This is a genomic window from Streptomyces sp. NPDC028419 (genome assembly GCF_055565515.1).
In genome coordinates, this window is the sequence record NZ_JBVHUE010000010.1 from 126,874 (window position 1) to 184,544 (window position 57,671).

The following is a 57,671-nucleotide window of genomic DNA, read 5'->3' on the forward strand; positions in this document are numbered from 1 at the left end:
CACGTCCGGCGCCCCCGGAGGGCACGTCCGGCGCCCCCGGAGGGCACGTCCGGCGCCCCCGGAGGGCACGTCCGGCGCCCCCGGAGGGCACGTCCGGCGCCCCCGGAGGGCACGTCCGGTGCCCCCCGGGAGGGGCTGGTCTAGCCGCGGGTCTTCTTGCGCTTCAGGAGCAGCTTCGGGAGGGCCGCCGGGGCGGGCAGCCGGGTGATGGCCGGGGACGGCAGCGGGGCCGCGGCCAGCGACGCGGCGGGCAGCTCGGTCGTCGCCGCCACCGGCTCCAACCGCAGCAGCCGGCACTCGCGCGCCCAACGCTCGGTCATCCGCTCCGAGTCGGGCGCGTTCAGCCGCTTGCCCTTCAGCTCGGCCACCGCCGCCAGCCAGGGCTCGCCGTGCGGGGCCAACTCGGTGACCGCGGCGGTCCAGGCGACCAGGCGGCCGCCCTTGTCCTTGCTGCGCACGGTCACCTCGGCCGTCGCGCCGTCGGCGAGACCGGGGAAGGGCTGTTCGCCGGGCCCGTCGCCCAGGACGTGGGCCGCCCCGTCCACCCACGCGTGCCACAGGGCCCGGTCGGGCCCGCTGCCCCGGACCCAGATGAGGCCGGACTTCTTGGTGGCCTCCTCGACGAGGGCCAGGTCGAGCGTGCTGAGAGTCATGCGCACAGGGTAGCCAGCCCCGCGGACACCCCCTACAGCCAGCCGTGGCGGCGCAGGGACCGGTGGATGGCGAAGCAGCTGGCGGCGATGGCGGCCATCACCATCGGGTAGCCGTAGCGCCAGTGCAGCTCCGGCATGTGCTCGAAGTTCATGCCGTAGACCCCGCAGATCATCGTCGGCACCGCGATGATCGCCGCCCACGAGGTGATCTTGCGCATGTCTTCGTTCTGCGCGACCGTGGCCTGCGCCAGATTGGCCTGGAGGATCGAGTTCAGCAGTTCGTCGAAGCCGATGACCTGCTCGTGCACCCGGGCCAAGTGGTCGGCGACGTCGCGGAAGTACTTCTGGATGTCCGGGTCCACCAGCCGCATCGGCCGCTCGCTGAGCAGCTCCATCGGCCGCAGCAGCGGGGACACCGCCCGCTTGAACTCCAGCACCTCGCGCTTGAGCTGGTAGATCCGGCCCGCGTCCGCACCGCGCGGACTGCCCTTGGCGGGGGCCGCGAAGACCGCGCTCTCCACCTCGTCGATGTCGTCCTGGACCGCCGAGGCCACCGCGATGTACCCGTCGACCACGTGGTCCGCGATCGAGTGCAGGACGGCCGAGGGGCCCTTGGCCAACAGCTCGGGGTCGTCCTGGAGCCGGTGGCGCAGGCCCTTGAGGGAGCCCTGGCCGCCGTGCCGCACGGTGATGACGAAGTCCGGGCCGGTGAAGCACATCACCTCGCCGGTCTCCACGACCTCGCTGGTGGCGGTGAGTTGGGCGTGCTCGACGTAGTGGATGGTCTTGAAGACGGTGAAGAGGGTGTCGTCGTAGCGCTCCAGCTTCGGCCGCTGGTGGGCGTGCACCGCGTCCTCCACGGCCAGCGGGTGCAGTCCGAAGGCGGCCGCGATCCCGGCGAACTCGGCCTCGGTCGGCTCGTGCAGGCCGATCCAGGCGAAGCCGCCGTCCTCGCGCACCCGGCGCATCGCCTCGCGCGGCGTCAGACAGGCGGCGCCCCGGTCGCGGCGGCCCGCGCGGTAGACGGCGCAGTCGACGACCGCGCTGCTCGCGGAGTGGTCGCGGGTGGTGTCGTAGCCGGACTGGGCCGGGGTGGACCTGCGCAGCGCGGGACGTACGGCCGCGCGGAGGTAGGGCAGCATCGACATGGCAGGCTCCTTCGCGCGGCTGCGGGCCACGCGGGTGGGAGACCTTCCGCCGCTGCGGGCAGGCGGAAGGAAGCAGGACGGGAGGAAAGTTTCTGCCGTCGCTCTTCAGCTCAAAGGGAGCGTGAGGCGCCCGTGGAAGAGCGGTTGGTACTGCACGATCGACTTCGATCCATTGCAGCCCCACCTCCTCCGGCCGGTCCCCCGTAGGGGAAGTCCTGTCACCGGAGCATGCATCCACGCTTCTGCGTGTGGCCCCGGCCAGCGGTCCACAGTAACAGCCGACGGATGGTCAAGAGCCTGCCTTTACCCCAGCGATAGGAGTTCTATGCTCGCCCCATGGCAGAACTTCTGGCACTTGTCGAAGCCCGGCTGCGCACCGCGCTGGGTGAGCCCGACGCCCGCGCCGCCGTCACCTTCCTCGGCACCGACCGCATCGAGGTCCTCCGCTTCCTCGACGGTGACGTGGTGCGCTACGCGACCCTCGGGATGTCGGCGCAGCCGATGGGCGACCCCACGGTGGTGGTGTCCGATCCGGTCCGCGGGCCGCGCGCCGAGCTGGTCCTGACGGTGCGGGCGGGCGTGGTCCCGACCGACCAGGTGCTCCGGCCGCTCGCGGTCCTCGGGGCCTCCCCACAGGTCGAGGGGCTCGTGGTGTCGCCCGGGGCCTCGCTGGACGTGGGCGAACCGCTGTGGCCCGGGGCGCCGTTCAGCTCCGTCCTGGTCGCCGAGCCCGGCGGGCTGGTGGAGGACCTGGAGCTGGACGCGCCGATGGACCCGGTGCGGTTCCTGCCGCTGCTGCCGATGACCGGGAACGAGGCCGCCTGGAAGCGGGTGCACGGCGCCGCGGCCCTGCAGGAACGCTGGCTCGCGCGCGGCACCGACCTGCGCGACCCCCGGCGCACCTCCGTGTCCCTGGACTGACGGCGGGGCGCCGACGGCGGGGCGCCGTCGACCGGGACCGATCGCCCGGGGCGGCGTCCCGGACGGGCGGCTCCGGGTGACTGACTGGCGCCACCGGGGGTAGGTATCGACTCCGGACGGGTGATCGTCCCTTGACGCGGCGGCGGACGGGGAGGAGCGTGGCTCTGTATGAGGGGCGAACCGAGTTGCCCGAAGTGTGGTGGCCGGGTCAGGGCGCCCGGTCTTTTCGCTGACTCCTGGCAGTGCTCCGTGCACGGCACCGTCCACCCCCTGCAGCCCGTCATCCCGCCCAGCGTCGAGGGGCTCGGCGTCGTGGTGCACCGCACGCGGGTGCCGGTTTGGATGCCGTGGCCGCTGCCGGTCGGCTGGCTGTTCACCGGGGTCGCCTCCGCCGGCGACGACCGCAGCGGCGGGCGGGCCACCGCGGTGGCGTGCTCCGGGCCCGGACCGCTGGGCGGCATCGGCGAGCTGCTGCTGGTCGCCGAGGAGCTGGGCGTGGGCCTGGGCGCGCGGTACGCGGGCATCGACGGCCCCGACCCGGGCCCCTTCATGAACGTATCGGCCCCGCCGCACGCCAAGGTGGTGGCCGCCGGGCGGCCGACCCCGATGTGGCACGTCACGGGGACCCCGGAGGACCGCGCCGTCTTCGCGGGCGAGGCGCGCGGGCTGTGGCTGTGGGCCATCGTGTGGCCCGAGCAGTCCGGGCTGCTGATGTACGACGAGCTGGTGCTGACCGACCTGCGGGACGCGGGTGCCGAGGTGGAGCTCCTGCCCTGCGGGGCGCTGAGCCCGCGGATCCTGGGCGGAGCCACCTGAGCGGGTCCCGGTCGCGGCCCCCGCCCGCCGGTCCCGTTCGCCCGTACGCGCGTCAGGCCTTGGCCAGAGCAAGACCTTCGGCCCGGTTATCCTGAGGTGTCCCCGTCCGTCCGATCCCTGGAGCCGTGCCGTGCGCATCGACCTGCACGCCCACTCCACGGCTTCCGACGGTACGGACACCCCCGCCGAGCTGGTCCGCAACGCGGCCGCCGCGGGGCTGGACGTCGTCGCCCTGACCGACCACGACACCGTCGGCGGTTACGCCGAGGCGATCGCGGCCGTGCCGCGGGGGCTCACCCTGGTCACCGGAGCCGAGCTGTCCTGCCGCCTCGACGGCATCGGGCTGCACATGCTGGCGTACCTCTTCGATCCGACCGAGCCCGAGCTGTCCCGCGAGCGCGAGCTCGTCCGCGACGACCGCGTGCCGCGCGCGCGGGCGATGGTGGGCACGCTCCAGGAGCTCGGCGTCCCCGTCACCTGGGAACAGGTGGCACGGATCGCCGGCGACGGTTCGGTCGGCCGCCCGCACATCGCCACGGCGATGGTGGAGGCGGGCGTCGTGGCCAGCGTCTCGGACGCCTTCACCCCGCAGTGGCTGGCCGACGGCGGCCGCGCCTACGCCCGCAAGCACGAGCTGGACCCCTTCGAGGCGATCCGGCTGGTCAAGGCGGCCGGCGGGGTCACCGTCTTCGCCCACCCGCTCGCCCTCAAGCGGGGGCAGTGCGTGCCGGAGTCCGCGATAGCCGCGCTCGCGGCCGCGGGTCTGGACGGCGTCGAGGTGGACCACATGGACCACGATCCCGCCACGCGCGCGCGGCTGCGCGGCCTCGCGGGCGAGCTGGGCCTGCTGACGACGGGCTCCAGCGACTACCACGGCAGCCGCAAGACCTGCCGGCTCGGGGAGTTCACGACCGACCCCGAGATCTACGGCGAGATCACCCGCCGCGCGACCGGCGCCTTCCCGGTGCCCGGCGCCGGCGGAAGCGGCCGCACCGGCGCGTAAGCGCCCCGTACGCCCGCCGCGCGCGCCGTCCCCCGAGGGCCCACGAGCCCCACGGGGTCTCCCCGGTTTCCCGGTCCCCTGCCGGAGCCGGTCCCGCACGCGCGCTCGCGTACGTCCCCACACCCTTCACCCACACCCCTCATCTCCTGCAAGGCGCAAGGCATCACTGTGTTCGATCTCGCCGTCTTCGGCTCCCTCTTCCTCACCCTCTTCGTCATCATGGATCCCCCCGGGATCACCCCGATCTTCCTCGCGCTGACCTCCGGCCGCCCGGCCAAGGTGCAGCGCCGGATGGCCTGGCAGGCCGTGTGCGTCGCCTTCGGCGTGATCGCCGTCTTCGGCATCTGCGGCCAGCAGATCCTCGACTACCTGCACGTCTCGGTGCCCGCGCTGATGATCGCGGGCGGTCTGCTGCTCCTGCTGATCGCGCTCGACCTGCTCACCGGCAAGACGGACGAGCCGAAGCAGACCAAGGACGTGAACGTCGCGCTGGTGCCGCTGGGCATGCCGCTGCTGGCCGGGCCCGGTGCGATCGTCTCGGTGATCCTCGCGGTGCAGAAGGCCGACGGCTTCTCCGGGCAGGTCTCCGTCTGGTCCGCGATCATCGCGATGCACGTGGTGCTGTGGCTCACGATGCGCTACTCGCTGGTGATCATCCGGGTCATCAAGGACGGCGGCGTGGTGCTGGTGACCCGGCTGGCGGGCATGATGCTCTCCGCGATCGCGGTCCAGCAGATCATCAACGGCGTGCTCCAGGTCGTCCACAACGCCTGAGCGCCCAGAGCGGGCCGCGGCGCCCGCCGCCGGTCATGCGAACGCCCCCGTACCGGGACCGGTGCGGGGGCGTCGTGCATGGGGTGCGGCGCGGGTTCGCCGTCAGGAGGACGCGGACTCGAACGGTCGGATGAGGATGCGCTGGCCGATGGACGCGGCCTGCTGCACGATCCGGTTGACGGAGGCCGCGTCCACGACGGTGCTGTCCACGGCGGTTCCGTCGACATCGTCCAGGCGCAGAATCTCGAAGCGCATCGGCTTCTCCCTTCGTCGGTGTTCTCCTTGCATGTGTTCCAACGAAGTGTAGGAGGCAAACATTCCCTACGCTAAGGAAATTTTTTCACTTGCTAAGGATTGACCCGTCGAAGTCTGCCCAGAAGGCCGTCAGCGCCCGGGCCGTCGCCGCCGGATCCTCCGCGTTGGGGGAGTGCTCGGTGCCCTCGATGACGGCCCGCCGGGCCCCGAGACGGGCGGCCATCGCGTCCAGCCACGGCACCGGCCACGCCTGGTCCACGGCCCCCGACACCACCAGCTTCGGCAGCTCCACCGCGGCCAGCTCGGCCACCCGGTCGGGCTCGGAGATCAGGATCCGCCCGGTCGCGATCAACTGCTCCGGTACGGTCGCCAGCCAGCGCCGCCGCAAGAACTCCGCCAGCTCCTCGCCGTCCGGCGCCGCGCCCTCGGGATCCTGGGCGCGCATGGCCGCCCATACGGCCGGCATGTCCTCCCGCAGCATCTCCAGCGCCGCCACGAGCAGCTTCGTACGGTCCTGCTGGGCGGCGTCGATGGCGGCGGGGCCGCTGCTCATCAGGGTGAGCGAGGCGAAGGGCGCCGGGTCGCGCAGGACGGCGGCGCGGGCGATCAGACCGCCCAGCGAGTGGCCGACCAGGTGCACCCGGCGGTCGCCGGCTTCCAGCGCGGCCGCTTGGGCCAGCAGGTCCCGCCCCAGCTCGGCCAGGGCGTAGGCGTCCTCGTCGCGCGGCCCGGCGCTCTCGTACTGCCCGCGCCCGTCCACCGCGACCACCCGGTACCCGGCCGTCGCCAGGGGCTCCAGCAGGCCGATGAAGTCCTCCTTGCTCCCGGTGTACCCGGGGACCAGCAAGGCGGTGCCGCGCAGCGGCTCACCGGCCTCGTGTACGGCGAACGCGCCCCGGTCGGTGCTCAGGGACCGGGCGCGGGCGTGTGACGGCAGGGTGAGGCGCGGCGGCTTGCTCATGGCCAGAGGTTACCGGCCCGTAGGCGGCGCCGCCCGGGCGCTGCGCCGGGATGCGCGAACGGCCCCGCCCTCCCTCGGAAAGGGGGAGCGGGGCCGTCCGGTGGAGCGGGTGCCTACGCCTCGGGGGCGGCGGCGACCTTGCGGGTCCGGGTGCGCTTCGGCTTGACCGGAGCGTCCTCGGTGGCGACCGCGGCGGCCTCGGCGACCGGAGCGGCCTCGGCGACCTTGCGGGTCCGGGTGCGCTTCGGCTTCACGGGAGCCTCCTCGGCGACCGCGACCGCGACAGCGCCGGCGGCGACCTCGACGACCGGGGCGGCCTCGGCGACCTTGCGGGTCCGGGTGCGCTTCGGCTTGACCGGAGCCTCCTCGACCACGGCGACCACGGGGGCCGCGGCGACGGGCGCCTCGACCACGGCGGCCTTGGCGACCGTACGGGTCACCGCGGCCGGAGCCTTGCGGGGCGCGCGGGTGGCCCTGCGGACCGGGGCGGGCTCGACCGGCGGGGCCATCTGGAAGTCCACCTCGGCCACGGCCGGGACGAACGGCGCGAGCGGTTCGAGCTTGACCGGGGTGCGGGTCGCCGGGGTGCGGGTGGCCGGAGCGCGGGTGATCGGGGTGCGCGTGGCCGGGGTGCGGGTGACCGCGGGCGCCTCGGTGGCGGCGGCGGGCGCCGTGCCACGGGTGCGGCGGCGGCGCGGCTTGCGCGGCTCGTCGGCGGCCGGGGCCTCGGGAGCCTCGACGACCGGGCTCACCGGAGCGGCCACGGCCGAGGCCGCGCTCTCCACGACCACGGCGCCCTCCACGACCACGGCGCCCTCCACGACCACGGCGCCCTCCACGACCACGGCGCCCTCGGCGGCCTCGGAACCGCCACGGGTGCGGCGGCGCTGACGCGGCGTGCGGGTGCGCTCGGGACGCTCCTCGGCGACCGGAGCCGCGGCGGCCGGGCCGCGACCGCCACGGCCACCGCGGCCGCCGGTCTCGCCCAGGTCCTCCAGGTTCTCGGCCTTCAGGCCGGCCCGCGTGCGCTCGGCGCGCGGCAGGATGCCCTTGGTGCCGGCCGGGATGTTCATTTCCTCGTACAGGTGCGGGGACGTGGAGTACGTCTCCACCGGGTCGTGGAAGTCCAGCTCCAGCGCCTTGTTGATCAGCTGCCAGCGCGGGATGTCGTCCCAGTCGACCAGGGTGACGGCGATGCCCTTGTTGCCCGCGCGGCCGGTGCGGCCCACGCGGTGCAGGAAGGTCTTCTCGTCCTCGGGGGTCTGGTAGTTGATGACGTGGGTGACGCCCTCGACATCGATGCCGCGGGCGGCGACGTCGGTGCACACCAGCACGTCGACCTTGCCGTTGCGGAAGGCGCGCAGCGCCTGCTCGCGGGCGCCCTGGCCGAGGTCGCCGTGGACCGCGCCGGAGGCGAAGCCGCGCTTCTCCAGCTGCTCGGCGATGTCGGCCGCCGTGCGCTTGGTGCGGCAGAAGATCATGGCGAGCCCGCGGCCCTCGGCCTGCAGGATGCGGGAGACGAGCTCCGGCTTGTCCATGTTGTGCGCGCGGAAGACGTGCTGCGCGATGTTCGCCACCGTCACGCCCTCGCCCTCCGGCGAGGTGGCGCGGATGTGCGTCGGCTGCGTCATGTACCGGCGGGCCAGGCCGATGACCGCGCCCGGCATGGTCGCCGAGAACAGCATGGTCTGACGCTTCGGCGGCAGGTAGTTGATGATCTTCTCGACGTCGGGCAGGAAGCCCAGGTCGAGCATCTCGTCGGCCTCGTCCAGGACGAGGGCCTTGACGTGGGACAGGTCGAGCTTCTTCTGCCCGGCCAGGTCCAGCAGGCGGCCCGGGGTGCCGACGATGACGTCGACGCCCTTCTTGAGCGCCTCGACCTGGGGCTCGTACGCGCGGCCGCCGTATATGGCGAGGACGCGGACGTTGCGGACCTTGCCCGCGGTCAACAGGTCGTTGGTCACCTGGGTGCACAGCTCGCGGGTCGGAACCACCACGAGGGCCTGCGGGGCGTCGGTCAGCTGGTCGGGGCGGGCCCGGCCGGCCTCCACGTCCGCGGGGACGACGACCCGCTCCAGCAGGGGAAGGCCGAAACCGAGCGTCTTGCCGGTACCGGTCTTGGCCTGGCCGATGACGTCCGTGCCGGTGAGGGCGACGGGGAGGGTCATCTCCTGGATCGGGAAGGGGGACACGATGCCGACGGCTTCAAGGGCTTCGGCGGTCTCGGGGAAGATCCCGAGGTCTCGGAACGTAGTCAGGGTGCTGCCTCTTCTGTGAGACGCGGCCCGAGGCGGCGAAGGGGGTCGTACCGTGCCAGGCTTTCAGTACTGCTGTGTACGGAAGCTGCGCGGGACCACGGGCCTTCGCTCAAGCGCTCATGCCGCTGAGGGGGCCCCTCGTGGGCGATGCGCATGAACGCACACACCACGCCGAGGGCGGTCGGGGTTGGAGCCGATCGGGCCACCGACCGGGCATCCTCATTGGGACGGCCCGCCGAGTATCCGGCAGGCGCATTACCACTGTACCCCGGAATCCCGCAGCTGTGTCGGGTGAATTCACCAGGTCGACACCGGCGTGCGGGTCGGACCACCGGTTTCTCGGCGGGCTCCCGTGCGGTGGCCACGTGGTTCCCGTGGGGCCCGAGCGGGCTATTGTGCGGAGCATGTCGACCGTAGAAAACGCATCGCCCGCCGCAGCCGACGACCCCGGCGCGAACGCCGGCATCGCCGCCCAGAACTGGTCCGAGGCCTCCGCCTCGCCGCAGTACCGGGCCGCCGTCGTGGACCTGCTCGGCGCCCTCGCCTACGGAGAGCTGGCCGCCTTCGAGCGACTCGCGGAGGACGCGAAGCTCGCGCCCACCCTCGACGACAAGGCCGAGCTGGCCAAGATGGCGTCCGCCGAGTTCCACCACTTCGAGCGGCTGCGGGACCGGCTCGCGGCCATCGACGCCGAGCCGACCGGAGCCATGGAGCCCTTCGCCAAGGGCGTGGACGACTTCCACCGCCAGACCGCGCCGTCGGACTGGCTGGAGGGCCTGGTCAAGGCCTACGTCGGCGACTCGATCGCCAGTGACTTCTACCGCGAGGTCGCCACCCACCTCGACACCGACACCCGCGCCCTCGTGCTCGCCGTGCTCGACGACACCGGCCACGGCGGCTTCGCCGTCGAGAAGGTGCGCGCCGCGATCGAGGCCGACCCGCGCTGCGGCGGCCGCCTCGCGCTGTGGGCCCGCCGCCTGATGGGCGAGGCGCTCTCGCAGGCGCAGCGCGTGGTCGCCGAGCGCGACGCGCTCTCCACCATGCTCGTCGGCGGCGTGGACGGGATGGCCGCGGGCTTCGACCTCGCGGCCGTCGGCGAGATGTTCACGCGCATCACCAAGGCGCACACCAAGCGGATGGCGGCCCTCGGCCTCGCGGCCTGACGACGCACCCACGCACGCACGCCGGCCGGCGTCCGGCCGGTCATGACGGTGGCCCCGCAGCGGATGTCCGCTTCGGGGCCACCGTCATGACCAGTCGGTGTTCGTCCGCTATTCATCAGCCCGTCGGGACCGAAAACGGAGTCCGGCCGGACGTCCTCCCGGACCGTCGCGCGGGCCGCAGCAGCAGGGAGAGGACCACCGCCGACACGAGCGCCCCACCGAGGATGGTCGCGCTCGGCGTGGTGTGTCCCGGACCCAGCGCGTAGTGCGTGAGGTACGACCCGAACAACGCCCCCAATGCCGCGCTGACCAGCACTGTTCTGGACGAGGGCAGGCGCGTGGGGAGCGTTCTGAGAGCGGCCGAGGCCAAGGCGAGACCGAGCAGAGCAGAGCCGAGCGCTTCCAGCAGCATGATGAGGTCCCTCCCGCGGGTCAGGGCAAATCGGATCACAGGCGTCCTACCCGAAGCGGAAGAAAGAGAAACGGCCCGGTGGGGTCAACCACCGGGCCGTCGCGTTCGGTTCTCTTCGCTCCTCAGAGCGCGCCGAAGCCCACCTTGCGGATGCTGGGCTCGCCCAGGTCGACGTACGACAGGCGGTCGGCGGGCACCAGGACCTTGCGGCCCTTGATGTCGGTGAGGCTGAGCAGCTGCGTCTTGCCGGACAGTGCGTCGGCGACGATGGTCTCGAGCTCCTCGGCGCTCAGGCCGCTCTCCAGCACGATCTCCCGGGGTGCGTGCTGCACGCCGATCTTGACCTCCACGGCTTTGTCCCTCCGACGATCCGGTTCGCGCGATCACGCGCCGTACTCGCCCCCACCCTAGCCCGCGGATGCGACGCGAATGGCGTACAGCGGGCACGCTGGCAGCGAACAGGTGCGCCGACGGGCACTCCGGCGGGTGCGCCGACCGCGGTCAGTGGCCGTCGGTGCCGTGCAGCGGGAAGCCCGCGATGCCGCGCCAGGCCAGCGAGGTCAGCAGGCCGACCGCGGTGTCCCGGGCGACCGGGCTGGAGCTGGACAGCCAGTACCGGGCCACCACCTGCGAGACCCCGCCCAGGCCCACGGCCAGCAGCATCGACTCGTCCGTCGACAGGCCGGTGTCCTCGGCGATGACCTCCGAGATCGCCTCGGCGCACTGGAGGGAGACCCGGTCGACCCGCTCGCGCACGGACGGCTCGTTGGTCAGGTCGGACTCGAAGACGAGCCGGAAGGCGCCGCCCTCGTCCTCGACGTACGCGAAGTACGCGTCCATCGTCGCGGCCACGCGCAGCTTGTTGTCGGTCGTCGACGCCAGCGCGGTGCGCACCGCCAGGAGCAGCGACTCGCAGTGCTGGTCCAGCAGCGCCAGGTACAGGTCCAGCTTGCCCGGGAAGTGCTGGTAGAGCACCGGCTTGCTGACGCCCGCGCGCTCGGCGATGTCGTCCATCGCCGCCGCGTGGTAGCCCTGGGCCACGAACACTTCCTGGGCCGCGCCCAGGAGCTGGTTGCGTCGGGCTCGGCGCGGCAGTCGGGTGCCCCGCGGGCGCGCCGCCTCGGTCTGCTCGATGGCTGTCACGCCGCCTCCCACTTTCTCTCGTAACCCCGCGGCGCACTGCGCCGCGCCCGCCATCGTACTTTTCGGTAACCGAATCCGGGGGGTCCGGGCCGAGTTTTCTCGCGGTACGGACGCCGACAAGCGCCGCTGGTCAGCCCGGGTCGGTCGCGGTCGGCCCGGTCAGCGGTAGTCGTCCTCGTCCAGGGGCACCACGCGCGCCTGCTCCGCCGCGTCCCCGTCCGCCGCCTCGTCGGGATCGGCCTCGATGACCGGATCGTCGTCCAGCGGGGCCAGCTCGGTGCGCTGCTCCGCCGCGTCCGCCTCGGGAGCCTCGGGCCCCGGGGCCTCCCGCACGAGCTCCTGGAAGGTTTCCGGTTCCGCCGGGTCGACCGTCATGTGGTTCCCCTCATTCCCCTCATCGCCTTCATTTCCCCTTCGTTGCCTCGGGATTCCCGCCTCCTCCTTCGAGCGTAGGAGCCTCCGGGGCCGGGCGCTATACGGCTCTGTGATGGCGAACACACGGTTCCGGACGTGATCCTCTCGTAACATTGCGCCCATGTCTTCGACCGAGCTGCCCGGTGTACGCTCCGCCGCCGAACCATCCGGCCTGGTGGACGCCGTCCGCGTGGCCGACGGGGAGCGGCTGCGCACCGCGTCGCTGCCCGGCCTGACGCTGACCGTCCGCTCGCGGCCGCCGGAGCGCGAAGGACTCCCGCCGGCCCTCTTCGTGCACGGACTCGGCGGCTCCTCGCAGAACTGGTCGGCGCTGATGGCGCTGCTGGAGGACACCGTCGACGGCGAGGCCGTCGACCTGCCCGGTTTCGGGACCTCCCCGCCGCCCGCCGACCGGGACTACTCGCTCACCGCCATGGCCCGCGCGGTCATCCGGCACCTCGACGCCGCGGGGCGGGGGCCCGTGCACCTCGTCGGGAACTCCCTCGGCGGGGCCGTCAGCACCCGCGTCGCCGCGGTGCGGCCCGACCTCGTCCGCACGCTGACGCTGATCTCGCCCGCCCTGCCCGAGCTGCGGGTGCAGCGGTCCGCCGTGCCCACCGGGCTGCTCGCCGTCCCGGGCGTGGCACCGCTCTTCGCGCGCCTCAGCCGGGACCTGACCGCCGAGCAACGCACCCGCGGGGTGATGGGGCTCTGTTACGGAGACCCCTCACGGGTGACGCCGGAGGGCTTCCGGCACGCCGTGGAGGAGACCGAACGGCGGATGAGGCTCCCCTATTTCTGGGAGGCGCTCGCCCGCTCCTCGCGCGGAATCGTCGACGCCTACACGCTCGGCGGGCAGCACGGGCTGTGGCGCCAGGCCGAGCGGGTCCTCGCGCCGACCCTGCTGGTCTACGGTGGCAGGGACCAACTGGTCTCGTACCGCATGGCGCACAAGGCGGCGGCCTCCTTCCGGGGCTCGCGGCTGCTGTGCCTGCCCGAGGCCGGGCACGTGGCGATGATGGAGCACCCCGAGGTCGTGGCATCGGCCTTCCGGGACCTGCTGGGCACCGCCGGGCAGAACGACGTACGAGACGAAGACGGCAGAGGCTGAGCACCGGTGGGACGACATAGTCGCAAGGACTCCGCTCCTCCCCGCCCGGTCCACGGTGACCAGGGCGGCCCCGACCCGGCTTCCGCGCACCCGGAAGCCGCGGCGGCCGCGCCCCTCTCCGGGAGCGGGCGCCGGCACCGGCCCGAGCCCACGGCCAGCCACCAGGGGTACGCGAGCCAGCCCGAGCCCGCGGTGCGCGCCGGCCACCCCGAGATCCACGAGCCCGCAGGGGCGTACGGCGACTGGCGCGCCGTGCCCCGCAGCCACCCCGCGCCGTACGGGAGCAGCGCGCCGGCCCCGGCCGCCGCGGCGTACCGGGCCGCCGTGGCCACCGCGGCCGCCGTCTTCCCCCCCGAGGTCGAAACGCCCGAGGTCGCCGTCTTCCCCGAGGCCGAGACGCCCCGCGCCGCGGTGCCCGAGGCCGTGGCGCCGGGCGCCGGCTCCGCGTACCCCGCCCGGGCCGCGGGCGGCGCCACCTCCACCGGCTCGCACCGCCGGGTGCCCCCGCCCCGCCGCGGCTCGCGCTCGACGCCGACCGAGCGGTCCGCGGCGACCCGGGGCCGGAAGGTCCGCACCTACACCGGCATGGCCGCCGCGGCCGTCACCACCGTCCTCGCCGTCGTCGTGGCGGGCCAGGTCGTGGGGGAGGACGGCGGCAGCCACCTCGGCGTGCAGAGCGCCGGCGACACCGGCACCGACCGGGCCGCCCCCGGCCAGTCCGCGGCCTCCCGCTCCGACGGCCGGGCCACGCCCGACGCGCCCGCGGTGGGCGCCGGTCAGCAGGCGGTCGTCAAGACGTACGAGCAGAAGATGGCCGACCCCTACCCGATCGCCGCGAACCTGGCGGGCCCGGGCACCTTCGACACGGTCGCCACCGGCGCCCCGGCCCCCGGCAAGGGACGCCTGGTCCGCTACCGGGTCGACGTGGAACAGGGCCTCGGCCTGGACGCGGACCTCTTCGCCGAGGCCGTCCAGCGCACCCTGAACGATCCGCGCAGCTGGGCGCACGACGGCGACATGCGCTTCGAGCGGGTCGCCTCGGGGAAGGTCGACTTCGCGATCACCCTGGCCAGCCCGGGCACCACCGGGGTGTGGTGCGCCAAGTCCAGCCTCGACACGACCGTCGACAACGTGTCCTGCGACTCCGCGTCCACCGAGCGCGTGATGATCAACGCCTTCCGCTGGGCGCAGGGCTCGTCCACCTACGGCCAGAACCAGATGGTGGCCTACCGCCAGATGCTCATCAACCACGAGGTCGGGCACCGGCTCGGACACGACCACGTGAGCTGCAGCACGCCGGGCGCGCTCGCGCCGATCATGCAGCAGCAGACGAAGTCGCTCGACATCGACGGAATCTCCTGCAAGCCCAACCCCTGGGTCTACCCGAGCAGTTGATCCGACCGCGGCGGCGGGGGGCGCCGGGCCGGATTGACAAGGTGTTCGATGGTCGGCAATGGTTCTCCGCATGTCGCACCACCACACCATGACCGCGAGCGCCGCCATCGAGCTGGCGCTCCTCGGTGTGGCCGCGCACAGCGTGGCCGACATCCTCTGTCGCTGACGCCTGCCTGAGCGCGCGACGACCCCTCTTCACGTCATTCCGCCGCGCCCGGGCACTCCCTGCCCGCGGGTGCGGCACCGCACGTCCTCGATCCCCCTTCCGGTGATCCCCCTTCGGTCGGCCTGACGGCCTGAACGGCCGGACGGTCGGACCTCGCACCCTCGCGGCCCTTCCCGTTCGACCCATCACGCCGAGAGGTCCCTTTTCCGATGTTCCGTCACTCCCACATATCGCGCCGCCTGGCCGCGGTCACCGTCAGCCTCGTACTGGCCGGGGGCGCCGCGGCCTGCGGCCCCAAGGGCAGCGACGGGGAAAGCTCCGGCGGCGCCGCGTCCGGCGCCACTGGTCAGCAGCAGAAGGGCGGCACGCTGACCGTCCTCAACAACGAGCCGCAGAGCGACTTCGACCCGGCGCGCCTGTACACCTCCGGCGGCGGCAACGTCCCCTCGCTGGTCTTCCGCACGCTCACCACCCGCAACCGCGAGGACGGCGCCGCCGGCGCCAAGGTGGTGCCCGACCTCGCCACCGACACCGGCAAGGCCAACGCCGACGCCACCGAGTGGACGTACACGCTCAAGGACGGGCTGAAGTACGAGGACGGCACCCCGATCACCACCGCCGACGTCAAGTACGGCATCGAGCGCTCCTTCGCCGCCGAACTCTCCGGCGGGGCGCCCTACTTGAGGGACTGGCTGGTCGGCGGGGACACCTACCAGGGCCCGTACAAGGACGGCGGCAAGGGCCTCGACTCGATCGTCGTGCCCGACGCGAAGACCATCACCTTCAAGCTGCGCAAGCCCGAGGGCGAGTTCCCCTTCGTCGCCACCCAGACCCAGTTCGCGCCGGTCCCCAAGGCCAAGGACACCGGGGTCAAGTACGAGGAGCACCCGATCTCCTCGGGCCCGTACAAGGTGGTCAAGAACGAGAACGACGGCGAACACCTGACCCTGGAGCGCAACGAGAACTGGGACCCGAAGACCGACGAGGAGCGCAAGGCCTACCCGGACAAGATCGACGTCCGCTCCGGCCTGGACTCCGCGGTCATCAACCAGCGCCTCTCCACCAGCTCCGGCGCCGACGCGGCCGCCATCACCACCGACACCAACCTGGGACCGGCCGAACTCGCCCAGATCGGCGGCGACAAGAACCTCGCCGCCCGCGTCGGCACCGGCCACTTCGGCTACATCAACTACCTGGCCTTCAACCCGAAGGTGGCCCCCTTCGACAACCCGAAGGTGCGCCAGGCCATCTCGTACGCGATCAACCGCACCAGCGTGATCAACGCGGCGGGCGGCTCCGCGCTCGCCGAGCCCGCCACCACCTTCCTGCCCGAGCGCGAGGCCTTCGGCCACGCCGCCTACGACCACTTCCCGGCGGGCAAGACGGGCGACCCGGTCAAGGCGAAGCAGCTGCTGGCCGAGGCCGGTTTCAAGGACGGGCTCACCATCACGCTGACCCACTCCACCGCCCAGAACCGGCAGACCAGCCCCGAGGTCGCCACCGCCGTGCAGCAGGCGCTGGCCGCCGCCGGGATCACGGTCAAGCTGGAGGGCCTGGAGAACAACGCCTTCAACGAGAAGCGCTGGGACGTCAAGAACACCCCCGGCTTCTTCCTCTCCCGCTGGGGCGCCGACTGGCCGTCCGGCGCTCCCTTCCTCGCCCCGATCTTCGACGGTCGCCAGATCGTCAAGGACGGCTCCAACTACAACCACGCCCAGCTCGACGACCCGGCCGTCAACACCGAGATCGACGAGATCGCGAAGCTGACCGACCTCGCCGCGGCGGGCAAGCGCTGGGGCGCCCTCGACAAGAAGATCGGTGAGCAGGCCCTGGACGTCCCGCTCTTCCACCCGGTCTACAAGCGGCTCGTCGGCAAGGACGTCAAGGGCGTCGTCATCAGCGACTGGACCGGCGTCCTCGACATCTCGCAGGTCTCGGTCAAGTGACGCTCATATCCGAACGGTCGGCGTCCGCGGCCGGGGTCACCACCCCGGCCGCGGGCACCGCGCGCCAGGTCCGGCGGCGACTGCGCCGCCGCCCGGGCGCCCTCGCGGCCGCCGTCGTGCTGGCCCTGCTCGTCCTCGTCGCCCTCGCCGCGCCCCTGCTCGCCCACCTCGCGGGCCAGGACCCGAACGCCTACCACGACGACCTCGTGGACTCGGCCCGCGGCGGGGTCCCCCTCGGCTCCTTCGGCGGGGTCTCCGGCGACCACTGGCTCGGCGTCGAACCGGGCACCGGGCGCGACCTGTTCACCCGCCTCGCGTACGGCGCGCGGATCTCGCTGCTCGTCGCCATCGGGGCCACCACCCTCCAGGTGCTGACCGGCCTCGTGGCCGGACTCGCCGCCGCACTGGGCAGCCGGCCCGTGGGCCTCGTCATCGACTGGCTCACCAACGTGATGCTCGGCCTCCCGGCGATCGTCCTCGGGATCGCGCTCACCGCCGTGGTCCCCGCGGACTTCCCGCGCCCGCTGCTGCTCGTCCTGATCATCGGGCTGCTCGGCTGGGGCCAGACCGCCCGCATGGTCCGCGCCCAGGCGCTCGCCCTGCGCGGCCTCGACTTCGTCGCCGCCGCCCGGCTGAGCGGCAGCGGCCGGCTGCGCGTCGCCCGCCGCGAGCTGCTGCCCTCGCTGGCCGCACCGCTGATCACCTTCGCCGCGATCCTGCTCCCCATCAGCATCGTCGCCGAGGCCTCGCTGTCCTTCCTCGGCGTCGGCGTCAAACCGCCGACGCCCTCCTGGGGGCAGATGCTCTCCTCGGCGCAGACCTGGTTCCGCGCCGACCCGATGTACGTCCTGCTGCCCGCCGGGCTGCTCTTCGTCACCACCCTCGCCTTCACCGTGCTCGGCGACGCCGTCCGCAGCGCCCTCGACCCGCGCGAGGAATCCCGGCTGCGGATCGGGTCGAGAAAGGAGCGACGGGCGTGATCCGCTTCGTCCTCAAACGGACCGGTGGCGCCCTGCTGGTGCTGCTCACCCTGTCCGTCGCCGTCTACCTCCTCTTCTACCTCGCCCCCGGCGACGCCGCCCGGCTCGCCTGCGGCGAACGCTGCAACCCGCAGCAGATCGCCCAGGTCCGCGAACAGCTCGGGCTGAACGACTCCGTGGTCGTCCAGTACCTGCACTTCCTCCAGGGCATCGTGGCCGGCCGCGACTACTCCGGCGGCGCCGCGCTCGTCCACTGCGACGCGCCCTGCCTCGGCTTCTCCTACCAGAACGACCAGCAGGTCACCGAGCTCCTCCTGGAGCGGCTGCCCGCCACCGTCTCGCTCGCCGTCGGCACCCTCGTGATCTGGCTCGCCGTCGGCGTGGGCACCGGGCTCCTCTCCGCGCTGCGCCGCGGCGGGCTCACCGAGCGGGTGCTGACCGTGCTCACCCTCGCCGGAACCGGCACCCCCGTCTTCATCCTCGGCCTGCTGGCCCTGATGGTCGTGTGCGCCCATCTCCAGTGGCTGCCGTTCCCCACCTACGTGCCCTTCGGCGACGACCCCGAGCAGTGGGCCTGGAACATGCTGCTGCCCTGGCTCGTCCTCGGCTTCTTCGAGAGCGCCAAGTACGCCCGACTGACCCGCAGTTCCACCCTGGAAACCCTCGCCGAGGACCACATCCGCACCTTCCGCGCCTACGGCGTGACGGAGCGGCGGGTGGTCACCCGGCACGCGCTGCGCGGAGCGGTGGCGCCGGTCGTCGCGCTCAGCGCCGTCGACTTCGGCACGCTCTTCGGCGGCGCGGTGCTCACCGAGTCGCTCTTCGGCATCCCGGGCCTGGGCAAGACCCTGATCGACGGGGTCCGGGTCGTGGACCTGCCCGTGGTGGTGGGGGTGGTGCTGGTCACCGGCGCCGCCGTCGTCATCGCGGGCGCCGTGGCCGACCTGTTGTACGCCGCCGCCGACCGCCGGGTGGTGCTCACATGACCGGTACGACGACCACGCCCACCGAACCGCTCGTCCAGGTCGGCGACCTCGTCGTCGACTTCCCCGTCGGCGCGCCGGGGGAGTACGTACGGGCCGTGGACGGGATCTCCTTCACGCTGGAACCCGGGCGCGCGCTCGCCGTCGTCGGCGAGTCCGGCAGCGGCAAGTCCACCGTCGCCGCCGCCCTGCTCGGCCTGCACCACGGGACCGGCGCCCGGCTCTCCGGCACGGTCCGCGTGGGCGGCACCGACGTCGGGTCCGCCCCGCCCGCCGCGCTGCGCGCGCTGCGCGGGGGCGTCGCCGCGATGGTCTTCCAGGACCCGCTCACCTCCCTCGACCCCTACTACGCCATCGGCGACCAGATCGCCGAGGTCCACCGGGTGCACGCCGACGTCTCCCGGCGCGCGGCGCGCGCCCGGGCGGTCGAGGTGCTGGACCGGGTGGGCATCCCGGACGCGGCGCGCCGCTCCCGCGCGAGGCCGCACGAGTTCAGCGGTGGCATGCGCCAGCGCGCCCTCATCGCCATGGCGCTGGCCTGTGAGCCCCGGCTGCTCGTCGCCGACGAGCCGACCACCGCGCTCGACGTCACCGTGCAGGCCCAGATCCTCGACCTGCTGCACGGGCTGCGGGTCGAGCGCGGCCTCGGCCTGCTGCTCGTCACCCACGACGTGGGCGTGGCCGCCGAGAGCGTGGACGAGCTGCTCGTGATGCGCCACGGGCGGGCCGTGGAACACGGCCCGGTGGCGCGGGTGCTGGCCGCGCCCGGGAACCCGTACACGAAGGAGCTGCTCGCGGCCGTGCCCCGGCTGGACGCCCCGCGCACCGCCGGCGCGCCGGCGGGGGAGCGTACGCCCGTGGTCGAAGCCGTGGGCCTGCGCAGGGAGTTCGGGCGCCGCGGCAAGCGGGTCACCGCGGTCGACGGGGTCTCCCTCACCGTCGCCGCGGGCGAGACCCTCGGCATCGTCGGCGAGAGCGGCAGCGGCAAGTCCACCCTCGGGCGCATGCTCGTCGGGCTGCTGGAGCCGACCTCCGGCGCCGTCCGCCACGACGGCCGCGAGAGCTCCGGCATCGCGCCCGGCGTCCAGATGGTCTTCCAGGACCCGGTGTCCTCCCTCAACCCGCGCCGCAGCGTCGGCGCCTCCATCGCCGACCCGCTGCGCGCGGCCGGCGAGCGCGACGAGGCCGTCCTGCGGGCCCGGGTCGAGGAACTCCTGGTCCGGGTCGGGCTGGAGGCGGCGCACCACGACCGCTACCCGCACGAGTTCAGCGGCGGCCAGCGCCAGCGCGTCGGGATCGCCCGCGCGCTCGCCCCCCGGCCCCGGCTGATCGTCTGCGACGAGCCGGTCTCCGCGCTCGACGTCACCACGCAGGCCCAGGTCACCGCCCTGCTCGCGGAGATCCAGCGGGAGAGCGGCATCGCGCTCGTCTTCATCGCGCACGACCTCGCCGTGGTCCGGCAGGTCAGCGACCGGGTCGTGGTCATGCGCCGCGGCGAGGTCGTCGAGGAGGGCCCGGTGGACGAGGTCTACGACCGGCCGCGGCACGCCTACACCCGGCAACTGCTGGCGGCCGTGCCCTCCTTGGACCCGACCCTGGCCGCCGAGCGGCGCGCCGCCCGGGCCCGGCAGAAGGAGGCCGCGCACCAGCCAGTGCACCAGCCCGCGCACCAGTCTTAGCGCGGTCGAACGCGAACCGTACGGGAAAGTTACGACTCTTCACCCCTTCCGGTGGCGCGACGGACAACCGTCCGTCGCGCCTTCGGCATATCCGCTTGAGTTCTCGCGGCGGGTCACCGGACCGACGGAGGCCGCCTGAACGGGAGATCGGGGGTGCCACTCGTGCGGATCGCACTGCTCACGGAAGGTGGTTATCCGTATGCGACGGGCGAAGCGAGGCTCTGGTGCGACCGGCTGGTGCGCGGGCTTCCGCAGCACGAGTTCGAGCTGTACGCGCTGAGCCGCAGCGCCGGGCAGGAGGAGCGCGGCCGGGTGCCGCTGCCCGCCCACGTCACGCGGGTGCGGACGGCCTCCCTGTGGGCCCCCGACGACGACGGCCGCAGCTACTCGCGGCGCGAGCGGCGCCGCTTCCTGGCCTGCTTCACGGACCTGGTGCGCGGGATCGCCGCCGCCGACGGCGAGGCGTTCGCCGCCGGACTGTACGGGCTCGCCGAACTGGCCCGGGACCAGGGCGGCCTGTACGCGGCCGTGCGCTCCGAGACCGCGGTGCGGGCCGTCGAGGCCGGCTGCCGGGCACCGGGCGCGAGCCGCGCCGTCCGGGCGGCGCGGGTGCCCGACCTGCTGGCCTTCGTCGACGAGCTGGAGCGCGCCCTGCGCCCGCTCAGCCTGGACTGGTACGAGGAACTCGGCGCCGTGGACGTCTGCCACGCGGCGGCGGGCGGGCTGGCCGCCCTGCCCGGGCTGGTGGCCAAACGCTTCTTCGGAGTCCCGCTGCTGGTCACGGAGTACGGCGTCCAACTCCGGGCGCACTACCTGGAGCACGCGGAGGAACGCCCGGCGCTGCGGGCCCTGCTCGGCGCCTTCCAGGTCCGCCTCGCCGCCGAGATCTACGCCCGGGCGGACCTGCTGACCCCCGGCAACGCGCACGCGCGGCGCTGGCAGGAGAAGTGCGGGGCCGACCGGGAGCGGCTGCGGACGGTCTACCCGGGGATGGAGGCGGACCGATTCGCCACCGTCGGGGAGGCCGCCGACCACGGCGACCCGGCCACCCTGGTGTGGGTCGGCCGGATAGAACCGGCCAAGGACCTCATCGCGCTGCTGCACGCGTTCGCGGAGGTGCGCCGGGCCGAACCCGACACCCGCCTGCGGATCTTCGCGACCGCGGCGGCGCCGGGGTACTTGGCCGACTGCCGCTCGCTCGCGGCCCAGCTCTTCCCCGACGAGGCGGCGGACGCGGTGACCGTCGGCGAGAGCCCCGTCACCTTCGAGGAGATCGGCGGGCCGGAGACCCCGGCCCTGCCCGACGCCTACGGCTGCGCCCCGGTCACCGTCCTGTCCTCCGTGGTCGAGGGCTTCCCGATCCGGCTCGTCGAGGCCATGTTCTGCGGCCGCGCCACGGTCTCCACCGACGTGGGGGCGGTGCGCGAGGTCATCGGCGGTACGGGACTGGTGGTCCCGCCGCGCAATCCGCGCGCCCTCGCGGACGCCTGCCTGACCCTGCTGCGGGATCCGGAGCGCGCCCGGCGGCTGGGGGCGGCGGCCCGGGCGCGGGCGCTGGAGCTCTTCACCGTCGAGCAGAACGTGGCCGCCTTCCGGGAGATCTACCTCCAGCTGATCGCGGACGGCGCGGCCTGCCCGCCCGCGGACGCCCCCTTCACCCATCCGCCCGAGGCCCGCGTGCCGGGCCACTGGACCACCCCGACGTGGGCCGCGTCCCCGGAGGCGACGGTATGACGACCCACCCGGACACCACCCCGTCCCTCTTCGACCTGGCCCGCCGCCCGGTCCTGGTCCCGGCGCCCGACGCGGAGCCCGGCGCGGACCCGGCGAGCGACGGGCCGAGCGCGGCGGAGACCACGCTCGTCCTGCGGCTCGCGCCCCCGCCGCCGGCGGACCCCGAGCCGTCGCCCGAGCCCGCTCCGGCGGCGCACCCCGGTGCTGCGGCGCACCCCGCCCCGGCGGTGCACCCCGCCCCGGCCGCCGGGCCCGCGCCGGACGCCGACGCGCGCCCGGGCCGGGTCGTCACCGGACGGCGCCGCGCGAGCGGGGACCCGGTCAAAGCGCTGATGCACCGGCACCGGGAGCTGTGCGAACGGGCCGTGGACCCGCTGGAGATCGCCGCCGGCCTGGAGGCCCACGGGATCACCGACCGGACCGCCGCCCGCTTCCGTCACCGGGACGTCTTCTCCCTCGCCGAGGAGCTCTACGCCCGCGTCCCGCGCGGGGAGGTCCCCGACGCCCCCCGGGCCGCCGCCCCGGCCGGCGCGGGCCCGGCCGACCTGCGGGGGGCGGCGTACGCGCTGGTCCCCGGCGCCCTCGCGCTCGGCGCCGAACTGATCGGCGGGCCCGCCCCCTGGGTGGCCGTCCTCGCCGTCGCGCTCGCCGTCGGCGTCCTCGCCCGGCCGCGCACCCGCGGCCGCCGCCACCCCTGGCTCCCCCAGCTGCTGGCCGCCGCGGCCACCGGGTACGCCCTCTACCGGCTCGGCACGCCGCTGGGCACCCCGCTCGGGGTGGGCCTCGCCCTCGCGGCCGCCCCCGCGCACTGGTGCGACGCGGCCTTCACGGCCCGCGCGCGCCGCCGCCTCGCCGGGAGCCGCGCGCTGGCGGACTTCGCGGCGGGGGCGCGGCCGCTGCTCGTGGGGGCGGCGCTCTGCTTCACCGCCCTCGCGACCGTCCCGCTCGTCCTCCTCGGAGCCCCGCTCGCGGTCGCCGTGCCGCTCGCCGTGCTCCTCTTCCTGACCCGGCTGCTGGTCCGCCACACGCCGCACCGGGTCCCGGCCGCCATCGCCCTCGCGGTGGCGCTGATCCCGAACCCGGTCGCCGCAGCGGCGGCCGCCGCCGGACTGCTCGTCCACGCCACGGTCGCGCTCTCCCGCGCATCCGCACACGCACAGACCTGACCGCCAACAAGGAGAAGAAGACATGACCGGCCAGCCAAACGACCACGGGGCCGCGCGATGAGGGTGCTGCTGATCGGAGCCAACGGGTACCTCGGCCGCTACGTCGCGGACCGGCTGCTCGCCGACCCCGCCGTCCAACTCACGGCCCTCGGCCGGGGCGACGACGCCGACGTCCGTTTCGACCTCGCGACCGGCAGCCCCGGCGCGCTCACCCGCTTCCTCGACGCCGTCCACCCGGGCGTCGTGATCAACTGCGCGGGGGCCACCCGCGGCGGTGCGCGCGAGCTGACCCGGCACAACACCGTCGCCGTCGCGACCGTCTGCGAATCGCTGCGCCGCAGCGGCTGCGGGGCCCGGCTGGTGCAGCTCGGCTGCGCGGCCGAGTACGGGCCCAGCCAGCCCGGGTCGTCCACGGCCGAGGACGCCGTGCCGAGACCCGGCGGGCCGTACGGCGTCAGCAAGCTCGCCGCCACCGAACTCGTCCTCGGGTCCGGCCTCGACGCGGTCGTGCTGCGGGTGTTCTCGCCCGTCGGTCCCGGCACCCCCGCCGGGTCCCCGCTCGGCCGGCTCGCCGAGGCGATGCGCCGGGCGATGCAGTCCGGGGACTCGGAGCTGAAGCTCAGCGGCCTCGGCGTGCAGCGCGACTTCGTCGACGTGCGCGACGTGGCGCGGGCCGTGCACGCGGCCTCGCTCTCCGCCGCGCAGGGCGTCGTCAACATCGGCACGGGGCGCGCGGTACGGCTGCGCGACGCGGCCGCGGTCCTGGCCCGGGTGGCGGGCTACGGCGGCGCCATCCACGAGCTCGACGGCCCGCAGCAGCCGCACGCGCACCCCGGTCGTCCGGCGGGGCTGGCCGCGATCGGCTCCCCGCGCGCCGAGGCCACCGCCGAGCAGCTGGCCGCCGCCCCGCCGCCGTACCCGTACCCGGACGGCTGCGGCACCTGGCAGCAGGCCGACGTCCGCACGGCTCGCGACCGGCTCGGCTGGCGGCCCCGGATCAATCTGGAGGAATCGCTCGCGGACATCTGGATGGAGGCGGCGTGCCGCATCTGACCACCCCGCCCGGGGCGCGGCAGGCGGCCACCGGGGCCGGCCGGCTGGGCCTCGGGGTCCCCGGGTACGGGCACCCGCTGGTCGCGCCCGCCGAGTGGGCCGAGCTGTCCCGGCCCGGCACCCCGCTGCACTGGGCCGTCCTGAACGTGGCGGACGGCCCCGGACAGCGGCCCGACCCGCACTGCTCGCAGGCGGCCGTCCGGCTCCGGGGGACGGGCGCCGCCGTGCTCGGCCATCTCGCGATGCGGGACGGCGAGCGGTCCTTCGGCGAGCTGGTCTCGGACGCCCACCGCTTCGTCGACTGGTACCGGGTCGGCGGCTTCTACCTGGCCGACGCCCCGGCCGACCGGGCCGGGCTGGCCGCCGTGCGCAAGCTGACGGACACCCTGCGCACGCTGGGGACCGGCGGGCACCGCCCGCACCTGGTGCTCGGGCACGGCACGCACCCGTACGAGGGCTACACCGAGGCCGCGGACCAGCTGGTCACCTTCTCCGGGAGCTGGGCCGACTACCGCTGGTCGCAGGTGGCGGAGTGGACGGCGGACCATCCGCCGGAGCGGTTCTGCCACTTCGTGCACGGGGTGCCGCGCACGCACCTGGAGGAGGCCGTGCGGGTCGCCCGGTGGCAGGGCGCGGGCACGATCTGGTTCACGGACCGGCTCGGAACGCGCGCGGGCAGTGACCCGTGGGCCTCGATGCCCGGGTACTGGGACGAAATCGTCTCGCGGATCGGGACGAGTGTCTCGGAATGAAGTGGGCCGTGGCAGTGTTGCGGAACAGAACAACACTTTAATGCTCCCCGCTGGTGCGGGGATGACCCGCCTGGAGTGCCCGTGTCGCTGCCACCCCTGGTAGAGCCAGCTGCTGAGCTCACCGTTGACGAGGTCCGTCGGTACTCCCGCCACCTGATCATCCCGGACGTCGGGATGGACGGGCAGAAGCGCCTGAAGAACGCCAAGGTGCTCGCGGTGGGCGCCGGCGGCCTCGGTTCCCCCGCCCTGATGTACCTGGCCGCGGCCGGTGTGGGCACCCTCGGCATCGTGGAGTTCGACGAGGTCGACGAGTCGAACCTGCAGCGCCAGATCATCCACAGCCAGGCGGACATCGGCCGCTCGAAGGCGGAGTCGGCGCGCGACAGCGTGCTCGGCATCAACCCGTACGTGAACGTGATCCTCCACGAAGAGCGGCTCGAAGCCGAGAACGTGATGGAGATCTTCAGCCAGTACGACCTGATCGTCGACGGCACGGACAACTTCGCGACCCGTTACCTGGTCAACGACGCCTGCGTGCTGCTGAACAAGCCGTACGTCTGGGGCTCGATCTACCGCTTCGACGGCCAGGCCTCGGTCTTCTGGTCCGAACACGGCCCGTGCTACCGCTGCCTGTACCCGGAGCCGCCCCCGCCGGGCATGGTTCCCTCCTGCGCCGAGGGCGGCGTGCTGGGCGTGCTCTGCGCGTCCATCGGTTCCATCCAGGTCACCGAGGCCATCAAGGTCCTGACCGGCGTCGGCGAGGCGCTGGTCGGCCGCCTGATGATCTACGACGCCCTGGAGATGCAGTACCGCCAGGTCAAGGTCCGCAAGGACCCCGACTGCGCGGTCTGCGGTCCGAACGCGACCGTCACCGAGCTCATCGACTACGAGGCCTTCTGCGGCGTCGTGTCGGAGGAGGCCCAGGAGGCGGCCGCCGGCTCGACGATCACTCCCAAGCAGCTCAAGGAGTGGATCGACAACGACGAGCCGATCGAGATCATCGACGTCCGCGAGGTCAACGAGTACGAGATCGTCTCGATCCCCGGCGCGAAGCTGATCCCCAAGGGCGAGTTCCTGATGGGCACCGCCCTCCAGGACCTGCCCCAGGACAAGCGGATCGTCTTGCACTGCAAGACGGGTGTCCGCAGTGCGGAAGTCCTCGCGGTCCTGAAGTCCGCGGGCTTCGCGGACGCGGTGCACGTCGGTGGCGGCGTCATCGGCTGGGTCCACCAGATCGAGCCGGAGAAGCCGATCTACTAGGCGAACCGCTCTTCGTACGGGAAGGGCCCCGCCGCGCGTCGCGCGCGGCGGGGCCCTTCCGTGCGTCCTGGCTCAGGCCGCGGTGCAGACGGCCTTGGCCGCCGGGACCTTGCCGTTCAGCAGGTAGGCGTCCACCGCCTTCTGCACGCAGACGTTGCCGCTGTTGTAGGCGCCGTGCCCCTCGCCCTTGTAGGTCAGCTCCACGCCCACCCCCGGGCCGAGCCGCTCCACCATCTTGCGGGCGCCCTCGTACGGGGTCGCCGGGTCGCCGGTGTTGCCGATCACCACGATCGGGGCGGCGCCCGGAGCGCTCACGTCCGGGGTGTCGAAGGCGCCCTTGACCGGCCAGTCGGTGCAGCCGAGCAGGCCCCAGCCGAGGAAGTCGCCGAAGACGGCGGAGGCGGCGCGGAAGGCCGGGAGCTTGGCCTTCGTCTGCTCCAGCGTGAAGCGCTCCTTGGAGTCCGCGCAGTTGATCGCGGTGTTGGCCGCGCCGATGTTGTTGTACGTGCCCCTGGCGTCGCGGCCGTTGAGCGCGTCCGACATGACGAGGAGCAACTGCCCCTGGCCGCCCTCGGCCTCGTCCAGTCCCTGCTCCAGCAGCGGCCAACCCTCCTTGGAGTACAGGGCGTAGGCGATGCCGTTGGTCGCGGCGGAAGCGGTGAGTTGGCGGCCGCCCACGCCCTCGACGGGCTTGGCGGCCAGGGCCTTCTGGAGCTTGACGATGTTCGCGTCGATCTCCTTGGCGGTGCTGCCCTGGAGGCGGCAGGCGTCCCCGCGGTCCACGCAGTCCTGCTCGAAGTTGCCGAGGGCCAGCTGGAAGCCCTTCGCCTGGCCCAGCGCGCCCTGCTCCGACGTCTTGGTCGGGTCGACGACCGCGTCGAAGACGGCCCGGCCGACGTTCTTCGGGAAGAGGTGGGCGTAGACCCCGCCCAGCTCGGTGCCGTAGGAGATGCCGAAGTAGTGCAGCTTCTCGTCGCCCAGGGCCTGGCGCAGCCGGTCGAGGTCGCGGGCGGCGTTCTCGGTGCCGACGTGGGGGAGGAGCTTGCCGGAATTGCGGACGCAGCCGTCCCGGTAGGTCTTGATCCCGGCCAGGTAGGCCTGCTCCGCGGCCGGGGTGTCGGGGGTGTTGTCGGCGGCGTAGTACCGGTCGAGCTGGGCGTCGCTCTCGCAGAGCACCGGGGCGCTGCGGCCGACCCCGCGCGGATCGAAGCTGACCAGGTCGTAGCGGGTGCGCAGGGCCGTGTACTCCTTGGCGGCGCCGGGCAGGGAGGCGACGCCGGAGCCGCCGGGGCCGCCGAAGTTGAAGACGAGCGAGCCGATGCGGGCGGACTTGGGGCCGGTGGCCTTGGCGCGGATCAGGGCGAGCGGGAGGGTGTCGCCGCCGGGCTCGGCGTAGTCGACGGGGACGTCGAGGGTGGCGCACTCCCAGTCCTTGCCGGGTGCTTGGCCGGCGCCCTGTGCGGCGGAGGGGGCGGGGCAGGGCTTCCATGCCGGGGCGGCCGGGGCGCCCGGGGCGTTCTCCCTGCCCCTGGTGGTGTCCTTGCCGGCGTCGGAGCAGGCGGCCGTGGAGAGCAGGGCGGCGGCGAGGGCGGCGACGGCGGTGATCCGCGGGGCAGTGGGCATGCCACCATCCTGCTTCCCCCCTCTTCCCCGCGCCCCCGCCATGGTCCGTTCGTGTCCCCCCACCGCCACCCCAGCCCCACCGCCGTTCGGGCCCCCCGAATCCAGCCCCGCCGCCGTTCGGGACGCCCCCCATCAGCCCCACCGCCGTTCGGGACGCCCCCCTCAGCCTCGCCGGCGTTCGGGTCCCCGAATCCAGCCCCGCCGGCGTTTGAGGCGCCGCCGGAGGCAACCGCGGCCACAGCCGGGCGCCACATGGGCGGGCCCCAGCGGGCGGGGCCGGTGCGGGCCGTGGGGCCTCCGGCGGCGCCTCAAACGCCGGCGAGGCTGGAATGGCGGGGCCGGTGCGGCCGATGAGGCTGAGGTGGCGGGGCCGGTGCGGGCCGTGGGGCCTCCGGCGGCGCCTCAAACGCCGGCGGGGCTGAAATGGCGGGGCCGGCGGGGCTGGGATGGTGGGGTCAGGTGGGGAGGAGGGATTGGGCGGCGGTGCGGCCGGTGGCTACGCAGGCGGCTACGCCCACGCCTTCGTAGGCCGCCCCGCACAGCGCCAGCCCCGGCAACTCCCCGACGGCCCCCCGGATCCGCGCGACCCGCTCCCGATGCCCCACCCCGTACTGCGGCAACCCCCGGTCCCACCGCGTCACCCGCGTAGCGACCGGCTCACCCATCGGCCCCACCGCGTGGTGGAGTTCGGCGATCGCGGTCCGCACCAGGTGCCGGTCGGGCCGGTCCAGCAGCTCCTCGTCACCGATCCGCCCGATGGAGGCGCGCAACACGAAGGTATCCGGCGCCGAGGCCCCCAGCCAGGACCACTTGTTGGAGAGGAAGGAGGCGGCCTTCAGGGTGTGCCCGTCCACCGGCGGCACCAGGAACCCGTTGCCCTGGGGCAGGAAGTGCGCCTGCGCCCGGGAGAAGGCCATCGTGATCACGGCCGTCGAGGCGTGCGCGATGCCCGACAGCTCGGCCTCGGCCCGCGGCGAGTGCGGCCGCAGCAGCTCGGCCGCGGCGAAGGCCGGCAGCGCGAGGATCACCGCGTCCGCCTCCATCGTCAGCGCCCCGTCGTCCGTCATGGCGAGCACCCGCCACCGCCCCGCCGGCGTCCGCTGGAGCGAGCGGGCCGTCGTACCGGTGAGGATCCGCGCACCGCACGCCTCGGCCACGGCCTGCGGGAAGCGCCCGGTGCCGCCGGTCACGCCCTGCACGGCGACGGCCCCCGAACGCGGCGCGCCCGCCGCCCGCATCCGGCGCAGCGCCGGCAGCAGCGGCCCACCCTGCTCCGCGAGGGCCGCGATCCGCGGCATCGCGGCGCGCAGCGAGAGCCGGTCGGCGCGCCCGGCGTAGATCCCGCCGAGCAGGGGCTCGATCAGCCGGTCCACGGCCTCCTGGCCGAACCGGGAGGCGAGGTAGGCGCTCACCGAACAGTCCCCGGTGAGCGCGGGCGCCTCCAGGCTCTCCTCGGCCGCGACCCGGGCGACGCCGGCCGGGGAGAGCAGTCCGGTGCCGCTCAGGGCGCCCGGATCGGTGGGCACGCCCATGACGTGACCGGGGGGCAGCGGCCGCAGGCCGCCGTTGGTCCAGATGGTGGTGGGGGCCTTCGCGGGATCGCACAGCGCGTCCGCGAGTCCCACCGCCGCCGCGAGCTCGACGGCCTCGGGACGCAGGGCCATCAGGGACTCCGCGCCCTCGTCGACGGCGATGCCCGCGATGGTGCCGGTCCGCAGCTTGCCGCCGACCTTCGCGTGGCTCTCCAGGACGGTGACGTCCGCCCGTCCGCGCAGCTGCCAGGCGGCCGCCAGGCCGCTGATGCCGCCACCGACGACGATCACTGATCGCATGTCTTCTCCTGTGGCCGATATGTTCCCATACGAAACATATGGGAATCCGGTGCGTCAGTGCCTCATGCTTTCGGTCAGGACCCGCAGCTCGTCCTGATGGGGGAAGCTCCCCGGCCGGTAGGCGCAGTACGGGTCGGCCTCCAGCACGTCTCCGGTGAAGCCGTAGGCCCGCGACCGCGAACCCCCGCACACCGTCTTGAACTCGCACGCCCCGCACTTGCCCCGCAACAGCTCCGGATCCCGCAGCGTGGTGAAGAGCGCCGAGCCCCGGTAGATGTCGGCCAGCGCGTGGTTCTTCACGTTGCCCGCCGAGACCGGCAGGAACCCGCTGGGGTGCACCTCGCCGGTGTGCGAGATGAAGACGAAGCCCCGCCCGGAGGAGACGTCCATCGGCGGCCTGCGCACCGTGCGCCGCGCGCCGTCGAAGACGCCCAGCTCGTGCGCCCGCGCGCTCAGCCGCTCGTACAGCGGCCCGAGCACCGGCCGTTCGCCCTTCGCGTCGAGGATCGTGCGCTGGAGCGCGACCCGGCGGAAGTGGTGGCCCTCGGTGGTCTTGGTGGCCATCACGGCGCCGCAGTCGTAGAGGAAGTGCAGTACGTCCTCGATCTCCTCCGGGGTCAGGGACGCCAACCGCTCGCCGCGGCCCGTCGGCACCAGCACGAAGCCGGACCACAACATCGCGACCTCGCGGCGGACCACCGCCGCGATGTCGGCGAGGTCCTCCAGGCTCTCGCGGGCCACCGTGGTGTTGATCTGCACCTTGAGCCCGAGCTCCCGGGCCGTGCGCCAACCGTCCAGGGTCCAGTCGAAGACCCCTTCGACCCCGCGGAAGCGGTCGTGGCGCTCGGCCGTCGACCCGTCCAGCGACAGGGACAGCGCGATGGCCCCGGCCTCGCGGACGGCGACCAGGTTCTCCCGGGTGAGGGTCGGCGTGCCGGAGGGCGAGACCGCGACCCGCAGGCCGAGCCCGGTGCCGTGGGCGACCAGCTCGGTGAGGTCGGGGCGCTGGAAGGGGTCGCCGCCGGTGATCACGAACAGCGGACCGGGCCGGCCGAAGGCGGCGACCTGGTCCATGACCCGGCGGGCGTCCCGGCCGTCCAGCTCCAGCGGGTCACGGGCGGTCTGCGCCTCGGCCCGGCAGTGCAGGCAGGCCAGCGGGCAGGCCCGGGTAGCCTCCCAGATGACGATGAAGGGCCGTTCGGAGACCGCGTGCACGGGCTTGCGCACGACGGTGCGCGGGGCGCCGGTCACGACACGCGCTCCCAACCCCGCTTGCTCGGGCGGTCGGCCAGCTGCTTCGGATCCCGCTTGCGGTAGACGACGTACGGCCGGAAGAGGTACTTCAGCGGCACCGAGAACATGTGCACCAGCCGCGAGTACGGGATCAGCGCGAAGAGCGTGAAGCCGAAGAGGATGTGCAGCTGGAAGGCGAGCGGGGCGCCCGCCATCAGGTGGTAGTCCGGCTGGAGGGTGAACAGGCTGCGGAACCAGGGCGAGATGCCGGTCCGGTAGTTGTAGTCGTCCGTCATGCCGGTCGAGTTGAGGATCGTGGCCGTCAGGCCGAGGACCATCGCGCCGAGCAGGCACGCGTACATCACGTGGTCGCTGCGCAGCGTCGCCCTGCGGACCGCGGGGACCTTGAAGCGCCGGTGGACCAGCACCCCGATGCCCGCGGCGGCCGCGACGCCCGCCACCGTGCCGGTGGAGATCGCGAGCAGGTGGTAGGCGTGGTCGCTCAGGCCCACCGCGTCGGTCCAGCCCTTCGGGATCAGCAGGCCCACGACGTGACCCATGATCACGAACAGCATGCCGAAGTGGAAGAGCGGCGACCCGATCCGCAGCAGCCGCGATTCGTGCAGCTGCGAGGAGTGGGTGGTCCAGCCGAACTTGTCGTACCGGGCCCGCCAGAAGGTGCCCGCGACGAGCAGGGCGACCGAGACGTACGGCAGTACGCCCCACAGGAGGAGGTCCATCAGGCCACCGCGTCCTTCATCTCGATCGGCCGCTTCGGGGCCTGGGGCCAGGGCAGGTCGGTGGGCCGGCCCACGGGGAGGTCGACGGGCAGGTCCGCGGGCATGTCGAGGCCCGGGCCGAAGGGTTCGAGGGCCGAGCCCGCGCCCACCAGTTCCTGCGGCGGCCCGTTCCGCGCGAGCGCCTTCGCCTCGGCCCGGGTCTCGGGCGAGGGGCCGGGCAGCGTCGCGCAGACCGCCTCCAGCACCCGGGCGTAGGGCGAGGCGGACTCGGTCAGCGCGAGGCGCAGCAGCTCCAGCCCGGCCCGGTGCTCCTGGAGCAGCCGGGTGCCGGCCTCCTCGGTGCGGGCGGCGAACTCCAGCGCCACGGGCAGGAAGTCGGGCAGTTCCTCGCCCGTGTACTCCAGCCCGAAGTCCCGGTAGATCCGCTTCAGTCGGACCAGCGACAGCCCGCGCCGGCGCGTGTCCCCGTCCACCCACCAGGTGAGGTAGAGGCAGCGGCGGTTGCGGGTGTCGAAGGTCGAGGTGTAGCGGGCGCACAGCTCGATCGGCGTCAGCGCCTCCGTCTCGTCGAGGAAGGAGCCGAGTTGGACGGCTTGTTCGGCGGGCGCCCCGGCCAGGGCCGCACGGAGCCGGGGGAGTTCGTCATGGAAGTAGTCTCCCGGATACTGCAACACACAGCTCGCGACCAGTCGTACGACGGCGTCCGGAGTCACGGGGTCCTCCTCGTGGGGCTGATGTTGAGCAGGACCCGCGCGGGCGAAGGCGCCGCGCTCTCGCCCACGGGGCAGGTGGCGTCCAGCGGGTGGCTCTCGGCGAGCGCGTCCGCGTCGGCGCGGGCGGCGGTCGGGATGACGAACCGGTCCTCCAGCTTGGCGACGGCCAGCAGCCGGAACATGTCCTCCATCTCCTCGCCGGTCAGGCCCACGGCCGCCGCGATCGACTCGTCGCGGTCCTCGCCGAGGTTGATCCGCCGCATGTACGAGCGCATCGCGGCCATCCGGCGCAGCACCGCCCGCACCGGATGGGCGTCACCGGCGGTCATCAGTTCGGCGAGGTACTCCACGGGGATGCGCATCTCGTCGATGGCGCCGAAGAGGTTGCCCGCGTCCTCGCCGTCGCTGCCGGTGGCGGCCACCGCCTCGACGACGGGGGAGAGCGGGGGGACGTACCAGACCATCGGCATCGTCCGGTACTCCGGGTGCAGCGGGAGGGCCACCTGGTAGGTGGCGATCAGGTCGTACACGGGGGAGCGGCGGGCCGCGTCCAGCCACTCGTCGGTGATGCCCGCAGCCCGGGCGGCGGCGACCACGGCCGGGTCGTGCGGGTCGAGGAAGCACTCCAGCTGCGAGGGGTAGAGGTCGTGCTCGTCGGCGACGGACGCCGCCTCGGCGACCTTGTCGGCGTCGTAGAGCATCACGCCGAGGTAGCGCATCCGCCCGACGCAGGTCTCCGAGCAGACGGTCGGCATGCCGACCTCGATGCGCGGGAAGCACAGCGTGCACTTCTCGGCCTTGCCGGTGTGGTGGTTGAAGTAGACCTTCTTGTACGGGCAGCCGGTGACGCACATCCGCCAGCCGCGGCACTGGTCCTGGTCCACCAGGACGATGCCGTCCTCCTCGCGCTTGTACATCGCGCCCGAGGGGCACGAGGAGACGCACGCCGGGTTCAGGCAGTGCTCGCAGATCCGCGGCAGGTAGAACATGAAGCTCTGCTCGAACTCGAAGCGGATCTTCTCGCCGACCTCGTCGCGGATCTTCTCGATGATCGGGTCCCGCGGGGCGTGGGTGGGCGCGCCGCCGAGGTTGTCGTCCCAGTTGGGACCCCACTCGATCGTGTCCATCGGCTCGCCGGTGACCTGCGAGACCGGGCGGGCGGTGGGCAGGTCGTCGCCCGCCGGGGCCTCGGTGAGGTTCTTGTACTCGTACGTCCAGGGCTGGTAGTAGTCGGAGATCTCCGGCAGGTCCGGGTTGGCGAAGATCTTGCCCAGCTTGGCGAGCCGGCCGCCCGCCTTCAGCCGCAGCTTGCCGGAGCGGGTCCGCTCCCAGCCGCCCTTCCACTTCTCCTGGTCCTCCCAGCGGCGCGGGTAGCCCTGGCCGGGGAGGGTCTCGACGTTGTTGAACCAGACGTACTCGGTGCCCTGCCGGTTGGTCCACGCCTGCTTGCAGGTGACCGAACAGGTGTGGCAGCCGATGCACTTGTCGAGGTTCATGACCATCGCGACTTGAGCCATCACGCGCATGCCTAGTACTCCACGTTCTGGTCGCGGCGGCGGATGACCGTCACCTCGTCGCGCTGGTTGCCGGTCGGGCCGAGGTAGTTGAAGGCCCAGGTCAGTTGGGCGTAGCCGCCTACGAGGTGGGTGGGCTTGAGCATCACCCGGGTCAGCGAGTTGTGGATGCCGCCGCGGCGGCCCGTCTTCTCGGTCCGGGGGACGCCGACCGTGCGCTCCTGGGCGTGGTTCATGTAGACCGTGCCCGGCGGCATCTTGTGGGAGACGATCGCGCGGGCGGTGACCACGCCGTTGCGGTTGACCGCCTCGATCCAGTCGTTGTCCGCGACCCCGATCGCCCCGGCGTCCTGCGGGGACATCCACACCGTCTGCCCGCCGCGTCCCAGGGTCATCATGTAGAGGTTGTCCTGGTACTGGCTGTGGATCGCCCACTTGTTGTGCGGGGTCAGGTAGCGCACGGCGACGGTCTTGCCCTCGTCGACGACCCCGAGCTCGGGCTCCCCGTACAACTGGTGCATGTTCAGCGGTGGCTTGTAGACGGGCAGCGACTCGCCCACCTCGTGCAGCCAGTCGTGGTCGATGAAGAAGTGCTGGCGGCCGGTGAGGGTGTGCCAGGGCTTGAGGTGCTCGGTGTTGACCGTGAAGGCGGTGTAGCGGCGACCGCCCGCCTCGCTGCCCGACCACTCGGGCGAGGTGATCACCGGGACCGGGCGGGCCTGGGTGTCGGCGAAGGTGATCCGCTTGCCCTCGGCCTCGGCGGCCAGGTGGGCCATGTGCGTCCCGACCTTCTTCTCCAGCGTCTCGAAGCCCTGCGTGGCCAGGCGCCCGTTGCTGGTCCCCGAGAGCGAGAGGATCGCCTCGCAGGCCTGCTGCGCGGTCTCCAGTCGCGGGCGGCCGTCGGCGACGCCGCCGCGGACCGCGCCGTTCTTCGCGCGCAGGTAGTCGACCTCCTCGGCGACGTCGAAGGTGATGGCCTTCGTCGTCACGCCGAGCTCGTCCACCAGCGGGCCGAGCGCGGCGAACTTCTCGCCGACCGCGCCGTAGTCGCGCTCGACGACCTGGAGGTTGTACATGGTCCGGCCGGGTACGGGCTCGCACTCGCCCTTCGACCAGTCCAGCGCGACCCCGCCCGGCTGGGCCATCTCGCCGCCCGGGGTGTCGTGTTGGAGGGCGGTGGCGACCAGGTCCTTGCGCACGCCCAGGTGGGTCTTGGCCAGCGCGCCGAAGCGCTCGGCCAGGGTCTTGAAGGCGTCGTAGTCGGAGCGCGCCTGCCAGGGCGGGTCGACCGCCGGGGTGAAGGCGTGCAGGAAGGGGTGCATGTCGGTGGAGGACAGGTCGTGCTTCTCGTACCAGGTCGCCGCCGGCAGGACCACGTCCGACAGGAGCGTCGTGGAGGTCATCCGGAAGTCCATCGTCATGAGCAGGTCGAGCTTGCCCTCGACGTCCTCGTCCCGGTAGGTGACGTCCTTCGGCGTGCAACGCGGCCCGTCCTCGGGCAGGTTGGAGTGCGTGCCCAGCAGGTGCTTGAGGAAGTACTCGTTGCCCTTGGAGCTGGAGCCCAGCAGGTTGGCGCGCCACACGTTCAGCACGCGCGGCCAGTTGCCGGGAGCGTCCGGATCCTCGCCCGCGAAGCCCAGCTCGCCGCTCCTCAGCTGCTCGACCGCGCTGGCCACCGGGTCCGCGGCCTCGCCCAGCTCCAGCGGGTTGCGGTCGAAGGTCGGGTAGGAGGGCATCCAGCCCATTCGGGCGCTCGCGGCCAGGCAGTCGGAGCCGGTCATGCCGGCGAAGGCGCCCTCGCCCAGCGGCGAGGCCAGCGCCTCGGCGGGCAGGGTGTCGTAGCGCCACTGGTCGGTGTGCAGGTAGAACCAGGCGGCGCCGATCATCTGGCGCGGCGGGCGCGACCAGTCGGAGGCGGCCGCGAGGGTGGCCCAGCCGGTGACCGGGCGGCACTTCTCCTGGCCGACGTAGTGGCCCCAACCGCCGCCGTTGCGGCCCTGGCAGCCGGTGAGGGTGAGCAGGGCGAGGAAGGCGCGGTAGATGGTCTCGGAGTGGAACCAGTGGTTCGTGCCCGCGCCCATCAGGATCATGCAGCGTCCCCGCGACCGCTCGGCGGTCTCGGCGAACTCGCGGGCCACCCGGGCCGCCTGGGCGGCGGGCACCGAGGTCAGGGACTCCTGCCAGCCGGGGGTGCCGGGCTGGCTCGCGTCCTCGTACGAGGCGGGCCACTCGCCGGGCAGCCCCTCGCGGGCCACCCCGTACTGCGCGAGCATCAGGTCGAAGACCGTGGTGACCAGGCGGTCCCCGAGCCGGCGCACGGGCACGCCGCGGCGGATGACCCCGCCGCGCTCGTCGTCCTCGAAGCGGGGCAGCGTGATCGCCACGCTCTCCACGGCGTCCGGGCCGTCGTCGAGCAGGGTCAGGCGCGGGACGGTGTCCCCGAGGTCCAGATTCCACTCGGGCTTCTCGTTCTTGCCCCAACGGTGGCCGAGGGTGCCGTTCGGGACCACCGTCTCACCGGTGACGTCGTCGATCAGCACCGTCTTCCACCGCGCGTTCTCGGTGTCGTGCCCGAGATCGGCGGCGGTGACGAACTTGCCGGGCACCAGGCCCTGTTCCGTTTCCCGCAGCGACACCAGGAAGGGGAGATCGGTGTACTGGCGGACGTAATCCGTGAAGAACGGCGTCTGCTTCTCGACGAAGAATTCCTTCAGGATGACGTGGCCCATCGCGAGGGCCAGCGCACCGTCCGTACCGGGGTGCGGGTGCATCCATTCGTCGGCGAACTTGGTGTTGTCCGCGTAGTCGGGGGAGACCGTGACGACCTTCTGGCCGCGGTAGCGGGCCTCCGTCATCCAGTGGGCGTCCGGGGTGCGGGTGACCGGGACGTTGGAGCCCCACATCATCAGGTAGGCCGCGTCCCACCAGTCACCGGACTCCGGCACGTCCGTCTGGTCGCCGAAGACCTGCGGGGAGGCCACGGGGAGGTCGGCGTACCAGTCGTAGAAGCTCAGCATCGGCGCGCCGATGAGGGAGTGGAAGCGGGCGCCCGCCGCGTGCGAGGCCATCGACATCGCCGGGATCGGCGAGAAGCCCGCGACCCGGTCCGGGCCGTGCGCCTTGATGGTGTGCACGTGGGCGGCGGCGACCAGCTCGGTCGCCTCCTCCCAGGTCGCGCGCACCAGACCGCCCTTGCCGCGGGCCTTCTGGTACCGGCGCCGGCGCTCGGGGTCGGACTGGATGTCGGCCCAGGCCTCGACGGGGTCGCCCAGGCGGCCCTTGGCCTCCCGGTACATCTCCAGCAGCGTGCCGCGGACGTAGGGGTAGCGGACCCGGGTCGGCGAGTAGGAGTACCAGGAGAAGGAGGCCCCGCGGGGGCAGCCGCGCGGCTCGTACTCCGGGCGGTCCGGACCCACCGACGGGTAGTCGGTGGCCTGGGTCTCCCAGGTGATGATCCCGTCCTTGACGTAGACCTTCCAGCGGCAGGAACCGGTGCAGTTCACGCCGTGCGTCGAGTACACGACCTTGTCGTGGCTCCAACGGTCGCGGTAGAAGGCCTCCGCGGCGCGGCCGCCGGTCCGGTGGACCGTGCGCAGGTCGTCCGAGACCTCGGCCCGGCTGAAGAAGCTGCCCGCCTTGATCAACTGCTCGGCGGCACCCTGATGCTCCTGCAACGCGACCTCCAGGCCATGGCGAATTCGAATCCCCGAATGACCGTACGCCCGTGGAATAGCCGCATCCGGTGACAAAGGTCCCGGAGGGGGGTGACCATCTGCCGGAGTTTCACGGGCCGATCGGGTGCATTCTGGAACGGCGTCAATTCCGCGACGGCGCAGGTTAATTACGCGCAGGCATGCCAATTGAGGTGGTGGGTCGGTCCGTGCGACTGGAAACGGAATCCCGGAGCGGGTCGCGTCCGCGCCCGCGCCGGCGGCGCTGGCTGCCGGACCAGCACGGGGCATGGGCGATGCTCGCCGTGCCCTTCCTCGTCGGCGTCCTGCTCGCACCGCGGCCCCGCCCGGCGCACGCGGCGCTCTTCGGCGCCTGGCTGCTCGGCTACGTCGCCGTCTTCCACGGCCAGCAGTGGCTCCGGCTGCGGCGGCACTCGCGCAATCCGCGCGCCGCCGGCCGCCACCTGCGCCCGGGACTCGTCTTCGGCGCGGCCTGCGCGCTGCTCGCGGTGCCGCTCGTCGTGCTGCACCCCTGGCTGCTGTGGGCGGGGGCCGCGGCCGCCCCCTGCGTCGCCGTGAACACGTACGCGGCGCGGCAGAACCGCGAACGGGCCCTGTGGAACGGTCTGGCGGCGGTGGTCCCGGCCTGCGGGATGCTGCTGGTGTCCCTGCGCCTGGGCGGCGGCGTGCTCGCCGACGGGTGGCGGGCGGCGTTGGCCTGCCTGCTGTACTTCGGCGGCACCGTCCCGTACGTGAAGACGATGATCCGGGAGCGGAACTCGGCCGCCTGGCGTCGCGGCTCGGTGGGCTACCACGCGGTGGCGCTGGTGGCGGCCGCCTGGCTGAGCCCCTGGCTGGCCCTCCCCTTCGCCCTCTACCTGACCCGCGCCGCCCTCCTCCCGGGCCGGGGCCTGAAGCCGCCGGTGGTCGGCGCCGTGGAACTGGCCGCCTCGGCCCTCCTCCTGACCACCCTGGCCCTGACCTTCTAGGGCGCCCCTAGCGCCGCCGCGCAACCCGGACCCCGCCCGTCGGCGCGGCCACTGACGCCTCCGGCTGCGCCTCAAACGCCGGCGAGGCTGAACCGTCCACCCCGCCCTGCATTCGAGGCCCCGCCGAGCCGGGCCAATCAAGCCCGCCCGGCGTTTGTGGGCCCGCGGGCGGCACGATGGCCCGCCACATCAAGCCCGCCCGGCGTTTGAGGGCCCGCGGGCGGCACGATGGCCCGCCACATCAAGCCCGCCCGGCGTTTGTGGGCCCGCGGGCGGCACGATGGCCCGGCACATCAAGCCCGCCCGGCGTTTGAGGGCCCCCGCCGGAGGCGCGACGGGCCGTACGGGCGGCCCCGTGCCCGCGGAACAAGCAACCCGGCTCCGCCGGGCACCGGGCTCCGCCCGGACCCGCGCCTCAAACGCCGGCGAGGCTGGACTATGCGGAGCCCGCCCGGCGCCGGCGAGGCTGGGGTATGCGGAGCCCGCCCGGCGCCGGCGAGGCTGGGGTATGCGGAGCCCGCCCGGCGCTGGCGGGGCTGGGGTATGCGGAGCCCGCCGGGGCCGTGGGGTATTGGAGCCCGCCCGGCGATTGAGGGCTTCGTTGGGGGCGGGGCCGGCACCCGGGCCGATCCCCCGCCCGCCGCCGGAACTAGATGGCTTCCTTGCGCGTCAAATAGTTGAACGAAATCCACCCCGGCAGCACCGGCAACCAGAACGTGCACAGCCGGAACAACAGCACCGCCGAGATCGCGATCTCCTTCTCCAGCCCGGCCGCGATCAGCCCGAGCGTCAGCGTGGTCTCCACCGCGCCCACACCCCCCGGCGTCGGCGCCGCCGACCCCAGCGCGTTGCCCGCGAGGAAGACCACCGCGATGCTCGCCAGGCTCAGCGCCTCGCCCCCACCGAAGGCACGGACCGACGCGTCCAGGCACATCACGAAGCAGGCGGTCAGCAGCAGCATCCCGCCGATGCCGGTGATCAGCTTCTGCGGCCGCTGGAGGATGTCCAGCATGCGCGGCACCACCCCGGCGAACAACGCCCGTACCCGCGTCGCCACGAACTTCCGAAGGAACGGGATCGCCGTCACCACCAACACCAGCACGGCGACCGTGAGCAGCCCCGCGATGACCGCCCGGGACGGGGTCATCTGCGTGGTGTTCTCGGTCCCGGTCAGATAGCCGAAGGACAGCAGCAGCAGGACGTGGCTCGCCAGACCGAACAGCTGCGAAGCGCCGACGCTCGCCACCGCCAGCCCCGGCCGCACCCCCGAGCGCTGGAGGAAGCGCGTGTTCAGCGCGACCCCGCCCACCGCCGCCGGAGCGACCAGCTTCACGAAGGACCCGGCCAACTGCGCGCACACGGTCCGCAGGAACGGCACCCGCTCCGGCACGAAGCCCAACAGGCTCATGGCCGCCGCGAAGTAGGTCAGCGCGGAGAAGGCCAGCACCACCCCGACCCAGCCCCAGCGCGCCTGCCCGAAGGTGGTCGCGAAGTCGACCTGGGTCAGCTGGGAGAGCAGGAAGTACGCCGCCACCGCGCCCGCGATGAAGGACACCAGCGTGCGCGGCTTGATCCGCTCCAGCCGGGCCGGCTCCACCGGCGCCTGCGGACGGATCAGCAGGACCTGCTGGCGGATCTGGCTGAGCAGGTCCTCCTCGCGCGCCTCGTCGAGGGCCTCGTCCAGCGCCCGCTTCTCGGCCTTGCGCTCGGCCTTCGTCTCCGCCTTGGAGACGGCCTTGGACACGGCGTTCGAGGAGCGGCGCGCGGCGGCGTCGGCCTCGCGTTCCGCCTCGCGCTGCGCCTTGGCCAGCCGCGAGGTCTCCAGTACGGCCTCCCGCTCGCGGGTCGAGCGCTCGCGCGCCAGCCTGCGCAGGGTGGCCCGGGTGGAGCGGCTCAGTGCGATCGGCTGGAGCAGCGGCAGACAGTCCGCGACCGCGTCCGGCCCCAGCACCTGGAGCGCCGAGGCCACCGAGCGCTCGGCCCCGACCCGCAGGCCGATGGTGGTCAGCAGCTGGGCGATGTCCATCCGCAGCACCAGGTCGCCGGCCGCGATCTCACCGCCGCGCAGGTCCGTGAGGATGACGTTGCCAAAACGATCCACCACCAGGGCGTCCGCCGTGAGCCGCCGGTGCGCGATCCGTCGCGACTGCAGCGCCCGCACCTGCTCCCAGGCGTTGCGGCTCAGCTCGTCGGTGATCTCCTCGTCGGCGAGCGAGTCCATGGTCCGGCCGCCCAGGTGCTCGTAGACGAGCATCACGGCGTCCGGCCCCAGTTCGGAGGTGGCGATCAGCCGGGGCGCGTTCGCCCCGGCGGCGATCGCCGCGTAGGCGAGCAGCGCCTCCTGCTCCAGCGCCTGGCGCAATGACTGGAGGCTGCGCCGGGTGGTGATCCCACGCAGGGTGAGCCGTCGCCAGACCCGGTAGAAGAACCCCTGGGCCTGCTGCTCGCGGTCCACGACCGTGACGTCGAGCGGCGGCCCGTCCGCCAACGTGACGTGGTAGCGGCGGCCCCGGTCGTTCTGCTCCGAGACCTCCTTGCCCTCCGGGCTCTCCGGCACCTCGGCGCGCGTCGCGCTGACCGGTTGGAAGCCGACCCGGCGCAGGCCCGCGAGGAGGTTCTGGCCGGTGGGCCGGACATTGGGGGAGCCGACGGCGTACAGCGTGCCGTAGGCGACGGTCCAGCCGATGAGCACGGTGAGGATGATCGAGAAGGGGGTGGTGTAGCCGCCGACGAGCATCGCGAAGGCGTCGAGGAGGAGCACGGCCCACAGGGCCACGCGCCAGCGGGGTCTGCGCGTCATCCCGACGGCGGTCATGTAGGCGATCACGGGCGCGAGGTAGCCGTGGACCGGATCGGTGAGGTCTTCGCCGATGCCGGTGGGGCGGGTCAGGGCCTCGCGGATGGTGCCCGGCGCGGCGCGCGAGACCCAGAGGTCGATGGCGAGGGTCACGCCGTGCGCGAGCACGGCGGCGAGCACGCCGTCGGCGATGCGCAGACCGTCGCGCTTGATCAACCGCTCGATGGCGAAGGCGACCGGCACGAGCAGGATCGCGATGCTCGACACCAGCCCGGCGACCTTGATGAGCAGGTCGGGCGCCTGACCGGTGCCCTTGTTGATGTCCGCTTCCAGGCCGACGGTCGTGCCGTGGGCGAAGGCGGCGATGCCGAGGACGACGGCGATGCCCAGGATGCCGACGAGCAGCCGGACCAGGTCGGAGGGCCGGTGCACGCGGGCGGCGAGCAGGGGCTCGTCGACCTCGACCCGGTCGGCGGTGATGGCGGCGGGGTCGGTGGCGGCGGTCGTGGTCGTCTCCGGGGACGCGGCCTCCGGGCGGGCGGCGACCGGGCTGGCGGCGTCCGGGCGCGCGGGAGCGGCGGCGCCGTCCGCTCGCGCCGCGCCGTCCGCCTTCGCACGCCGTGCGCCCGCCCCGGGACCGGGGCCGGGACCGGCTCCGGGGATGTCCGGCGAGCCGGGGGTTCCCGAAGGGCCTGGAGGGCCGTCCGGACTGCTCTCGGGAGGGCTCACACCCTGCTCCTTCGCCGTCACATCCGTATCTTCTTGATCACGTATCACCTGTCACCGCCCGGAAGATGGTGGCACGGCGGAGCCGGGGCGCGAGGCAGCAGGGTGCGCGTCCCAGCGGAGGGAACCGTTTCGGTGGCCCGGGTACGGGGTGCGGCACCATGTGCCGCATGAGCGATGAACCGGAGCTGCCGGAGTACGCGGAACGAGTCCTCGCCGTCGCCGAGGAGATTCCGCCCGGCAGGGTGATGACCTACGGGGACGTCGCGGAATGGCTCGGCGAAGGCGGCCCGCGCCAGGTCGGGCGCGTCATGGCGCTCTACGGCGGCCCGGTCCCGTGGTGGCGCGTGGTCCGCTCGGACGGGGTCCTGCTGCCCGGCAGCGAACCGCGCGCGCTGGCGCACTACCGGGACGAGGGCACACCGCTGCGCGCGGCCTCCCGAGCCGCCACGGGGCACGTGCCGCGCCTCGACATGAAACGCGCGCGCTGGGACGGACACCGGGCGGCGGACGGTTGACGTCCGCTTCGCTCCGGGCCCCGGCGCGGGCGTGTGCAGGGTCACACCTGCCAGCTTCGGCCATCGGACGTGCGGGTGGGCTCCCACAGGCCCGTACGGGGGACGCGGGGCCCCCGGGGAGACTGCGCGGGGTCGCCCGCTTGCCGTAGCGTTGAGCCTTCGCCCGCGCTGCGCAGGCCGCCCCGCGCACCCACGAACCCAGACCCACCAGGACCGGCACCCCACGTGATCAGCTCTCCTTCGGACCGTCGTACGCGGGCCCCGCACGCGTACCGGCTGGTCCGCGGCGGACCGGCGCAGGTGGATCCCCCTGTCCTGGACGCAGCGCAGCAGGCCGTGGTTGACCATGCCGCCGGGCCGCTGCTGGTCCTCGCGGGACCGGGCACCGGGAAGACGACGACCCTGGTCGAGGCGGTCGCGGCCCGGGTCGAGGCCGGTGCCGATCCCGCCCGCATCCTCGTGCTCACCTTCAGCCGCAAGGCGGCGGTGGAACTGCGCGACCGGACCGCGCTGCGGCTCGGCGGGGCCCGCGCCCCGCAGGCCACCACCTTCCACTCCTTCTGCTACGGGCTGGTCCGCGCCCACCAGGACAGCGAGCTCTTCACGGAACCGCTGCGGCTGCTGTCCGGCCCCGAGCAGGACGTGACCGTACGCGCCCTGCTCGAAGGCCAGCGCGCCCTGAAGTCGATCCGCTGGCCCGACGACCTGCGGGCCGCGCTCACCACGCGCGGATTCGCGGACGAGGTACGGGCGGTCCTCGCCCGCAGCCGCGAGCTGGGGCTGGGGCCGGCCGCGCTGGACGCCTTCGCCTCCCGGACCGGACGCCCCGACTGGCAGGCCGCCGCCGCCTTCCTCGCCGAGTACCTCGACGTCCTGGACATGCAGGGGACGCTCGACTACGCCGAACTCCTGCACCGCGCGGTGCTGCTCGCGGAACGCACCCCGCAGGTGGCCGCGGCCTACGACGCGATCTACGTCGACGAGTACCAGGACACCGACGCGTCCCAGGTCCGGCTGCTGCGCGCGCTGAACGGTCCCGCCGGCACCCTGGTCGCCTTCGGTGACCCGGACCAGTCGATCTACGCGTTCCGCGGCGGTGACGTCAACGGCATCCTGGACTTCGCCTCGGTCTTCCCCGGCGCCGGGATCCGCTCCCTGACCGTGTCCCGCCGCTCCGGCGCGGGGCTCCTCGCGGCCACCCGGCTGCTCACCACCCGGATGCCGATGACCCGGCTGCCGGCCGCCGCCGTCCGTGCCCACCGTGAGCTGCGGGCCGTGCGGGAGGGCGGGCGGGTGGAGGTCCACACCTACCCGACCTCCGCGACCGAGCTGGAGAACATCGCCGACATCCTGCGCCGGGCCCACCTGGAGGACGGGGTGCCCTGGCAGGACATGGCCGTCCTGGTCCGCTCCGGCGGGCGCACCCTGCCGCAGATGCGGCGCGCCCTGATCGCGGCGGGCGTCCCCGCCGAAACGGACGGCGCGGACACCCCCCTCCGCCACGAACCAGCCGTCACCCCCCTCCTGACCGCCCTCCGAGCAGCCGCCACCCCCCAGCCCCCGGCGGCGCTGGACGTGGCCGCGCCCCCGCCCCCGGTCGGGGAGCCGGGCGCGATGTCAGCCTCGCCGGCGGGGCCGGACGTGGCCGCGGCTGGGGACCCGGACGTGGTGGGTGCGATGTCAGCCTCGCCGGCGGCGCTGGATGTGGCCGCGCCCCTGCCCCCGGTCGGGGAGGCGGGTGCGATGTCAGCCTCGCCGGCGTTTGAGGCGCCGCCGGAGGCGGGGGAGCGCCCGCAGGGTCCGGCGGACCTGCGGCACGTCGCGGAGCGGGACCTCGCCTCGGGCGCGCCCGGGGATGCGCCGCGGGTGCCCGGTGATGTGGCCCGGGCGGATGCCGGGGTGCCTCCGGCGGCGCCTCAAACGCCGGCGGGGCTGGATGTGGCCGCGCCCGGGGACCTGGACGTGGTGGGTGCGATGTCAGCTTTGCCGGCGGCGCTGGATGTGGCCGCGCCCCTGCCCCCGGTCGGGGAGGTGGGTGCGATTTCAGCCTCGCCGGCGTTTGAGGCGCCGCCGGAGGCGGGGGAGCGCCCGCAGGGTCCGGCGGACCCGCGGCACGTCGCGGAGCCGGACCTCGCCTCGGCCGCGCCCGGGGACCCCGGTGTGGTCGAGGCCGGGTGGGTCGGGGTCGAGGCGGCCATCGGGCTGCTCACGTCACCGCTCGGCGGGATGGACGCCACCGACATGCGCCGCCTGGGCCGGGCCCTGCGCGACGAGGAACGGGCCGCGGGCGTCAAGGTGCCCGCCCCCTCCGACGTACTGCTGGCCCGCGCCCTCGCCGAGCCGGAACGCCTCACCGCGCACGACCCCGCCTACGCCCGCGGAGCGCAGCGCCTCGGCACGCTCCTGCGCAAGGCCCGCGAGCTGCTCCAGGGCGGCGGCACCGCCGAAGAGGCCCTGTGGATCCTCTGGGACGGCACCCCCTGGCCCCAGCGCCTGGAGCGGGGCGCCCGCCGCGGCGGCGCCGCCGGCCGCAACGCCGACCGCGACCTCGACGCGGTCTGCGCCCTCTTCGACACCGCCGCCCGCGCGGAGGACCGTACCGGCGGCCGCGGCGCCCTCAACTTCCTCGAACAGCTGGAGGCCGAGGACATCGCGGCCGACACCCTCAGCCACCGCGCCACCCGCCCCGAGGCGGTCCGCCTCATGACCGTGCACCGCTCCAAGGGCCTGGAGTGGGGCCTCGTCGTCGTCGCCGGAGTGCAGGAGGGCCTCTGGCCGGACCTGCGCCGCCGCGGCTCGCTCCTGGAGGCCGACCGGATCGGCCGCGACGGCCTCGCGGAACCGATGCCCCCCGGCGCCCTCCTCGCCGAGGAGCGCCGCCTCTTCTACGTCGCCGCCACCCGCGCCCGCGAGCGCCTCGTCGTGACCGCCGTCAAGGCCCCCGCCGAGGACGGCGACCAGCCCTCCCGCTTCCTCACCGAACTCGGCGTCACCCCCAAGGACGTCACCGGCCGCCCGCGCCGCCCCCTCGCCGTCCCGGCCCTGGTCGCCGAGCTGCGCGCCACCACCGTCGACCCGGACGCCTCCGAGGCGCTGCGCGACGCCGCCGCCCGGCGCCTGGCCCGGCTCGCCGCGCTCACCGACGACGAGGACCGTCCGCTCGTACCGGCCGCGCACCCGCAGCGCTGGTGGGGCCTGTACGAGCCCACCCGGGCCGCGGTCCCGCTGCGCGACCGGGACCGGCCCGTGGCGCTGTCCGGCAGCGCCCTGGACCAGCTGGCGAACACCTGCTCCCTCCAGTGGTTCCTGGGCCGCGAGGTCAAGGCCGAAGTCCCGTCGTCGGCCGCCCAGGGCTTCGGCAACGTCGTCCACGTCCTGGCGGACGAGGTCGCCTCCGGTCGTACCCCCGCCGACCTCGCCGTCCTCATGGAGCGCCTGGACTCGGTGTGGGACGCCCTCGCCTTCGACGCGCCCTGGAAGTCCCGCCAGGAGAAGGAGAACGCCCGGGCCGCCCTGGAGCGCTTCATCCGCTGGCACAACTCCGACCGCGGCGGGCGCACCTCCGTGGCCACCGAGCACGGCTTCGACGTGACCTTGGGCGCGGGCGAGTACGAGGTCCGCATCCGGGGCTCCATGGACCGCGTCGAGACGGACGCGGCGGGCCGGGCGTACGTCGTCGACTTCAAGACCGGCAAGGCCGCCCCCACCCGCGAACAGGTGGAACGGCACCCGCAGCTCGCCGTCTACCAGCTCGCCGTGCGCGAGGGCGCGCTCGACGAGGTCTTCGACGGCCGCCGGCCCGAGCCCGGCGGCGCCGAGCTGGTCCAGCTGCGCCAGGGCGCGGCGAAGAAGGACGGCGGCGACGAGGTCCCCAAGGTGCAGGCCCAGCAGCCGCTCGGCGGCGGCCCGGCGGGGGACTGGGTCGGCGACCTGCTGGCCACCGCGGCGGGCCGGGTGCTGGACGAGCGCTTCGCGCCCGCCACCGGCGACCACTGCTCCCGCTGCTCCTTCCGGGCCGCCTGCAGCGCCCGCCCCGAGGGCCGCCAGACCGTGGAATAGCCCCGCCCGAACGGCGGCCGGTCGGGGCTGTCGGTGGGGGCCGCTAGCCTTTTTACGTGTCCGCGCGCCAGCCCGTCCTCACCGACCCCGAGCAGCTCAAGCAGCTCCTCGGGATCCCCTTCACGCCCGAACAGCTGGCCTGCGTCACCGCCCCGCCCGCCCCCCAGGTGATCGTCGCGGGCGCGGGTTCCGGCAAGACGACCGTCATGGCCGCCCGCGTGGTCTGGCTGGTCGGTACGGGCACGGTCGCGCCCGAGCAGGTCCTCGGCCTGACCTTCACCAACAAGGCCGCCGGCGAGCTGGCCGAGCGGGTACGGACGGCCCTCGCGCGGGCCGGGATCAGCGACCCCGACCCCTCCCCGGCCGACGACACGGCCGGGGGCGAGCCCCGGATCTCCACCTACCACTCCTTCGCCGGGCAGCTCCTGAAGGACCACGGGATGCGCATCGGGCTGGAGCCCAGCTCCCGGCTGCTCGCCGACGCCACCCGCTTCCAGCTCGCGGCCCGCGTGCTGCGCGAGGCACCCGGCCCCTACCCCTCGCTCACCAAATCCGTCCCCGACCTGGTCAGCGACCTGCTCGCGCTGGACAGCGAGCTCTCCGAGCACCTGGTCGACCCGGCCGCCCTGCGCGCCCACGACACCGTCCTCCTCGACGCCCTCGCCGACGTCAAGCTCGGCAACGAAGACCTCCGCAAGGTCCCCGAGGCCGCCCGCGGCCGGCTCGAACTGCTGGAGCTGGTCGTCCGCTACCGCGCCGCCAAGGCCTCCCGCGACCTGCTCGACTTCAGCGACCAGATAGCCCGCTCCGCACAGCTGGCCACCACCCGCCCCGAGGTCGGCGCGCTGCTGCGGGAGGAGTTCCGCGTGGTCCTGCTCGACGAGTACCAGGACACCTCGGTCGCCCAGCGGCTGCTGCTGTCCGGACTCTTCGGCAAGGGGTCTCCCCGGGACGGAGTCCCAGGGGAATGCACCGGCCACGCCGTGACCGCCGTCGGCGACCCCTGCCAGGCGATCTACGGCTGGCGCGGCGCCTCCGTGGCCAACCTCGACGACTTCCCCGAGCACTTCCCGCACGCCGACGGCACCCCCGCCACCCGGCTCTCCCTCAGCGAGAACCGGCGCAGCGGCGGCCGCCTCCTCGACCTGGCCAACGGCCTGGCCGCGCCGCTGCGGTCCCTGCACGAAGGCGTGGAGGCGCTGCGTCCGGCGCCCGGCGCCGAGCGCGACGGCTTCGTCCGCTGCGCCCTGCTGGAGACGCACGCCCAGGAGCTGGAGTGGCTCGCCGACTCCATCGCGCACCTGGTGCGCACCGGCAAGGAACCGGGCGAGATCGCCGTCCTGTGCCGCTCGGCCGGTGACTTCGCCGCGATCCAGGGCGCCCTGGTGGCCCGTGACGTCCCCGTCGAGGTCGTGGGCCTGTCCGGGCTGCTGCACCTGCCCGAGGTCGCCGACCTGGTCGCCGTCTGCGAGGTGCTCCAGGACCCCGGGGCCAACGCCGCCCTCGTGCGGCTGCTGATCGGCCCGCGCTGGCGGATCGGCGCGCGCGACCTGGCCCTGCTCGGCCAGCGGGCCCGGCTGCTGGTCGCCCGCGCCCCCGCCGCGGGCGACGACCCGGACCACCGGCTGGCCGCGGCCGTCGAGGGGGTCGACCCGGCCGAGGTCGTCTCGCTGGCCGACGCCCTGGAGACCTTCCTCGGCGACGCCCCGCAGCAGGACGGGCTGCCCTTCTCCGCCGAGGCCCGGGTCCGCTTCGCGCACCTCGCGCAGGAGCTGCGCGACCTGCGCCGGGCCCTGTCCGACCCGCTGATGGACGTCCTGCACCGGGTGCTGGCCGCGACCGGGCTCGACGTCGAGCTGTCCGCGTCCCCCCACGCGCTCGCCGCCCGCCGCCGCGAGACGCTGTCCGGGTTCATGGACGTGGCCGCCGGCTTCGCCGCCCTCGACGGCGAGGCCACGCTGCTCGCGTTCCTCGCCTACCTGCGCACCGCCGCCCAGTACGAGAAGGGCCTCGACCAGGCGCTCCCCGGCGGGGAGAACACGGTCAAGGTGCTGACCGCCCACAAGTCCAAGGGCCTGGAGTGGGACGTCGTGGCCGTCCCCGGGCTGTATGCGGGCGCCTTCCCGAGCGAACGCTCCCGCGAGGCCTGGACCTCGTACGCGAAGGTCCTCCCGCACTCCCTGCGCGGCGACGCCGAGACCCTGCCCGCCGACCCGGAGTGGACCGCGGCCGGTCTGAAGAACTTCAAGGCACAGCTGCGCGCCCACCAGTCCACCGAAGAGCTCCGCCTCGGCTACGTGACCTTCACCCGCCCCCGGTCCCTGCTGCTGGCCTCCGGCCACTGGTGGGGCCCGACCCAGAAGAAGCGCCGCGGCCCCTCCTCCTTCCTCACCGCCCTGTACGACCACTGCGCGGCCGGGTTCGGCGAGATCGAGGCCTGGGCCGAGGAGCCCGAGCCGGACGCCGCGAACCCGGCCCTGGACACCACCGACGCCCCCGACCGCTCCTGGCCGCTCCCGCTGGACCCGGACTCCCTGGCCCTGCGCCGCCGCGCCGCGGCCCTGGTCACCTCCTACCTGGCCGCCCCACCCGCCCCCGAGCCCACCCCGCCCCCCCAGGACGACTACCTCTGGCCCCCGGACTGCGAAGAGCCCTGGCCGGACGAAGACCCCCCCTGGCCGGACGACGAAGCGCCCTTCGCCGACCTCGCAGGCCCCGTTCCAGCCCCTCCGGCGTTCGAGGAGCGGAGTCCGGGGCGGAGCCCCGTGCCCTCCGGGCCGACCCCCGTCCCGCCCGGGGACCCCGCCGGCCCCCATCCAGCCCCTCCGGCGTTTGAGGAGCGAGGTCCGGGGCGGAGCCCTGTGCCCTCCGGGCCGACCCCCGTCCCGCCCGGGGACCCCGCCGGCCCCCATCCAGCCCCTCCGGCGTTTGAGGAGCGGGGTCCGGGGCGGAGCCCCGAAGCCCCGCAGGGTCCCCGACCCGCACCCGCACCCGCACCCACCCCCCGCCCCACTCCGGAGGAGTCCAGGACCCTCGCCTCCTGGGACCGCGACCTGGACGCCCTGGAGGGCGAACTCCGCCGCTCCCGCGCGGCCGTCCGTGACGTCCCGCTGCCCGCCACCCTCTCCGCCAGCCAGCTCCTGCGCCTGGCCGCCGACGAGGAGGGCTTCGTCCGCGACCTCGCCCGCCCGATGCCCAAGCCCCCCCAGCCCGCCGCCCGCCAGGGCACCCGCTTCCACGCCTGGGTGGAGTCCCGCTTCGACGACCTGCCGCTGCCCCTGCTCGACGTACTGGACCCGGTCACCGAGCTGCCCGGCTCCGACCAGGAGGTCGCCGACGAGCGCGACCTGGACGCGCTGAAGGCCGCCTTCGAGCGCAGCCCGTACGCCGAGCGCACCCCGTACCGGATGGAGGTGCCCGTCCAGTTCACCCTCGCGGGCCGGGTCGTCCGGGGCCGGATCGACGCGGTCTACCGCAATGACGACGGCAGCTTCGAGATCGTCGACTGGAAGACCGGCCGGTCCGCCGAAGCCGATCCGCTCCAGCTCGCCGTCTACCGCCTGGCCTGGTCGGAAGCGACCGGAACCCCGCTCGACCGGATCACCGTCGCCTTCCTGCACGTCCGCAGCGGCCGGGTGATACGGCCCGCGAACCTGCCGACCAGGGCCCGCCTTGAGCGGATCCTCCAAGGCGAAACGGACACGGACGGCGACCCACAGGCGGACGGTTAGGCTCGTGGGTATGAGCCAGACCCCGGACAGCGCCGTCCGCGCCTACATCGACACGCACCGCGCCGCCTTCCTCGACGACCTCGCCGAGTGGCTGCGCATCCCCTCCGTCTCGGCCCAGCCCGAGCACGCGGACGACGTGGAGCGCAGCGCGCGGTGGCTCGCCTCGGCGCTGGCCGAGACCGGTTTCCCGGTCACCGAGGTCTGGCCCACCCCCGGCGCCCCGGCCGTCTTCGCCGAGTGGCCGAGCGAGGACCCGGACGCGCCCGTCGTGCTGGTCTACGGCCACCACGACGTACAGCCCGCCGCGCTCGCCGACGGATGGCACACCGAGCCGTTCGAGCCGGTGATCAAGGACAACCGGATGTACGGGCGGGGCGCGGCCGACGACAAGGGCCAGGTGTTCTTCCACACCCTCGGCGTCCGGGCGCACCTGGCCGCGACCGGCGCCGCCGCTCCCGCCGTGCACCTCAAGCTGCTGATCGAGGGCGAGGAGGAGTCCGGCTCCACGCACTTCCGCGCCCTGGTCGAGGCCGAGGCCGCCCGCCTCGCCGCGGACGTCGTGATCGTCTCCGACACCGGCATGTGGTCCGAGACCACCCCGACCGTCTGCACCGGCATGCGCGGCATCGCGGACTGCGAGATCGAGCTGGACGGGCCGGACCAGGACATCCACTCCGGCGCCTTCGGCGGCGCCGTGCCCAATCCGGCGACCGTGGCCGCCCGCCTCGTCGCGGCGCTGCACGACGCCGACGAACGGGTCACCGTCCCCGGGTTCTACGACAACATCGCCGTCCTGACGGACGCCGAGCGCGCGCTGATCGCCGAGCTGCCCTTCGACGAGGCCGAGTGGCTGCGCACCGCCAAGTCCCACGCGGCCTCGGGGGAGGCCGGCTACTCCACCCTGGAGCGGGTCTGGGCCCGCCCGACGGCCGAGGTCAACGGCATCGGTGGCGGCTACCAGGGGCCCGGCGGGAAGACCATCGTCCCCGCCTCCGCCCAGCTGAAGCTGTCGTTCCGGCTGGTCTCCGGCCAGGACCCCTACGAGGTCCAGAAGGCCGTGACGGACTGGGTCGCCGCCCGGGTGCCCGACGGGATCCGCCACTCCATCGTCTGGGGCGCCCCCACCCGGCCCTGCCTGACCCCGCTGGACCACCCGGCGCTGCGGTCGGTCGTACGGGCCATGGGGCGCGCCTTCGGGGAGAAGATCCGTTTCACCCGCGAGGGCGGCTCGGGTCCCGCGGCGGACCTCCAGGACGTGCTGGGCGCGCCCGTGCTCTTCCTCGGGATCTCCGTGCCCTCCGACGGCTGGCACTCGCCGAACGAGAAGGTCGAGCTGGACCTGCTGCTCAAGGGCGTCGAAACGACGGCGTACCTGTGGTCCGACCTCGCCGAGAACTGGAAGCCCGCGTCCGCGCCCACCGCCGGCTGATCGAACCCGCGCCCGCACCCGCGCCCGCACCCGTCCCACCACTCCGGGGGAGTTGGAAGTACTAGTGAGCATCTCGACCGAGCACGCCGCCGCCGACGGCCTGGCCGCCGACCGGCCCGTCTCGCTGACCGCGCCCAGCGGCATCGACCGCGCCGCGCACCACCGCCTCGACGAGGCCTGGCTGGCCGCGGCCTGGAGCCACCCGACGACCCGCGTCTTCGTGGTCTCCGGCGGCCAGGTGCTGATCGACGACACCCCGGACGGGGGCACGGAGATCGTCATGACCCCGGCCTTCGAGGCCCCGGCCACCGAGACCCACCGCTACTTCCTCGGCACCGGCGAGGACGGCGTGCGGTACTTCGCGCTCCAGAAGGACTCGCTGCCCGGCCGCATGGACCAGTCGGCCCGCCCGGCCGGCCTGCGCGAGGCGGGGCTGCTGCTGTCCCCGCGGGACGCCGGGCTGATGGTGCACGCCGTGGCCCTGGAGAACTGGCAGCGCATGCACCGCTTCTGTTCCCGCTGCGGCGAGCGCACGGTGGTCGCGGCCGCGGGCCACATCCGGCGCTGCCCGGGCTGCGGCGCGGAGCACTACCCGCGCACCGACCCGGCCGTGATCATGCTGGTCACCGACGACCAGGACCGCGCGCTGCTCGGCCGTCAGGTGCACTGGCCGGAGGGGCGCTTCTCGACCCTGGCGGGCTTCGTGGAGCCGGGCGAGGCCATCGAGCAGTCGGTGATCCGCGAGGTGTGGGAGGAGGCGGGCGTCCGGATCGGCGCGGTCGAGTACGTCGCCAGCCAGCCCTGGCCCTTCCCGTACAGCCTGATGCTCGGCTTCAACGCCCGCGCGATCTCCTCGGAGATCACCGTGGACGGCGAGGAGATCCAGGAGGCCCGCTGGTTCTCCCGCGAGGACCTGCGGTGCGCCATCGAGACCGGCGAGGTGCTCCCCCCGGCGGGCATCTCCATCGCGGCCCGCCTGGTCGAACTCTGGTACGGCGCCCCCCTCCCCAAGCCCACCGCCTGACGCCCACCGCCTGACGCCCGCACCGGGCCGCCCGCACCCGATCCCCGTACCCGGCCGCCCGTACCGAGCCGCCCGGTACGGGACCGGGCGGCCGGGAACAAATCGTTTGTCCACTTCTGTCGGCCTGCGGATGATGGTCCGTCGTGAGTACCCCGCCACGCCGTTCCGCGCTCCTGCCCGATCTGACCCCCTGGCGTTCCAGCCGTGACTTCCGGCTGCTCTTCTGGCAGGGCACGGTCACCTTCTTCGGTTCCTTCATGGCGATGATCGCCCTGCCGCTCCAGATCAAGCACCTCACGGACTCACCGCTGGCGGTGGGCGCGATGGGCGCGGTGGAGCTCGTACCGATGGTGGTCTGCGGCCTCTACGGCGGGGCGCTCGCGGACGCGGTGGACCGGCGGCGGCTGATCCTGATGACCGAGGCGGGTCTCGGTGTCCTGGCCCTGATCCTGCTGGTCAACGCGGTGCTCCCGGACCCCTTCCTGTGGCCGCTGTACGTGGTCGCCGCGGGCGTCTCCGGTCTCGCGGGCCTCCAGCGGCCCGCCCTCGACTCCCTGATGGCCCGGATCGTCCCGCACGACCAGATGACGGCCGCGGCCGCCCTGAACTCGCTGCGCTACAACATCGGCGCCATCGCCGCACCGTCCCTGGCGGGCCTGGTCGTGGCGTGGGCGGGGTACGCCTGCGCCTACGCGGTCACGGTGATCGGCTTCGTCGCCTCCGTGCTGCTGTGCACCCGGCTGGCGCCCGCGCCGCCCGTCCACGGCGGTGAGCGGCCCTCGCTGCGCTCGATAGCCGAAGGCGCCCGGTACGCGTGGAGCAGGCCGGTGCTGCTCGGCACGTACGCGGTGGACCTCGCGGCGATGTTCTTCGCCTACCCCAACACGATCTTCCCCTTCCTCGCGGACGAGCTGGACGCGGTGTGGGCCCTGGGCCTGATGTACGGGGCGGGCGCGGTCGGCTCCCTCCTGCTGGGCCTGACCAGCGGCTGGACCTCGCGCGTCCACCGGCACGGCCTCCTGGTGATCGGCGGGGCGACCGTGTGGGGCCTGGCCGTGGCGGCGGCGGGCTGGACCGCCAGCATCTGGGTGGTGCTGGCCTGCCTGGCCGTGGCGGGGGCGGGCGACATGCTCAGCGGCCTCGGCCGCGCCACGATCTGGAACCAGACCATCCCCGAGGAACTGCGCGGCCGCCTCGCCGGCATCGAGGTCCTCTCCTACAGCGTCGGCCCGCAGCTCGGGCAGGTCCGGGCGGGCACGATGGCGGGCTGGACCGGCACCCGCTCCGCGTTCTGGAGCGGCGGCGTGGCCTGCGTGGCCTCGGTGGCCGTCCTGTCCGCGCTGCTCCCCAAGCTGTTCACGTACGACGCCCGCACGGACGAGGACGCGCTCCGCCGCCGAGCCGACCGCGAGGCCGTCACCGCCGCCCCGGCGCCGGCCGCCTGACCGGGGCCGCCGGCCTGCACCCACGCAGAAGGCCCCCGCCGGAGCGGGGGCCCTTCTGTGCGCGAGGCGGAGGATCAGACGGCGAGCGCCTGCTTGACCTGGGCCAGGCTCGGGTTCGTCATCACGGACTCGGTGCCCGTGGGCGCCACGACGAGCAGGGTCGGAACGGTCTGGTTGCCACCGTTGGCCTTCTCGACGAAGGCGGCCGACTCGGGGTCCAGCTCGATGTTGATCTCGGTGTAGGCGATGCCTTCCCGGTCCAGCTGGCTCTTCAGCCGGCGGCAGTAGCCGCACCACGTGGTGCTGTACATCGTCACGGAACCCTTGTCCTGCATGGCGGGAGCTCTCCTCTGGGGGGTCTGGATACGTCCGAGTAGTCGAACGTACGAAGGCGCCCGCCCATTCCCGGGACCCGGGCCCGGGGTCGGCCGTGCATTCGTATGACCGGTTCGGACCGCCTGTGGACAGGTTTCTCGCCCGACCCACCGGACCTGGCAGCATGGCGGGGTGACAGCAGCAACGCACTCCTCATCCTTCCCGGCCGCCGCCGAATCGGCCGACGCGGTGCTCCTGGGCCTGGACCCGGAGCAGCGCGAGGTCGCCACGACCCTGCAGGGGCCGGTGTGCGTGCTGGCGGGCGCCGGCACGGGCAAGACGCGGGCCATCACCCACCGCATCGCCTACGGGGTGCGTTCCGGCCAGCTGATGCCGGCGAGCGTGCTGGCGGTCACCTTCACCAACCGCGCCGCGGGCGAGATGCGCGGGCGGTTGCGCACCCTGGGCGCCGGCGGCGTCCAGGCGCGGACCTTCCACTCCGCCGCGCTGCGCCAGCTCCAGTACTTCTGGCCCAAGGCGATCGGCGGCGACGTTCCGCGCCTGGTCGAGCGCAAGATCCAGCTCGTGGCCGAGGCCGGTGCCCGCTGCCGGATCCGCCTCGACCGCAATGAGCTGCGCGACGTCACCGGCGAGATCGAGTGGGCCAAGGTCACCCAGACCGTCCCCGCCGACTACCCGGCGGCCGCCCTCAAGGCGGGGCGCGAGGCCCCCCGGGACATGGCCGAGATCGCCCAGATCTACGGCACCTACGAGCAGCTCAAGCGCGACCGGTCGATGATCGACTTCGAGGACGTGCTGCTGCTCACCGTCGGCATCCTCCAGGACCGCCACGACATCGCCGAACAGATCCGCGGCCAGTACCAGCACTTCGTCGTCGACGAGTACCAGGACGTCAGCCCCCTCCAGCAGCGCCTGCTGGAGCTGTGGCTCGGCGACCGGGACAGCCTGTGCGTCGTCGGCGACGCCAGCCAGACGATCTACTCCTTCACCGGCGCCACCCCGGACCACCTGCTCGGCTTCCGCACCCGCTATCCGGGGGCCACGGTGGTCAAGCTGGTCCGCGACTACCGCTCCACCCCGCAGGTGGTCCACCTCGCCAACGGCCTGCTCGGCCAGGCCAGCGGCCGGGCCGCCGAGCACCGCCTGGAGCTGATCTCCCAGCGCGAGGCGGGCCCCGACCCGGCCTACGCCGAGTACCCCGACGAGCCCGCCGAGGCGGAGGGGGTCGCCGGCCGGATCCGGGACCTGATCGCCGCGGGCGTCCCCGCGGGCGAGATCGCCGTGCTGTACCGCATCAACGCCCAGTCCGAGGTGTACGAGCAGGCCCTCGCCGATGCCGGCGTGCCCTACCAGCTGCGCGGCGCGGAGCGGTTCTTCGAGCGCCCCGAGGTCAAGAAGGCCATGCTCACCCTCAGGGGCGCCGCGCGCTCCGGGGGGAACGACCCGCTGGTCGACGAGGTCGTCGGGCTGGCCTCCCAGGTCCGGGCCGTGCTCAGCTCCAACGGCTGGACCACCGAGCCGCCGGCCGGCTCCGGAGCCGTGCGCGACCAGTGGGAATCGCTCGCCGCGCTGGTCCGGCTCGCGGAGGACTTCGCCCGCAACAGACCCCGGGCCACCCTGGCCGACCTCGCGGTCGAGCTGGAGGAGCGGATGGCCGCCCAGCACGCCCCGACCGTGCAGGGCGTCACCCTCGCCTCGCTGCACGCGGCGAAGGGCCTGGAGTGGGACGCGGTCTTCCTCGTCGGCCTCACCGACGGCATGATGCCGATCACCTACGCCAAGACCGACGAGCAGGTCGAGGAGGAACGCCGGCTGCTCTACGTCGGCGTCACCCGGGCGAGGGTGCACCTGACGCTCTCCTGGTCCCTGTCGCGGGCTCCGGGCGGTCGGGCGGCCCGCAGGCCCAGCCGCTTCCTGAACGGGCTGCGACCGGGTTCCACGGCCGCGGGGAGCCGCTCGGCGGCGGCGGTCGCCGAGCGCGGGGCCCGCAAGCGGGTCCGGCGCGGGCCCACGCTGTGCCGGGTCTGCGGCAAGACCCTGACCGAGGCGGGCGAGCTGAAGCTGATGCGGTGCGAGGACTGCCCGTCCGACATGGACGAGGGCCTCTACGAGCGGCTGCGGGACTGGCGCGCGGGCCAGGCGAAGGAGCTGGGTCAGCCCGCCTACTGCGTCTTCACGGACAAGACCCTGATGGCGATCGCGGAGGCCGTGCCGTCCGAGGCGGGGGAGCTGTCGATGATCTCGGGTGTGGGTGGACGCAAGCTCGACCGGTTCGGGGCGGATGTCCTGGCCATCTGCGCAGGTGAGGAGCCGGGGAGCGGTGTCGGGGACGACGCGTAGAAACTCGTCGGAAAAATAGTTTGCACATGCCCCGCGAAGCCCCATAGGTTCTTAGCAACGGAAACGGTGGCTTCTCCGAAGCCCCGGATTCGTGCTGTACTTATCCGAATACGCATGGGACAGGCCCTCGGGCCGACTCCCCGAGACGCCGAGAGGAGGCGAGACCAGTGACCAGCTTGATGACCACCACCAAACTGACCGATCGCTCGGTTGCCGCTTCCTCCTGCCTGCTTCTCGCTACCTCTGCGCCCTCCGTCCTGGGCACCGGTCTGTCCGCCATTACCGCGGTCAGCCCCGTCGCCCTGGTCACCCGCCGGGTGAGCGAGCGCAATGAACGACCGTTCCAGGCATCGGTGGCAGTAGCAGCTGGCCAGGCCAAGGCGCATGCCTATGGCGGCTTTGCGGCGGCAGCCGGTGCCGGAAACCAGACGAAGCAGACGACGCAGCACCACCTGATGTGGGCCTTCCGCGGGCTCGAACCCTGGAGTGATCCAGTCTGATCTCACGATCGGACCGGCGCCTTCAGGGCCGCGGAACCCCACCCGGGATCCGCGGCCCTTTTGTTTGTCCCCGACCAGGGACGACAACGCGAAGGGGCCACGGGACTGGCAAGAACAGGTACCAGCCGAACCCGGCCGACCGGCCGGAACGACTTGACCGACAAGACGAGGAAGAAACCACCGTGCAACTCGAAGCGCACGCCCCGTCCGTACCGCAGACCCAGACGATCTCCCCGCCCGCAGTCCCGGAGGACTCCACCTTGACTCCCCTCACCGCGCTCACCGCGCTCGACGACGCCATCGAG

At 73.6% G+C, this 57,671-nt stretch carries 45 protein-coding genes (1 of these 45 running past the window's edge); 27 read left to right on the forward strand and 18 right to left on the reverse strand.

Annotated elements, in window-relative coordinates; all coding sequences use genetic code 11:
- Positions 1-140: 140 nt before the first annotated feature.
- Positions 141-653, reverse strand: a complete 513-nt coding sequence (locus tag ACZ4UB_RS14425; protein WP_468070385.1) for a hypothetical protein — start codon at positions 651-653, stop codon at positions 141-143.
- Between the two features lie 32 nt (positions 654-685).
- Positions 686-1,801: a magnesium and cobalt transport protein CorA gene (locus ACZ4UB_RS14430; protein ID WP_467960767.1), complete on the reverse strand. Its 1,116-nt coding sequence runs from the start codon at positions 1,799-1,801 to the stop codon at positions 686-688.
- Positions 1,802-2,137: 336 nt separating this feature from the next.
- Here ACZ4UB_RS14430 and ACZ4UB_RS14435 point away from each other — a divergent pair, with 336 nt between their 5' ends.
- The 4 genes from ACZ4UB_RS14435 (at position 2,138) to ACZ4UB_RS14450 (ending at position 5,315) form a co-directional block, all read left to right on the forward strand.
- The gene (locus ACZ4UB_RS14435) at positions 2,138-2,722 is read left to right on the forward strand and encodes a suppressor of fused domain protein (RefSeq protein WP_399259965.1); all 585 of its coding nucleotides are present in this window, start codon (positions 2,138-2,140) and stop codon (positions 2,720-2,722) included.
- A 168-nt stretch (positions 2,723-2,890) separates the two neighbouring features.
- Entirely contained in the window at positions 2,891-3,538 is a 648-nt protein-coding gene (locus ACZ4UB_RS14440; RefSeq protein ID WP_468070386.1) for a DUF6758 family protein, read from the forward strand.
- 130 nt (positions 3,539-3,668) lie between these two features.
- On the forward strand, positions 3,669-4,541 hold the full coding sequence (locus ACZ4UB_RS14445; protein WP_354382321.1) for a PHP domain-containing protein: 873 nt from the start codon (positions 3,669-3,671) through the stop codon (positions 4,539-4,541).
- 168 nt (positions 4,542-4,709) lie between these two features.
- Positions 4,710-5,315, forward strand: coding sequence for a MarC family protein (locus tag ACZ4UB_RS14450; protein ID WP_354382322.1), 606 nt, complete (start codon positions 4,710-4,712; stop codon positions 5,313-5,315).
- A gap of 102 nt (positions 5,316-5,417) precedes the next feature.
- On the opposite strand, the gene ACZ4UB_RS14455 is transcribed toward ACZ4UB_RS14450, so the two are convergent.
- The 3 genes from ACZ4UB_RS14455 to ACZ4UB_RS14465 all read right to left on the reverse strand — a co-directional run bounded on the left by ACZ4UB_RS14455 (position 5,418) and on the right by ACZ4UB_RS14465 (position 8,723).
- Entirely contained in the window at positions 5,418-5,570 is a 153-nt protein-coding gene (locus ACZ4UB_RS14455) for a hypothetical protein (protein ID WP_330332467.1), read from the reverse strand.
- Positions 5,571-5,655: 85 nt separating this feature from the next.
- The gene (locus ACZ4UB_RS14460) at positions 5,656-6,531 is read right to left on the reverse strand and encodes an alpha/beta fold hydrolase (protein WP_468070387.1); all 876 of its coding nucleotides are present in this window, start codon (positions 6,529-6,531) and stop codon (positions 5,656-5,658) included.
- Positions 6,532-6,644: 113 nt separating this feature from the next.
- Entirely contained in the window at positions 6,645-8,723 is a 2,079-nt protein-coding gene (locus ACZ4UB_RS14465; RefSeq protein ID WP_468070388.1) for a DEAD/DEAH box helicase, read from the reverse strand.
- Positions 8,724-9,193: 470 nt separating this feature from the next.
- Here ACZ4UB_RS14465 and ACZ4UB_RS14470 point away from each other — a divergent pair, with 470 nt between their 5' ends.
- Positions 9,194-9,952: a ferritin-like fold-containing protein gene (locus tag ACZ4UB_RS14470; protein ID WP_354382325.1), complete on the forward strand. Its 759-nt coding sequence runs from the start codon at positions 9,194-9,196 to the stop codon at positions 9,950-9,952.
- 115 nt (positions 9,953-10,067) lie between these two features.
- Here ACZ4UB_RS14470 and ACZ4UB_RS14475 read toward each other — a convergent pair whose 3' ends face one another.
- From ACZ4UB_RS14475 to ACZ4UB_RS14490, 4 genes are all read right to left on the reverse strand, one after another.
- The gene (locus tag ACZ4UB_RS14475; protein WP_468070389.1) at positions 10,068-10,364 is read right to left on the reverse strand and encodes a hypothetical protein; all 297 of its coding nucleotides are present in this window, start codon (positions 10,362-10,364) and stop codon (positions 10,068-10,070) included.
- Positions 10,365-10,486: 122 nt separating this feature from the next.
- Positions 10,487-10,714: a DUF3107 domain-containing protein gene (locus ACZ4UB_RS14480; RefSeq protein ID WP_468070390.1), complete on the reverse strand. Its 228-nt coding sequence runs from the start codon at positions 10,712-10,714 to the stop codon at positions 10,487-10,489.
- Positions 10,715-10,865: 151 nt separating this feature from the next.
- On the reverse strand, positions 10,866-11,507 hold the full coding sequence (locus ACZ4UB_RS14485; protein WP_354382328.1) for a TetR/AcrR family transcriptional regulator: 642 nt from the start codon (positions 11,505-11,507) through the stop codon (positions 10,866-10,868).
- Between the two features lie 159 nt (positions 11,508-11,666).
- Positions 11,667-11,882 carry a hypothetical protein gene (locus ACZ4UB_RS14490; RefSeq protein ID WP_468070391.1) on the reverse strand — a complete coding sequence of 72 codons (216 nt, stop codon included), beginning with the start codon at positions 11,880-11,882 and terminating at the stop codon, positions 11,667-11,669.
- Between the two features lie 160 nt (positions 11,883-12,042).
- Between ACZ4UB_RS14490 and ACZ4UB_RS14495 the strand changes: the two genes are divergently transcribed.
- The 12 genes from ACZ4UB_RS14495 (at position 12,043) to moeZ (ending at position 26,146) form a co-directional block, all read left to right on the forward strand.
- Positions 12,043-13,032, forward strand: coding sequence for an alpha/beta fold hydrolase (locus ACZ4UB_RS14495; protein WP_468070392.1), 990 nt, complete (start codon positions 12,043-12,045; stop codon positions 13,030-13,032).
- Between the two features lie 6 nt (positions 13,033-13,038).
- Positions 13,039-14,427 (forward strand): DUF3152 domain-containing protein, encoded by a 1,389-nt coding sequence (locus ACZ4UB_RS14500; protein ID WP_468070393.1) that lies wholly within the window; start codon positions 13,039-13,041, stop codon positions 14,425-14,427.
- 70 nt (positions 14,428-14,497) lie between these two features.
- Positions 14,498-14,593: an Ms4533A family Cys-rich leader peptide gene (locus ACZ4UB_RS14505; RefSeq protein ID WP_354382332.1), complete on the forward strand. Its 96-nt coding sequence runs from the start codon at positions 14,498-14,500 to the stop codon at positions 14,591-14,593.
- Between the two features lie 209 nt (positions 14,594-14,802).
- Complete coding sequence (locus ACZ4UB_RS14510) at positions 14,803-16,539, forward strand: ABC transporter substrate-binding protein (protein WP_468070394.1); 1,737 nt, start codon at positions 14,803-14,805, stop codon at positions 16,537-16,539.
- A gap of 5 nt (positions 16,540-16,544) precedes the next feature.
- Positions 16,545-17,519 (forward strand): ABC transporter permease, encoded by a 975-nt coding sequence (locus ACZ4UB_RS14515; protein WP_468070444.1) that lies wholly within the window; start codon positions 16,545-16,547, stop codon positions 17,517-17,519.
- Positions 17,516-18,505 carry an ABC transporter permease gene (locus ACZ4UB_RS14520; RefSeq protein WP_468070395.1) on the forward strand — a complete coding sequence of 330 codons (990 nt, stop codon included), beginning with the start codon at positions 17,516-17,518 and terminating at the stop codon, positions 18,503-18,505. The genes ACZ4UB_RS14515 and ACZ4UB_RS14520 overlap by 4 nt, the downstream gene beginning before the upstream one ends.
- On the forward strand, positions 18,502-20,181 hold the full coding sequence (locus ACZ4UB_RS14525) for a dipeptide ABC transporter ATP-binding protein (protein WP_468070396.1): 1,680 nt from the start codon (positions 18,502-18,504) through the stop codon (positions 20,179-20,181). The genes ACZ4UB_RS14520 and ACZ4UB_RS14525 overlap by 4 nt, the downstream gene beginning before the upstream one ends.
- Positions 20,182-20,343: 162 nt before the next feature.
- Positions 20,344-21,915, forward strand: coding sequence for a GT4 family glycosyltransferase PelF (gene pelF, locus ACZ4UB_RS14530; protein ID WP_468070397.1), 1,572 nt, complete (start codon positions 20,344-20,346; stop codon positions 21,913-21,915).
- Positions 21,912-23,081 (forward strand): hypothetical protein, encoded by a 1,170-nt coding sequence (locus ACZ4UB_RS14535; RefSeq protein ID WP_468070398.1) that lies wholly within the window; start codon positions 21,912-21,914, stop codon positions 23,079-23,081. Before pelF ends, ACZ4UB_RS14535 begins: the two co-directional genes overlap by 4 nt.
- A gap of 57 nt (positions 23,082-23,138) precedes the next feature.
- Complete coding sequence (locus ACZ4UB_RS14540; RefSeq protein ID WP_354382339.1) at positions 23,139-24,134, forward strand: NAD-dependent epimerase/dehydratase; 996 nt, start codon at positions 23,139-23,141, stop codon at positions 24,132-24,134.
- A complete protein-coding gene (locus ACZ4UB_RS14545; RefSeq protein ID WP_468070399.1) occupies positions 24,122-24,886 on the forward strand; it encodes a spherulation-specific family 4 protein in 765 nt (254 codons plus the stop codon). Before ACZ4UB_RS14540 ends, ACZ4UB_RS14545 begins: the two co-directional genes overlap by 13 nt.
- Before the next feature lie 81 nt (positions 24,887-24,967).
- Positions 24,968-26,146, forward strand: coding sequence for an adenylyltransferase/sulfurtransferase MoeZ (gene moeZ, locus ACZ4UB_RS14550; protein WP_385787391.1), 1,179 nt, complete (start codon positions 24,968-24,970; stop codon positions 26,144-26,146).
- A 72-nt stretch (positions 26,147-26,218) separates the two neighbouring features.
- Here moeZ and ACZ4UB_RS14555 read toward each other — a convergent pair whose 3' ends face one another.
- The 7 genes from ACZ4UB_RS14555 to ACZ4UB_RS14585 all read right to left on the reverse strand — a co-directional run bounded on the left by ACZ4UB_RS14555 (position 26,219) and on the right by ACZ4UB_RS14585 (position 37,475).
- Positions 26,219-27,769 carry an alpha/beta hydrolase gene (locus ACZ4UB_RS14555; RefSeq protein WP_468070400.1) on the reverse strand — a complete coding sequence of 517 codons (1,551 nt, stop codon included), beginning with the start codon at positions 27,767-27,769 and terminating at the stop codon, positions 26,219-26,221.
- A 455-nt stretch (positions 27,770-28,224) separates the two neighbouring features.
- Positions 28,225-29,601 carry a protoporphyrinogen oxidase gene (gene hemG / locus ACZ4UB_RS14560; RefSeq protein ID WP_468070401.1) on the reverse strand — a complete coding sequence of 459 codons (1,377 nt, stop codon included), beginning with the start codon at positions 29,599-29,601 and terminating at the stop codon, positions 28,225-28,227.
- 54 nt (positions 29,602-29,655) lie between these two features.
- A complete protein-coding gene (locus ACZ4UB_RS14565; protein WP_468070402.1) occupies positions 29,656-30,852 on the reverse strand; it encodes a TIGR04053 family radical SAM/SPASM domain-containing protein in 1,197 nt (398 codons plus the stop codon).
- Positions 30,849-31,574, reverse strand: coding sequence for a respiratory nitrate reductase subunit gamma (gene narI, locus ACZ4UB_RS14570; RefSeq protein ID WP_468070403.1), 726 nt, complete (start codon positions 31,572-31,574; stop codon positions 30,849-30,851). The genes ACZ4UB_RS14565 and narI overlap by 4 nt, the downstream gene beginning before the upstream one ends.
- On the reverse strand, positions 31,574-32,287 hold the full coding sequence (narJ, locus tag ACZ4UB_RS14575) for a nitrate reductase molybdenum cofactor assembly chaperone (protein ID WP_468070404.1): 714 nt from the start codon (positions 32,285-32,287) through the stop codon (positions 31,574-31,576). The genes narI and narJ overlap by 1 nt, the downstream gene beginning before the upstream one ends.
- The gene (gene narH, locus ACZ4UB_RS14580; RefSeq protein ID WP_468070405.1) at positions 32,284-33,813 is read right to left on the reverse strand and encodes a nitrate reductase subunit beta; all 1,530 of its coding nucleotides are present in this window, start codon (positions 33,811-33,813) and stop codon (positions 32,284-32,286) included. Before narH ends, narJ begins: the two co-directional genes overlap by 4 nt.
- Before the next feature lie 2 nt (positions 33,814-33,815).
- Entirely contained in the window at positions 33,816-37,475 is a 3,660-nt protein-coding gene (locus ACZ4UB_RS14585; protein ID WP_468070406.1) for a nitrate reductase subunit alpha, read from the reverse strand.
- A gap of 206 nt (positions 37,476-37,681) precedes the next feature.
- On the opposite strand from ACZ4UB_RS14585, the gene ACZ4UB_RS14590 reads away from it, so the two are divergent.
- A complete protein-coding gene (locus tag ACZ4UB_RS14590; RefSeq protein WP_468070407.1) occupies positions 37,682-38,461 on the forward strand; it encodes a YwiC-like family protein in 780 nt (259 codons plus the stop codon).
- Between the two features lie 649 nt (positions 38,462-39,110).
- Here the strand turns inward: ACZ4UB_RS14590 and ACZ4UB_RS14595 are convergent.
- On the reverse strand, positions 39,111-41,987 hold the full coding sequence (locus ACZ4UB_RS14595) for a lysylphosphatidylglycerol synthase transmembrane domain-containing protein (protein ID WP_468070408.1): 2,877 nt from the start codon (positions 41,985-41,987) through the stop codon (positions 39,111-39,113).
- 167 nt (positions 41,988-42,154) lie between these two features.
- Between ACZ4UB_RS14595 and ACZ4UB_RS14600 the strand changes: the two genes are divergently transcribed.
- From ACZ4UB_RS14600 to ACZ4UB_RS14625, 6 genes are all read left to right on the forward strand, one after another.
- Positions 42,155-42,502, forward strand: coding sequence for an MGMT family protein (locus ACZ4UB_RS14600; RefSeq protein ID WP_468070409.1), 348 nt, complete (start codon positions 42,155-42,157; stop codon positions 42,500-42,502).
- 225 nt (positions 42,503-42,727) lie between these two features.
- On the forward strand, positions 42,728-46,561 hold the full coding sequence (locus ACZ4UB_RS14605) for a UvrD-helicase domain-containing protein (RefSeq protein ID WP_468070410.1): 3,834 nt from the start codon (positions 42,728-42,730) through the stop codon (positions 46,559-46,561).
- 56 nt (positions 46,562-46,617) lie between these two features.
- Positions 46,618-50,292: a UvrD-helicase domain-containing protein gene (locus ACZ4UB_RS14610; protein WP_468070411.1), complete on the forward strand. Its 3,675-nt coding sequence runs from the start codon at positions 46,618-46,620 to the stop codon at positions 50,290-50,292.
- A gap of 10 nt (positions 50,293-50,302) precedes the next feature.
- A complete protein-coding gene (locus ACZ4UB_RS14615) occupies positions 50,303-51,721 on the forward strand; it encodes a dipeptidase (protein ID WP_468070412.1) in 1,419 nt (472 codons plus the stop codon).
- A gap of 52 nt (positions 51,722-51,773) precedes the next feature.
- On the forward strand, positions 51,774-52,745 hold the full coding sequence (gene nudC, locus ACZ4UB_RS14620; protein WP_468070413.1) for an NAD(+) diphosphatase: 972 nt from the start codon (positions 51,774-51,776) through the stop codon (positions 52,743-52,745).
- A 143-nt stretch (positions 52,746-52,888) separates the two neighbouring features.
- Positions 52,889-54,190 carry an MFS transporter gene (locus tag ACZ4UB_RS14625; protein ID WP_468070414.1) on the forward strand — a complete coding sequence of 434 codons (1,302 nt, stop codon included), beginning with the start codon at positions 52,889-52,891 and terminating at the stop codon, positions 54,188-54,190.
- Between the two features lie 74 nt (positions 54,191-54,264).
- Here the strand turns inward: ACZ4UB_RS14625 and ACZ4UB_RS14630 are convergent, their stop codons facing one another.
- A complete protein-coding gene (locus tag ACZ4UB_RS14630) occupies positions 54,265-54,525 on the reverse strand; it encodes a glutaredoxin family protein (protein ID WP_354382355.1) in 261 nt (86 codons plus the stop codon).
- 172 nt (positions 54,526-54,697) lie between these two features.
- On the opposite strand from ACZ4UB_RS14630, the gene ACZ4UB_RS14635 reads away from it, so the two are divergent.
- The 3 genes from ACZ4UB_RS14635 to ACZ4UB_RS14645 all read left to right on the forward strand — a co-directional run.
- Positions 54,698-56,866 (forward strand): ATP-dependent DNA helicase UvrD2, encoded by a 2,169-nt coding sequence (locus ACZ4UB_RS14635; protein WP_468070415.1) that lies wholly within the window; start codon positions 54,698-54,700, stop codon positions 56,864-56,866.
- A 167-nt stretch (positions 56,867-57,033) separates the two neighbouring features.
- Complete coding sequence (locus ACZ4UB_RS14640) at positions 57,034-57,366, forward strand: hypothetical protein (RefSeq protein ID WP_468070416.1); 333 nt, start codon at positions 57,034-57,036, stop codon at positions 57,364-57,366.
- A gap of 182 nt (positions 57,367-57,548) precedes the next feature.
- Positions 57,549-57,671 carry the start of a WhiB family transcriptional regulator gene (locus ACZ4UB_RS14645; protein WP_330332501.1) on the forward strand. It continues 249 nt past the right edge of the window, so only the first 123 of its 372 coding nucleotides appear in the window; the start codon lies at positions 57,549-57,551; its stop codon lies beyond the right edge, outside the window.

What these genes read in the sequence shown, in the direction of transcription:
- ACZ4UB_RS14425 (WP_468070385.1), bottom strand. Translation starts at nt 653, where the DNA reads ATGACTCTCAGCACGCTCGACCTGGCCCTCGTCGAGGAGGCCACCAAG.
- ACZ4UB_RS14430 (WP_467960767.1), bottom strand. Translation starts at nt 1,801, where the DNA reads ATGTCGATGCTGCCCTACCTCCGCGCGGCCGTACGTCCCGCGCTGCGC.
- ACZ4UB_RS14435 (WP_399259965.1), top strand. Translation starts at nt 2,138, where the DNA reads ATGGCAGAACTTCTGGCACTTGTCGAAGCCCGGCTGCGCACCGCGCTG.
- ACZ4UB_RS14440 (WP_468070386.1), top strand. Translation starts at nt 2,891, where the DNA reads ATGAGGGGCGAACCGAGTTGCCCGAAGTGTGGTGGCCGGGTCAGGGCG.
- ACZ4UB_RS14455 (WP_330332467.1), bottom strand. Translation starts at nt 5,570, where the DNA reads ATGCGCTTCGAGATTCTGCGCCTGGACGATGTCGACGGAACCGCCGTG.
- ACZ4UB_RS14460 (WP_468070387.1), bottom strand. Translation starts at nt 6,531, where the DNA reads ATGAGCAAGCCGCCGCGCCTCACCCTGCCGTCACACGCCCGCGCCCGG.
- ACZ4UB_RS14470 (WP_354382325.1), top strand. Translation starts at nt 9,194, where the DNA reads ATGTCGACCGTAGAAAACGCATCGCCCGCCGCAGCCGACGACCCCGGC.
- ACZ4UB_RS14475 (WP_468070389.1), bottom strand. Translation starts at nt 10,364, where the DNA reads ATGCTGCTGGAAGCGCTCGGCTCTGCTCTGCTCGGTCTCGCCTTGGCC.
- ACZ4UB_RS14490 (WP_468070391.1), bottom strand. Translation starts at nt 11,882, where the DNA reads ATGACGGTCGACCCGGCGGAACCGGAAACCTTCCAGGAGCTCGTGCGG.
- ACZ4UB_RS14495 (WP_468070392.1), top strand. Translation starts at nt 12,043, where the DNA reads ATGTCTTCGACCGAGCTGCCCGGTGTACGCTCCGCCGCCGAACCATCC.
- ACZ4UB_RS14505 (WP_354382332.1), top strand. Translation starts at nt 14,498, where the DNA reads ATGTCGCACCACCACACCATGACCGCGAGCGCCGCCATCGAGCTGGCG.
- ACZ4UB_RS14510 (WP_468070394.1), top strand. Translation starts at nt 14,803, where the DNA reads ATGTTCCGTCACTCCCACATATCGCGCCGCCTGGCCGCGGTCACCGTC.
- ACZ4UB_RS14525 (WP_468070396.1), top strand. Translation starts at nt 18,502, where the DNA reads ATGACCGGTACGACGACCACGCCCACCGAACCGCTCGTCCAGGTCGGC.
- ACZ4UB_RS14535 (WP_468070398.1), top strand. Translation starts at nt 21,912, where the DNA reads ATGACGACCCACCCGGACACCACCCCGTCCCTCTTCGACCTGGCCCGC.
- ACZ4UB_RS14540 (WP_354382339.1), top strand. Translation starts at nt 23,139, where the DNA reads ATGAGGGTGCTGCTGATCGGAGCCAACGGGTACCTCGGCCGCTACGTC.
- ACZ4UB_RS14555 (WP_468070400.1), bottom strand. Translation starts at nt 27,769, where the DNA reads ATGCCCACTGCCCCGCGGATCACCGCCGTCGCCGCCCTCGCCGCCGCC.
- hemG (WP_468070401.1), bottom strand. Translation starts at nt 29,601, where the DNA reads ATGCGATCAGTGATCGTCGTCGGTGGCGGCATCAGCGGCCTGGCGGCC.
- narI (WP_468070403.1), bottom strand. Translation starts at nt 31,574, where the DNA reads ATGGACCTCCTCCTGTGGGGCGTACTGCCGTACGTCTCGGTCGCCCTG.
- narH (WP_468070405.1), bottom strand. Translation starts at nt 33,813, where the DNA reads ATGCGCGTGATGGCTCAAGTCGCGATGGTCATGAACCTCGACAAGTGC.
- ACZ4UB_RS14600 (WP_468070409.1), top strand. Translation starts at nt 42,155, where the DNA reads ATGAGCGATGAACCGGAGCTGCCGGAGTACGCGGAACGAGTCCTCGCC.
- ACZ4UB_RS14615 (WP_468070412.1), top strand. Translation starts at nt 50,303, where the DNA reads ATGAGCCAGACCCCGGACAGCGCCGTCCGCGCCTACATCGACACGCAC.
- ACZ4UB_RS14630 (WP_354382355.1), bottom strand. Translation starts at nt 54,525, where the DNA reads ATGCAGGACAAGGGTTCCGTGACGATGTACAGCACCACGTGGTGCGGC.